The following is a 55973-nucleotide window of genomic DNA, read 5'->3' as shown; positions in this document are numbered from 1 at the left end:
GAGATTGGCGGGATGATGCTCGCGCCACAGCCGCTCCGCGACCTCGCGCGCGTCGCCGGGCGGCAGGTCCCTGTAATGGTGGAAATAGGAGGCGGGGTTGCGGAACGCGGTCGCCTGCAGCCTGAGGAAACGCTCGACATACCAGGACTGGATGTCGGCCTCATCGGCATCGAGGTAGATCGAGAAGTCGAAGAAATCCGACACCACCACCGGCGCCGTGCCGCGCGCCAGCAACACGTTGAGGCCCTCGAACACCAGGATGTCCGGCTGCCGGATGACCTGGTGCCCCAACGGCACGATATCGCCGATCAGATGCGAATAGACCGGCAGTTCGAGCTCAGCTTCGCCCGCCTTGGCAGCGGCGAGAAACCGCAGCATCCGCGGCAGATCGTAGCTCTCGGGAAAGCCCTTGCGCCGCATCAGGCCGCGTTCTTCCAGAACTGCATTGGCATGCAGGAAGCCGTCGGTCGTCACCAGCTCAACGCGCGGGTGATCCGCCCAGCCGGCCAGCAGCGCACACAGCACACGGGCAAAGGTGCTCTTACCGACGCCGACGCTGCCGGCCAACGCGACGATGTAGGGCGATCGGCGCGCCGGCCGGCCGAGAAACTCCGACTTGACCTGCGCGAGGTTGCGCGCCGCCGAGAAATGCAGGTTCAAGAGGCGCGTCAGAGGCAGGTAGATGTCGCTGACTTCGACAGCATTGATCGGCCCGTTCAGGCCGCGCAGCGCCGCGAGATCGGCGTCCGACAGGGTCAGCGAGGTGCCGGCGCGCAATGCCGCCCAATCTCCGCGGCCGAAGATCATGTGGGCGGACAGCTCGTCGGGGTGGGCCATTCTCATCCGTTCACGGTGAGCCTGATGCATCCGATCGATCTTGCCGAGGTCAAGCCGGAGACGTCAATGGCCGGAACCGTAGGGCGGGTTAGCGTCAGCGTAGCCCGCCCTGCATTCCCTACTCCGCGGCCTGCTGTGCCGGTGCATCCAGCGCCGCCGACACCTTCGGCGGCGACATCGGCAGGCTGTAGAAGCGCTTGCCGAGCGCGTCGTGCACGGCGTTGGCGACCGCGGCCATGACCGGCACCAGTGGCACCTCGCCGACGCCCTTGACGCCCTGCGGGTGCTTCGGATTCGGCACCTCGACCAGCGCGCAATCGAGCATCGGCAGGTCGGAACAGACCGGCATCCGGTAGTCGAGGAAGCCGGGGTTATCGACCTTGCCGTCCTTGTTGTAGATGTACTCTTCGTTCAGCGCCCAGCCGATGCCCTGCGCGACGCCGCCCTGCAGCTGACCCTCGACATAGCTCGGATGCACGGCGCGGCCGACATCCTGCACAGCGGTGTAGCGGATCACCCTGACGATGCCGAGTTCGACATCGACCTCGACGTCGCAGATGTGCGTGCCGAAGCCGCCCTCGGCGCCTTGCGTGTTGAGCTGCACGCTGGCGCCGATCGGGCCGCCCTGCGACGGCGCCTTCTCGGCAAGGTCGGCGAGCGTCAGTGGCTCGAACTGGCCGGCGTTTGGACTGACGGGATGCGCGGCACCGTTCTCCCATTTCACGGCCTCAGGGTCGATCTCCCAGATCTTCGCGGCGCGCTCGCGCAACGTCGCGATCACCTTGTCGGCCGCCTGCGTCACCACCATCGAGGAGGCAAACAGCACGCGGCTGCCGCCGGTGAGATTGGAGAAGCCGACCGTCTGGGTGTCGCCGATGATGACGGAGACGCGCCTGTAGTCGATGCCGAGCAGTTCGGCGCAGATGTTGGCGATGCCGGCGCGCGAGCCGCCGATATCGGGATGCCCCGTGGTGACGACGACGTTGCCGTCCTCGGTGATGTTGACCTGCGCGGAGGATTCGCCGCCGGCGTTGAACCAGAAGCCGGAGGCAACGCCCCTGCCCTGATATTTGCCGAGCGGCGCGGCGTAGTGTGGGTGGTTCTTCGCCGCTTCCAGCGTCTCGATATAGCCGATGCGCGGGAACACCGGGCCGTGCGCCGCCTTGGTGCCTTCCTTGGCCGCGTTCTTCAGCCGCAGCGCCAGCGGATCCATCTTCAGCGCCTCTGCGAGCTCGTCGAGCACGCATTCCACCGCATAGGCGCCGATCGGCGCGCCGGGCGCACGATAGGCCGCGACCTTGGAACGGTTGGAGCAGACGTCGAAACCTTCCGACAGCACATGCGGAATGTCGTAGGGCGCGAAGCTGCACCCGACCGCGCCGCGGATCGGCGAGCCTGGGAAGGCGCCGGCCTGCAGATAGAAGCTGCCATGGGCGGCGACGATGGTGCCGTCTTTCTTCGCGCCGATCTTCACCGTGCTCTTCGAGCCCGATGTCGGACCGGTTGCGCGCATCACCTCCTCGCGCGTCATTACCATCTTGACCGGCCGGCCGGACTTCTTGGCGAGCAAGGTCGCGAGCGGCTCGAGATAGACGATGGTCTTGCCGCCGAAGCCGCCGCCGATCTCGGCGGGGATGGCGCGGATGTCGCTCTGCGGGATGCCGGTCAGCATCGAGGTCATCGCGCGTACCATGAACTGGCCCTGGCTCGACGACCAGATCGTGGTCTTGCCGTCGGCGGCAACCGAGATCAGGCAGGCATGCGGCTCGATATAGCCTTGGTGCACCGGACGCGTCGTGAAGGAGCGTTCGATCACGACATCCGCATCCTTGAAGCCCTGCGCGATGTCACCCTTCTTGGATTCGATCCGGCCCATGATGTTCGAGGGCTTGCCGTCGAATTTGTTGAACTCGTGCAGGATCGGCGCGTCGGGCTTGAGTGCGTCGTCGATCTCGATCGCCCAAGGCAGCACCTCGTAGTCGACCTCGATCAGCTTGCAGGCTTCCGCCGCGATCGCCTCCGTGGTCGCGGCGACGGCGGCGACGGGATGGCCGGGAAACAGCGCCTTGTCGCGCGCCATCACGTTGCGGCACATCCAGCGCATGTCCTGGATGCCGAGCATCACGGCGCCTTTCTCGATTCTGAAGTCGACGATGTCGCGCGAGGTCACCACCGCCTTGACGCCGGGCAGCGCCTCGGCCTTCTTGGTGTTGATCGACTTGATGCGGGCATGCGGATGCGGGCTGCGCAGTACCTTGCCCCAGATCATGCCGGGCATGGTGGTGTCTGCGGCGAACGCCGCACGGCCGGTGACCTTGTCGACGCCATCGGGCCTGATGGTACGCTGGCCGATCCATTTGTTGTTGACGACGTTCATCGAGCAGTCTCCCGCATTTCGGCAGCGGTCTCCATCACCGCGCGGACGATCTTGTCGTAACCGGTACACCGGCAGAGATTGCCGGCGAGCCAGAAGCGGACTTCCTCTTCGGTCGGATTGGAATTTCTGGCGAGCAGCGCCTCGGAGGCGACCAGCATGCCCGAGGTGCAGATGCCGCACTGGAGCGCGGCGTGCTCGAGGAATTTCTGCTGCAGGGGATGCAACTCGCCGCCCTTGGCCATGCCCTCGATGGTCCGGATCTCATGGCCCTCGGCCTCGGCCGCGAGCATCAGGCAGGAGCAGACCAGCCGGCCGTCGAGCGTGATCGAGCAGGCGCCGCAATCGCCGGTGGCGCAGCCTTCCTTGGAGCCGGTGAGCCCCAATTGCCCGCGCAGCGCATCGAGCATGGTCTCATACGGCTCGCACAGGAATTCGACCGGCTCGCCGTTGACGGAGGTGGTGACGTGCAGTTTCGCCATGGTGCTAGTGTCCTCCCGCGCGCTGGGCGGCGATCGCGGCGGTGCGCTTGAGCAGCACGCCGGCAGTCTTGATCCGGTAAGCGATGGTGCCGCGCTTGTCGTCGATCGGACGACAGGCGGCGCGGCACGCGGCGGCGGCGGCCTCGAGCGCGGCGTCGTCGAGCTTCGAGCCAACCAGCGCTTGCGCGGCCGGCGCCACCAGCAGCGCGGTCGGCGCCACCGCGCCGAGGCCGACACGGGCCACGGTGCAGACGCCGTCCTTGAGGGTCAGGCTGACGCCGATGCCGACCACCGCGATATCCATCTCGGTGCGCGGAATCATCCGCAAGTAAGCATCGCCCGAGCCTTTGGGCCGCGGCGGGAGCGCAAAACTGACGAGGATCTCGCCCGGCTTGAGGTTGGTGCGGCCGGGTCCGGCCGGCACATCCTCGACCTTGAGCTCGCGGCGGCCGTTCGGGCCCTGCACGGTGACGACGGCGCCCGCCGCGATCATCGCCGGCACGCTGTCGCCGGCCGGCGAGCCGTTGCAGAGGTTGCCGCCGGCGGAGGCGCGGCCCTGCACCTGCTTGGAGCCGATCAGGTTCACCGCTTCGAGCACGCCCGGCCACACCTTGCCGAAGCGCCCATGCTCGGCGAGCTCCATCCCGGAGACGGCAGCGCCGACGCGGAAACCGCCGTCGGCGGTTTCGGTGATCTCGGTCATCTCGCCGATCTTCTTGATGTCGACGATCAGTCCCGGCCGCACCAGGCCGGAGCGCATTTGCACCAATAAATCAGTGCCGCCTGCCATGATGCGGGCAGCACTTCCGGCGGCAGCGAATGCGCCAATCGCTTCATCAAGCGTGCGCGGTGCTACGTAACGGATATCGGTCATGACGGTTCTTCTGGTCTCCCTCGACTGCTTGTTCCCTCAGGATGTGCGGGATATGGCCTTATTGCTGGCCGGCAGAGCACAAGCCTACACGGCGGATCGCCGTCCGAACAGCCCGCGAGGTGCGGCAGGAAGCGCAGGCTCCTATGCAGGATGCGCGCTTGCGCAGTGCCGGACGCGGCGCGCGCCGCGGCTGCGGTCATCGAACATTCACGTCGCCGGTCCATGCGAAGGTCGCCGCCGATATTCCGAGATTGGCGGCACGGCGCTTGCTTGCATTCAGTAACGGATTGGTGAAGCATGCGGCTCGCTGCGGCCTACGGCCGGCGCAACGACAAAATCGGGGGACGGCGAATGGTCGATGTTTCGCGCAGAATGCTCCTCAAGCTCGCGGCCAGCGTGCCGCCGGCGATCGCGGCCCCGGCTTTCCTGTCATCGCGCGCCATCGCCGCAGGCAAAGGCAAGACCATCTCGGCGGTGATGCATTCGGACCTGCGCATCATCGATCCCGGTTTCACCACCGCCTACATCACCCGCGACCATGGCTACATGGTCTACGATACGCTGCTCGGCATCGATTCAAGCTTCAAGGTCCGGCCGCAGATGGCGGACTGGACGATCTCGGACGACAAGCTGACCTACACTTTCACGCTGCGCGACGGCCTGAAATGGCATGACGGCACGCCGGTCACGGCCGAGGACTGCATCGCCTCGCTGAAGCGCTGGACCGTCGTCGACGGCATGGCGCAGAAGCTCGCCGAATTCACCGCTTCGCTCGAAGCGAGCGGACCGAAGACGATCGTGCTCAAGCTCAAGGAGCCGTACGGCCTGGTGCTGGAGTCGCTGGCAAAGCCCTCCTCCTACGTCGCCTTCATGATGCCGAAGCGGCTCGCCGAGACGCCGGCCGGCAAGCAGATTGCAGAGCAGATCGGCAGCGGGCCGTTCAAGTTCGTCGCCGCGGAATTCCAGCCCGGCGTGAAGGCGGTCTATGAGCGCAATGCCGACTACGTGCCGCGCAAGGAAAAGCCGGATTGGCTGGCCGGCGGCAAGGTCGCGAAGGTCGATCGCGTCGAATGGATCACGATGCCCGACGCGCAGACCGCGATCAACGCGCTGCAATCCGGCGACATCGATTTTCTGGAACAACCCTCGATCGACCTGGTGCCGGTGCTCGAAGCCAATTCCGATCTCACCGTCGGCGTGCTGAATAAGTTTGGTTTCCAGATCGAGGGCCGGATGAACTTCCTGCACCCGCCGTTCGACAATCCCAAGATCCGCCGCGCGGCATTCCTGGCGATGAATCAGAAGGACGTGCTCGACGCCACCGTCGGCAACGCCAAATATTACGAGATCTGCGGCTCGTATTTCGCCTGCAACACGCCGCTCGCCAGCGACACCGGCGCGGAGACCCTGATCAAGGGCAACGGCATGGCCGAGGCCAAGAAGGCGCTGGCCGCCTCGGGCTATGACGGCACGCCGGTCGTGATCATGATCCCCGGCGACGTCCAGACGCTGAAGGGACCGCCGACAGTCGCCGCACAGCTGTTGCGCGCGGCCGGTTTCAACGTCGACGCGCAGGTGACGGACTGGCAGACCGTGGTGAGCCGCCGCGCCAGCCAGAAGCCGCCCAAGGAAGGCGGCTGGAACCTGTTTTTCACTTTCACCGGCGCGACCGAAGTGATGAATCCGATCGTCAACAACCAGATCGCCGCCAACGGCAAGCGGGCCTGGTTCGGCTGGCCCGAGGACGCCAAGCTCGAACAGATGCGCGACGCCTACGCGCGCGCCACCTCGCCTGAGGACCAGAAGAAGCTCGCGGTGGAGATCCAGAAGCAAGCCTACGAGCAGGTGATCTATGTCCCGCTCGGCCAGTTCCGCCTGCCGAGCGCCTGGCGCAAATCGCTCACAGGGGTGCTGGAAGGCCCGGCACCGCCGGTGTTCTGGAACGTCGACAAGACGGAATGAGCCGCTGCGGCGACCAGGCAAGTTGATCGGCTTTCTCCACAACGCAGCTCGCGGAGGAAGCCCTACCCCGGGCCGTCCCGCTGCGCGCTGCCAAAAAACTCGAAAACAACCCCATGCAAAGTAGCCGACGGTCGCAACTTGACACGTCGGGCAACTCACCTGTAGACTTCTAATATTCCGAATTTATGCAAATGCCCTCCCCCGCAAGCGGGAGAGGGAGCGCACTTTCCGGTATTCGACTTAGCCCGAGTCGCCACCTCACTGGCCGTTGGTCCGGCGCGCGGCTTTCGGTGCCTCGTCCCTCAGCTTCTCTAATGCGCCGGGCATCATCTGCCCGAACATCGAGCTCAGCATCGCCGTCGGGATCAGGCCGGCGCTGTTGCCCTCCTGCCCCTGGCCGCCCGACATCAGGAATTGCGGCACCAGCGGCTGATTGATCCGCGTCAGCGCATCGGCGAACTTTGCGAAGTTCTGCTCGGCAAGCCGGTATTCCGGCCCGCCATAGGCATCGACCGACAGCTTGGTCGCCTGCGCATTGGCGGTACCGACCGCCAGCACCCGGTCGGCCTCGCCCTGGCCTTCCAGCCGCGACTGCTCGCCGACAGCGGCCGCCGTGACCTTGCGGGTCTCGGCATCCTTCTGCGCGCGGGCGAGCGCCGCCGCGCCCTCGTTCTCATTGACCCTGACCTGGATCAGCGATTGCGTCAGCGCGGTCTGCGCCGCGGCCGTCGCCTTGGCTTCGTTCAGTGCGCGCTCCTGCACCGCGGCCTTCTCCTGCTCCTGATAGGTCTCGACCTGCTCGCGCGCGATCTGGCGCGAGCGGAGCTGGATCAGGATGTTCTCGATGGTGTGGTCACCTACGGCCGCGCGCGGCGTGCCGATCAACACCTCCTGAAGGTCGAGCGAATAGCTCTCGAACCTCGCCTTCATGTCGTGGGCCGCTTCCTCCTGGATTGCGGCGCGGTTCTGCAGCAGCTCGATCAGCGTCATCTTCTGCGCGATATTCTTGAAGAACGCGCTGACCATCGGGTCGAGCGTCTGCTCGACCAGCTTTTTCACGTCGCCGAAGCGCTGAATGATCATCGGCGCCTTCTTGTAGTCGATATGCATCACCACCGAGAGCGGCAGCGTCGGCTCGAACGCGTCCTTGGTGATCAGCGAGATTTCCGACAGGTTCTCGTCGAGCTTCATCGCGCCGACCTCGCCGCGCATCCATTTCAGGATGAAGTTGACGGTCGGGATCACCTCGATCTTGCCGGCATAAGTGTTGAACGCGTATTTGCCGGGCAACAGCGGGTCCTTCCAGACGCCGCGGCTGCCGTTCAGCACCAGCTCGCCATGGCGATACTGCTCGCCCGAGACGTCGTCGGTGCGCGGACCGGTGTAGAAGATCACGACGCCGACATTGCCGACCGGGATCACCGTCTTCGGCACCGCCTCGACGGTCGCGAACAGGCGGTTGATGTACCAGGTGCCCTCGACGATGACCTGGAGCTGACGGCCGCGATAGCCGCCGGCGCTCAGGAATTTCTCGGGCTCCTGGAAATTGTTGTGAAAGGTCGCCGCGTCGCGCAGTTCGATGCCGACTTCGGGCGCGATGATCTCGCCGGGAGGCAGCGACGGGCCGTCATGCACGGTGACGATGCCGACCAGATCGTGATCGGCCGCCAGCACCACCGGCGCAAAGCCCCAGCGCTCGGTGATGGTGAGCTGCATGCTCTCGAGCACGCCGCGTTCCCGCTCGCTCAGCGCATGACCGTAGACGCGCTCGTCGGTGATGACGGCGAACTGCGTGGTGTTGATCGCATAGGTGCCTTCGCGCAGGATCTTGCGCTGCGGGCCCTTCTGGCCGCCGCCGAGCAGGAAGCGGCGCGCGTCCTGGAAATCCGACTTGTCTTCGGTGTCGTTGGCGCCGAGCACCTGCGACGGCTCCAGCGCCGCACCGTCGCGCGCGAACACATAGGCGATCTTGCCCTGGCCGACGGTCACGAGGTCCGAGCGGTGGATCCGGTACATGAAGGGAAACATCACGTGCAGGCCACCGCGCAGCACCTCGGGCTCGTAGCCGGCCTCGCCGTTCAGCGCGATGAAGCCGTCGTCGATCGAGCCCTTGATCGCCCACAGCTTCTCGACGATGCCGACCTGATTGTTCGGAATGTAGCGAAATACGTTCGATATACGCAGCAGGATCACACATGCGACCGCAGCAGCGATCCAAATGGCAGGCTGGGTTAAACCTGAACCATTAAGAAAACCGAGGAAGTCCATAGTCCATCTCCACAATTCGCAACTGGGCGGTTTGGGAACCAAACCTCATCCAAGAATTGCGGTGCGGAGATGTGGTGCGCGACCTGGGGCGCAAGGCGTGAACATTATTCGTACGGCCGATCTTTTTTTGATGACCGTCTGAACCGCCAGGCGAGTCGCGCGACATTGATCGGTGCGAATAATTGCTGCGGTTGCTTATCATTCGCGGCCAACATGCGAGATAGCTCTAGCGCGAGCCATGTTGGGCGCGATCGCAAGGATCAGTCGCGTTCGAAAACCTTGGCACCAGGGTAGACCCGTCGGGCATACGCGACGACCCGCGCTCGCTCCTGCGTCTCCAGGAACGGAGTTTGGATCTTGCACGATCCGACGATGAGGTGCCACAGGCCATTGAGCTTCTGAATGTTGATGATCATTTTGGCTGCTCCTCGAAGAACCCGCGTGCAGTTGCTTCGTCTAGCGTATCCTTTCTGCCCGGTTCTTGCCGTGAGCGCTATTCCGGTCGACTACGTTCGGGGAAAGTACGTAAGGTGGACGCACCCGCACCAGCTCATGCGTGGCGACAACTCGATGCAATTGACGGGAAGCAAAAACCCGGCGGCCTCTAACAGGCCGCCGGGTGCGCTCAAGTAATGTCTTGGGGATGAAATGTGTCTGTCTTCTGCCCGGTTTTGGCCGGGCGCGCTATCCGGGCGACTACGTCCGGGGAAAGTACGTGGGTTGACGAAGGCGCGGCACAGCAACTGATCGTCTGGATCACGTCGCGAGGACGAAGCCGATACGGGTTTGCGAGCACGCGCCCCCATCTCGGGTACCACCAGCGGCCGCCGATCACGACACCCGCGGATGCGATCTTGCGATCGCCCGTCAGGTGCTCGCCGACCGCGTCGACATAGCCGGACCGCCCTTCCCCGACCGACAACGGCATGAACCGCAAAACGAGTCGCGCGACATCGATCGGCGCGAAAAAACTTGCCGCGATTGCGCATCATTCGCGGCACCCCGGCCCTGCCATTAGGGCGTGGATTCACCGAGGTCCGCTCCTGACGGCGACGCAGTAATTGCTCTGCTCGATCGTCGTCGGCTGCTTTTGACCCAATCGAGGTATCGTTTCGCGCCCTCCTTGCTCGTTCTCAGGAAAAGTTGACCCAGATCAACATGGCTCGCACGAGAGCGCGTTACTTGCGAGCCGGTTCGGGAGGCGCTTACCTGAAGGAGGAGCAAATGAAGCCACTTTCTGAACAACTCGCCGAATTGTCGGTGCGCGCAAAGAATGCCGAAACTGCCTTTGCTGCCGCACAAAAGGAAGCGCGTGACAAGATCGAAGCGCGGAAGGCAGAGGCGCTTTCGGCTGCAAAGATGGCCGTCGAAAAGGTGAGCCAGCAAATCAAGTCGGTCGGCGATTCTGCCGACAGAGACAGGCAGGCGCTGCAAGCAAAAATCACCGCGGACGTGAACACCTTGAAGGCGTACGCGCTCAAAGCAAAGCATGATATCAAGGCCAACCTTGCCGAGGAGCGCGCAACGCTTCTGGAAGAAGACGCCGGTTTCGCGATCGATTACGCCATAGCGTCGGTTGAACAGGCACAACTCGCCGTCCTGGACGCGATCGACGCCCGGCGCGCCGCCGAGCAGGCCAGGCGCAGTTAGCATCGAAAACACTGCAAACCGAGGCCGCCTCGCTCGCGGCCTCTTTACGTTTTGGGCCAAGCTGCGACGTCCCTATTGGCCCGAAGCCGAAGGTCCACCCGTCCGTCAGCCCGTCAGATCATTTGGGCAGAGCAGACGCCGCCGGTTTGGCCGCCACGGACGGCTTTTGACCCACAACCGACATGTCAGCCGAGTTCACCATGGCTGAATGGAGTCTCCTGGAAGTGAGCTGCGGCTGGACGGTCATCTCGTGAGGTGCCATTCTCCCTTCTTTGCAAGAGGGAACATTGACTATGCTGCGTATTGCCGCGCTGATTTTGCTCATTTCCGCCACTACCGCTCATGCTCAAATCGTCCGCAAAGAACTGAAGCGGGCTGACGTGGCTGGGACTAACATGGAAGCCATCGAGGTCTATCTTGAAGTCCCGCCGGGTGAAAGTCTCCCGCTTCATACACACTACGGCGAGGAGATCGTGTACGTCATTCAGGGCGCGACCCTGATCCTGCCAGATGGCTCGCAGCGCGAACTACCCACAGGCGCCGGAGTTATCAACCAGCGCGGCGTGCCGCACGCGGGATTCAAGATCGGTGGTGATAAGACGCTGAAGCTGATCAACGTCTTCGTGGTCGATAAGGGCAAGCCCTTAACCGAAATCGTTCAGTAAGAAAACGCCGGTGGGTTTGGGCAAGATGCCAAAGGCCGCCTCAGTTGGCGACGTATTCCTGTGGTGGCCCGTTGCTGACCTCCGGTGCCATCGTCAAGACGTCCGGGTCCGAGAGTACAGCAGACGCCCGGTCCCGAGGCCCTGATGTCGCAGTTTGACCCAAAGCAGACTGAGCGAAAGGCACGAGCAGACCGAATGAGTCGCGTTTCATGGAAGCGTTCGAGCGACCCGAAAACCGATGTAGTTAGCGCGTCTGTCGGGCTTTGCCCTGCTACGTTGGGCAGACCGTAAGACCCAAGGCTCATTGGTCCAGTTGCCGCCTCTCATCACACGCAGATCGCAGTTAGCGATCGTAAACGGACTGCCGTCTTGCGGGGCATTGACGTAGTTTTCGCGCCAGCAATCCGCAATCCATTCCGATGTGTCGCCAAGCACGTCTGATATTCCGAATGCATTGGCTTGAAAGCTGCCCGTTGGAGCTGGCTGCCGCTTATCCCACGGGCTACCGCATCCATCACAATCAGCGTTTCCCGAGCCTATGGGATCACCCCACCATCGCGCCGTACGGGTTCCTGCTCGAGCCGCGTATTCCCATTCGGCCTCACTCGGGAGCCGATATAACTCGCCGCTGCCTGAGCCAGCCCGATCATGTACCTTGCCATTTAACCAGTCGATATAGGCATGCGCGTCTTGCCAGCTGACACACACCACCGGATCTCGATCCGTTTGCAGAAAGCCGGGGTCCCGCCATCCAGCCTCCGGCCTCACCGGATAAGTGTGGTCTATCCAGAACGTACAGCCGCCTTCGGCTGAATAACCTGTTTCACGCACGAAAGCTGCGAACTCGCCTCGTGTCACGCGATACTTTCCAAGCGCGAAGGTGTGTCTGATGCTGACCGAATGCTGGGGATGTTCGTACGCTATGCTTCTCTCGGCATATTTGCGTGCACTGCTAGGCAAGGCGGCTCCGGCGTCACGCGCCGCTTCTTCGTCGGAGGATCCCATAAGGAAACTCCCAGCCGGAATCACCATCATTTCGGGGCAGTCGGAGCAATCACGAAAGGTTTGGCCAGGCAGTGCCGTGGCCCCTGGTGGTTCGGCGACGGCCATCCCTGCAAAGGCAATTGAGGTAAGAACGGCAAACCCCGCCAGACATGCAAGCTTTCCGGCGATATCGAAGGAGCGATACGCGGTCGTCAGCCACTTCATCAATAGTCTCTCGCTACCACTAAGCTGATACAGGCCGCTTCAGTCTACGGGGCGTCTGCATATCAGACTAGGTCCCTGAAGTCGCCAGTTGGCCCATCGCGGCAGTTTACGCGGCGCAGGGACATGTCCGAAGTTGGGGACAGACCGGAAGTCACCGGCTTCGGGTCAAACCTGCGCTTTTGACCCATAGCGGATTAGGGACGCGTCGCTGTGCTAGGCTATGTTGTTTCGGTCCGACATTCTTGAGATGAGGTTATGCGAAGGCGCGATTTTATCACTCTTGCGAGCGGCGCAGCGGTAGCTCGGAGCAATGACCGATGAGAAGTTCCGTAAAGCCCGATACCGGCGCCGGGAAAGGACTCTCGCGACGCTCTGTCCTGGCCGGAGTTGCGGCAACCTGCGTTGCGGCGTCGGCGAAACGGAGTTGGGCTGCCGAAATCAATGGTGGTCCGTCGTTTTCCGCTGATGGCCCGGACGTCGCAGTCGATGGCAAAATCGATCAACGGCATGCTGATAGGGATCGCGACAGCGGAAGGCGCGATCAAGTCGATCGACGATGCTGCCGAGACCTATGTTCCCGGCTTGAAAGGCACGGAATACGGTGCAACCCCGATCCGCGCGCTGCTGCACATGTCATCTGGCGTGAAGTTCGGTGAAGAGAACGAAGAAGCGAAAGGCGAAGGAGGCGACCTCGATCGCCTGTGGGGCGACATGGTGCGCAAGCACTGGTTTTCCCAAAAAGGCACGGTCGCCAGCATCGCGCAATTCAACCAACGGGTCGCGCCGCCGGGGACGCGATTCCATTACGCCAGCATCGAGGCGGATGTGCTTGGTCTCGTGCTGCGTTACGCCACTGGTCAATCAACGTGCGGCTATCTCCAAGAAAAAGTCTGGCAGCCGATCGGCACGGAAGCCGATGCCAAATGGATGATTGATGCGGAAGGCGGAGAGGTAGCGCACGGGTTCTTCAATGCGGTACTGCGCGACTATGCCCGGCTCGCCCGTCTGCTGGCCCACGATGGAGCGTGGGAGGGCAAACAGATCATACCTGCACAGTGGATGATTGATGCGACCACGGTGCGCGCCTCCGAGACGTATCTGGCAAAGGTCGAGGGAGTGTTCGGGTACGGATATCAGGTCTACCTGTTTCCCGGCAGCAGACGGCAATTCGCGCTCCTGGGGTACCTCGGGCAGCGCATCCTCGTTGATCCGCCCTCGAAACTGGTTATGGTGCAGACCGCCGTCGATGAGAAGTCCCCCGAAATCTGGCGTCTGTGGTCGGCCGCGGTCGCGCAGTTCGGGTGACGCCACCTTCCTTCTCCCGACGAGTGAAAGAGAGGTCACTCCGCCCTCGACTGTCGGAAGATGAGCCGAATGAGCTGCGAGGTCCGCTGCTGGCCCGAGCTGTCGAGGGAGTGTTCGGGTACGGATATCAGGTCTACCTGTTTCCCGGCAGCAGACGGCAATTCGCGCTCCTGGGGTACCTCGGGCAGCGCATCCTCGTTGATCCGCCCTCGAAACTGGTTATGGTGCAGACCGCCGTCGATGAGAAGTCCCCCGAAATCTGGCGTCTGTGGTCGGCCGCGGTCGCGCAGTTCGGGTGACGCCACCTTCCTTCTCCCGACGAGTGAAAGAGAGGTCACTCCGCCCTCGACTGTCGGAAGATGAGCCGAATGAGCTGCGAGGTCCGCTGCTGGCCCTTAGCTGACGCGTCAGTCGGAACGCCGGACGTCCGGTTTTGACCCAAAGCAGACTTCGAACGGTCTTAGTGTTCGCGTTCCCAGGTGAGCATTCCGACAACTTTCTTGCCGGGATAGACGGCGCTGACCTGTTCAGCTGTTCTAAGGCTCAGCTTGTCGCCTTCCAGCTTAAAGAAGCGCACTTGGTCTTGCCCGGTGAGAAGCTCATTCCAAGAAATGTCGACCTTGGTCGTAAACTTGTCGCCATCGATTGTGAAGGGACCGGTGTAGGCTAGGAGCGATTTGAGCAGCGCTGCCGACTCTGCATCGTTCGCTGCCGGTTTGCGATTTCCCGCGACAATGATGAACGCGACGTACCCATCCGGCGTAAAAACTGCCCGGCCTTTCGGATCGTGGCCCATAGGTTCCGTGAGCTCGCCACCGATAATCTGAATGGTCCACGCCGTCAGTTTCCAGCTCCCCGTGAGTTGCTTCGCTGTGTCGTCCGCGCGAACCAGCGCAGGCTGCAGATAGCAATACACGGCAAGAACCAAGGCAAGGAGACGCACCATGTTGTCCTCTCGAAAGTAAATCGCACGAGCTTCGGCAGGTTAAACGAGACCAACAAAATTCGCGACAGCCTTCTGACGAGCGGTCGCCATCCCGGCTCGACTGGCGAGGCTTATTGTAGGCCTATAGTGGACATAAGAAATGGCGCGGCCGATGTCCCCTGATGGCCCATCGCGTCAGTCGGCGTAGTGCAGCGACATGTCCGAAGTTGAGTGTAGACCTGAAGTAGCCGGCCGACTGCAAAGACGACGCTTCTGCCCCGAACGGAAAGCAGAGCTCGATCGCTGGCGAAAATCACCGAACGCAACGGCACGCACGTGCCGGATTGCTCGCGTCCGCGCGTTGCGGTCGGGCAACACCTTCTGAAAAAGCGTAGCGTTAACGATGTCCGCCCATTGCGCGTTTCCATTTTGATCCGAATGATCGATGCCGTCGCGTGCTGGGCGGTGCAACGGGGCTCGGATCGGGCCTTTGGAGGCTACGGGATGATGAACCCGCGGCGAATTGCGACTCCGGAATTGTGCGGGACCGTCGTTCTCGCAGGTTGGCTTGTTGCCTGGCTTGCTGGCTCTGCCGGCATCGGGAACAGCGGCGCAGTGTCCATTGAAGGGCTCGTTCCCTCTCTCGCCGCCAACGCCGAACCTGCTGATGCGCGTCAGACCACTGCAGTCGACAGCGCCGCCAAAGTGACTGCGGAAGCCGCGATGCCTGTGGAACCCGTAACGGGGCCGGCGTCCGACATGGCAGCCGCCCCGCTAGCAGACCTCATGGACAACGCCGTCGCTAACGCCGATGCGGCGATGGCGGTTGAACCGGCGCCGGCGACGCCCGTTGATGCGACGGCGAGCCCGAGCGAGCCGAAGTCGATCGTGGTGGCTGCATTGCCGGAGTCGTCGCAGACGCTGCCGGCCGAAACATCGCCGGCGCAGGCGGCGACGGCGAGCACGCCTCCAGTGTCCGGTAACACCGAGGAGGCCGCGAGACCCCTGGATATTTCCGAGGAATGCCTCGTCGTCGATGTGTGCATCGACCGGTACCTTTGGGCGCTCTATCAGCGGACGCCGAAGGAAGACACCATCAGCGTACAGGAGCAGCGGAAAGTGACAGTCAAGCGGAAGCGCAAGACGGTGACTGTCACCAGGACGTTCACCCGGCGCGTCGACAACGATTTCACGTGGAAGGATCCGAAGGCGGCGGAAAGGATGGGCATGCCGATGATCGACTACGTGATTGGCGGGGTGGATCGGAGTTTCAAGCTCAAGCTGTTTCACGCGCTTTACGCGGCGGAGCAGGCCGGCCTGGCGCCCGGCATCACCAGCGCGTTCCGCGATGACTATCGTCAATCGATTGCGAGCGGCCTGAAGGCGGCATCCGACAAATCATACCATGGAGGCAGCTTCCGCGGCGGCTATGGCCACGGGCTTGCCGCCGATATCGTGAGCGTCAAAGGCGCGACGCGGGCGGAGCGTTGGGTCTCCACCGATGCGCTTTGGAAATGGATCGATGCGCGTGGGCCGGAATTCGGCATCGGGCGACCGTATCTCGATCGAGATCCACCGCATGTCGCGCCGATCGACGGCAAGGAATACGCCGCTCACCGCGGCGGGACGAAGGCTCAGCACGCGGAAGCAGATACCAAGAAGCGCAACGGGGGCGCCGTGCGGGTCGTGGCGAAACGATCAAAAACCGCAAAAGCGTCGAAGGGGAGAACGATCTGATCGGGTTCGGCTGCGCCTTCCAGCACGACGCGGGCAACAATGCCTAGCAATCCCATCATCGTGCAGAAATACGGCGGCGCCTGTCTCGAAACACCGGCAAAAATCCGCGCGGCGGCGAGCAGCGTCGCCGACCTGCATGGCCGTGGTCATCGGGTCGTGGCGATCGTTTCAGCGATGGGCAAGACCACCGATGAACTCGTCAGGATGGCCTATCAGGTCAGCCCGCATCCCAATCGCCGCGAACTCGATATGTTGTTGACCACCGGCGAGCGCATCAGCATGTCGTTGATGAGCATGGCGCTGTCTGATCTCGGCGTGCCGGCGATCAGCTTTACCGGCAGCCAGGCCGGTGTCATGACCGACGGGTCCCACTCCTCCGCACGCATTCTGGATGTGCGGCCCATTCGCGTGCGCGAAGAACTCGATCGCGGACGCATCGTGGTTCTGGCAGGCTTTCAGGGCGTGAACCCGCTGACCAAGGAAATCACGACGCTTGGCCGGGGTGGCAGCGACACCACCGCGGTCGCCATGGCTGCGGCGCTCAAGGCGGAGTGTTGCGAGATCATCAAGGAGGTCGACGGAGTTTGCTCGGCTGACCCGCGCATCGTCGTGGACGCAAAGCCGTTGCGTCAGCTCGATTTCGCATCCCTGGCCGAAATGTGCTTCTGGGGCGCCAAGGTCCTGCACTTTCGCAGCGTGGAGCTGGCCCACAGCCAGAACGTGCCTCTGGTCTTGAGAAAGTGGGGCGGCGCTCGACACAGCACGCAAGTGATGAAGGAGGTCGCGGACATGGAGAACGGAAAGGTCCTGGCGGTCAACTCGATGGCTCGCATTGAGCACGTGGAAATCGATTCGGCGGACCTCAATCAAGGTTTTGAGAAGTTCGCGCAGCACCTCAAGCAAAATGGCCTGCCTTGGCCGCAACTGCTCGCCTCGGCATTCAGCGCCGAAAAAACTCGCATCATGATGACTTGCGATTCGGAGACACTCGACGCGTTGCTGCGCACGCTGAATGGGAGCAAAGATCTGCGCAAACAGCGCGAGGCCCTGAGTTCGGTGAGCCTCACCTGCTTCGGCGGGATTTCCTCGGACTTGCCGTACGAGGCGATTCAGATTCTGCAACGCCACGGAATCATCGCCGACAAGTATGTCCTGTCATCGCATTCGGTCAGCTTCTTCGTTCCGGTGGAGAGCCGCGAGGCCGCGGTCATGGCTTTGCATTCGCTGATCTAGTTGAAATGTGGCAAGAGAGCGGACGAGGATTTTGTAGGTACGCGCGCTATCTCGGATGCCACCAGCGTCCGCCGATCACGACGCCTTCGGACGTGATCTTGCAATCGCCGGTCAGGTGCTCGCCGACCACGTCGACATAGTCGAACTGCCCTTCCCTGACCGTGAGCAGCGTGGCGTCGCCGGCGCTGCCCGGCTTGAGGCTACCGAGCTCAGGCCGCCGCAACGCCATCGCAGCATTGACGGTCGAGGCGGCGATCACGTCGGGCAGCGACATTCCCATGCAGAGGAACTTCGACATCGTCGTCACCTGGTCGAACGCCGGGCCGTCGATGCAGAGCTGATGGATGTCGGAGGAGATGGTGTCGGGATAGAAGCCGTTGGCGAGCATCGCGCGCGCGGTCTTGAAGGCGAACGAGCCCTTGCCATGGCCGATATCGAACAGCACGCCGCGCTCGCGTGCCTCCAGCACCGCCTTCTTCACCGTGCCCTGCGCGGTCGCGGGCGTGTTGGGGAACGGCCGGAACGCGTGCGTCAACACATCGCCCGGGCGCAGGCGCGCGAGCACCTCCTCATAGCTCGGCGGCGGATGGTCGATATGCGCCATCAAGGGCATGCCGACCTCTTCGGCAACCTCGAGCGCGATCTCGAGCGGCACCAGCCCCGAGGTGCCGGAGGCATGCAGGCCGACCCGCACCTTGATGCCGACGATGAGGTCGCGGTTCACGTCCGCCACGCGCGCGGCATCGACCGGATTCATCAGCCGCAATTCCTCGCTCTCGCCGACCATCACGCGATCGGAGAAGCCGAAGATGCCGGCATGCGAGACATGCAGATAGGCGAGGATGCGGACCTGGCTCGGCTCGATCACGTGCTTGCGGAAACCGGCAAAATTGCCGGGGCCGGCGCTGCCGGTGTCGACCGACGTGGTGACGCCGGAGGTGCGGCAGAACTCCTCTGCGTCGATACCGAGCGAGGTGCCACCCCAATAGACATGGGTGTGCAGGTCGATGATCCCCGGTGAGACGATCAGCCCGGAGACGTCGCGGACCTCGGTTGCGGGATCGGCCTTCAGCTCCCGGCCGACCGCGGCGACCTTGCCGCCGGCAAAGGCGACATCGGTCACGGCATCGAGCTTTTGCGACGGGTCGACCACCCGTCCGCCGCGCAGAATCAATTCGAAAGGCATTGTCGTCTCCGGATTTCAGTCCGGCACGATGGTCGACTTCGCCTCCGCCTGCAAGCGGCTCAACCGACGCGGGCCTGCTGGGTCGCGGGCGCGATCACCGTCGTCGTCCGATCCGCACTCTCGTCCGCGGCTATGGCCGACGCGACGATGGCCGCAATGGCCGGATGATGCGATGCCTGCGAAGCGGCAATGGTCTCGTGAGCCCAGCGATACGAGGATTCGAAGATTTCCTGATGGCGGTCGAAATCGGTCACGTCGATGCCATCGGGCGTCGGCGGGCGCATCACGAAGTCGAGCGGCGTGGTCGGCAGCGTATCGTAGCGCTGATGCGCGACGAGGCTGCGCCACAGCACGTTGATGGCACTGGGCGCTGCCGGGAGCGCCTTCCGCCGGAACGGCGTCAGCAGCGACGCGAGCAACTCGAACCGCCCCGGCAGCGCGGCATAGTCGACGTCGAACATCTCGGTTGCCGGCTCGCCGAAATGGACCACGAGGTTGGGCCCGCTCTTCATCTGATGCATCTGCGCCAGCGGAACGTTGTCGACCAGACATCCGTCGACCAGCATCGAGCCGTCTTTGGTGTAGAACGGCGGCAGCAGGCCGGGGATGGCGCTCGATGCGCGCACCGCCTGCCAGACGAGGCCGGTCCTGATCAATTCGAGACTGTGCGTCGAAAGGTTGGTCGCGACTGCCGCGAACGGCCGCCAGCAATCCTCGATCCGGCAGGTGTGGCCGTATTGATCGGCGAGCGCCCGGTCGAAGGCCTTGTGGTCGAGCAGCGCGTAACGCGGCCAGGTCGGGCGGCGGAAGCTGCGGCTGGAGACGAAGATCTCATGCGTGCCGCGCTCGAGATGCTCGGCATCGTAGTTCTTGGCAAAGCCCGCCGCCATCGCCGAGCCGACGCTGGTGCCGACGAAGATGTCGAACATCGCGCCGCGCTCGCGAAACGCCTTGTAGACGCCGACATGCGCGGTGCCGAGGCTACCGCCGCCGCCGGCGACAAACCCGACGGCGCGACCGCACAGGAAGCGCACCAGGCTCTCGATATCGATCTGGTCCTCGAGCGCGACATGGTGATGCATGAAGCAAGGCAGCCGTGCCAGCCAGGCCGCGGTACCGCTAACCTCGTTGCGCCTGACATCATGAATACGAACCAGGCGACGCGCCGACGCCGGATGCACGGCGCAGGCGAAGCTCTCGATCTCGGCGAGATCAGGCGGCGGAGCATCGCCGCGGCATGCGAACACGACGAGGTCGGCCTGGCGAATGGCCTTGCGCGCCCATTCGGATGCTTCAGCACCACCGAAATAAGCCACCAGCGGCGCGTCGTACTCGATCCGGTTCAGCCAGTCGGCGACCTCGGAGGCGTCAAGCGCGCGGCCGGGAAACATCGCCTGAATGCGCGCGAGATCGACGATCTCGGCACCTGCGGCAGCAAGGCCTTCGCGCAAACGCCGTTCGAAGGCAGGCGGCACCGGCTCCCGTCCGCCCGCAATCAGCGCGACGGTGCGCGCCTTCGGCGACGCCCGGACAGGCAACAGCCGCGCAGTTTGAACGGCAAACCGCTGGGCAAGCGCGGCCAGCAGCGCCTCGACGATCCCCGGCGTTTCCTGGACCAACCTCGCATAGGCCGCGCGCGTCAACACCAGCACGCTGGAATCGCGGATCGCGATCACGTTGGCCGTGCGCGGGATGTTGGCGAAGAAGCCGATCTCGCCGACCAGCTCGCCGGCGCGAAGCTCCGCAATCGGCTCGGGATGATCGGTCCGGTGCACGGCGAGCGCACCGTGCAGCACCAGAAACAGTGAATCCGAGGCGCCCCCCTGCTCGACCAGGAGCTCGCCACGGACCAGATCGCGCCGGGTCATCGCGCCGAAGGCGATCAGCCGCTGCTCGGCGCTGAGGGTTCGGAACAGCGCGAAGTCCTCGGACAGGTTTCCCCACGCAAACGTTGCGCTCGGCGGCACACGGTTCGATTGCATGCGCGGATGTTAGCGCCGGGCCGCCGTCCCGGCGAGCGATATCGGGCCGGTCTCGACATCGCTGTGGCCCGTTGGGAGCACTGCAACACGGGCGCTGCCCGGGCCGCAGCGCAGGATCGAAATCGAAGCGCAGCCATTCTCGAATAAAAAAACTCTCGCTCTTTAGTTGCTGTTATGCTAATGCTCATCTCCATATTGCAGACCCATTTTTCATTCGTTTCAGCGGGCATCGTCCCATGTCATTCTTTCGGCCTGACCCTGTCGTGAACATGACGGACGGCGGCATGGCGTCGACCGTGCCCGGCGTCTTCCTCAGCCAGCTCAAGAACGCGCCGTCGGTGAAAGGCACGTTCTTTCCCGACGAGCCTCCGCCCAACTTCGCCCCTGCCAATCCCGCGCTGGTCGACCGCACTGCGGGCGCGCTGGTGTGCTCGGCGATCGGCCGCAGCGCGCTGCATGGCTTTGCCGCGACCGTGGACGCGGCGAAGAGCGAGGCACGATGGCGGACCGAACTGAACTCGACGGACGCCCTCGCCGCCGGGCGGGCCATCTACCGCGATACGATCGCGCTGAGGCTCGAAGGGCTCACCCTCAGCGAGACCCGAAACATGCGCCCGGACTACGCGAGCGCCGTTGCCAACCAGGCGACGTCGCCGGCCTTCATCAACCTCATGATGAACCGGCTGATCGCGCGCGAGGCCAATTTCGTCGAGCAGCTCGACTTCATCATGTTCAAGCTGGAGGCGCTCGACGCGGCGCCGCTGGCCCGGACCGTGGAAGCGCAGTGGAAGAGTGCCTATCCGCCGTTGCAGCTGACGTGGCAGACCCGCGCCTTCATCGGCCCCGACAATTACAGGGTCGACACCTTCATCAACGAGGTCAACACCGCGATCAGCCGGAAGCGGACCAAAACCCAAAGCTATCCCGCCGGTTGGGGCCTCGACGGGCCGTCAATGGTCACCGACATCACCACCTATTACGGTGAGGCGGTGGCCGACTTCGTCAACCAGACTGCCGCCCCGCTCGGTCTTGCAACCGGCGTCGCACCGAAAAACGTGCAATGACGCGCGGGCGACCGGTTCGCCCGCTCACTCCGCATCGCTGCGCCGTCCTGATCACTTCCCTGCCCATAGCCCGTCAGGCCAAGGAGCCACGCCCATGACCAGTCAATCGCGTGCAGCCATCGTCCGCCAGCTCATGACGCCGCGTCCGAGCATCGCCATTGCCGCGACCACGCGTCATTTCGACGTCCATGTCTGGGACCGCGCGACACGAGGCTACGCGGCCGACGCCGCCATCACGCGCCTCTCGCTCGAAGGCGGCAAGGTCACGGTCAACCGCCAGCCGATCGTCGCGCCGTATTTCTCCGGCGACACGCTGACCTGGAGCCAGAAGACCGACCTCGGCTTCTCGTCCGGCGTGATCCACTTCACCCGCGACCGCTTTGCTTTCGGCGGCCAGATCCATCTCGGCCTGCATGAATCGGTCGCGGTGGCGCACGAAGTCTGCGGCGCGGTGCCGCCCACGGTGTTCATGACCCAGGTCGCCCGCGCGCCGGCTCTGGGCGGGCCGACCGATGCGGGCGTCGCCGTCACGCTCGGCTACGAGCTCGATCCGAACGGCGGCCTGCCGATATCGATCATCCGGTTTGCCGACGAAGACGTCACGACATATTGCGGCATGACCATCAACAAGGACAATCTGCTCCAGCTCGACATTCCCTTCATGGCCCAGTTCGCCAAGCCGGGCTTCGGCATCTCCCCGCTGTGGCCGGCCAGCGGCGCGATCGCGTTCGCCAATGACGGGTTGAGCTTCTCGGGATCGCTGCACAAATACGATCCGGCGACCGGCGAGCAAACGCCGCAGGCGTTCGCATGGAGCGGCCGGGCGCATGCGGCGTCGCAGCCCGCGACGGCGACGGCGGCGGTCGCGCCGCGGCTCGTCGCGATCAGCAACCTGTCGATCGCCGAGCTCGTCACGCTGCAACCCGATCCCAAGCTGTTGCAGGAGAATGCGCAGGATCTGCTGATCCAGAACACGAAATGGGCGATGAATCCGGACTGGCTGGGCCAGTTCTTCGGCGAAACGCGGCCTCAGCTTCCGCAGTCGCGGATCGACACCATCAATCTGGACCTGCCGTTCTACCAGACGAAGTTCGCACCGGCCTATCTCGGCTGGGGCTTCTCGCACATGACCGGGCCGGGCGCGCCCAGCCATACCCTGAGCGCCGCCGAGAGCGACAAGCTCGACCTTTTCCTGACCAAGGGACTCGGCGACGACCCCGGCTATAACAGGCAGAACAACGCGCTCGTCATCGACGCCTACATCATGACCAAGCCGCGCATCCAGGACTACATCAATGACGGCGCGGAGAAATGGGCCAAGGCGTTGTTCGACCAGGTCACCACCGACCAGCAGATCAACCTGATGATGAACAGGATCATCACGACGCACGACATGACGCTCGTCAACAACACGTCGACCCTGCTGACCTGCCTGCAGCCGAGCGGCGAGCTGGCGCAGAAGTATCATACATGCTTCGTGCTGCGGCCTGCGATCGCGCTGGCGAACGACGTGATCTTCACCGACCCGGACGATATCAAGACCTGGCTCGGCGACATGATCGCGCAGTTCATCAAGATCTACATCGTGACGCCGACCAATCCGACGCAAACCCGGCTGCGGCTTCAGGCAGCGGCAGACGAGCTCCAGACCATCATGAAGGATGCCGGCAAGGCCGCGGAGCTCGGAGCCGCGGCCACCGACTTCCTGATCTCACTGCACGACCTCGGCTTCAACAACATCGCGGCCGCGGAATCCAAGCTCGCGAAATACGGCCCCAAGGTCGCCGGCCTCTTCAAGATGATCGCCTTTGGCGGCGGTCTGCTTTACGCCTTCAAAGGCTTCCTGGACTGGAACAAGCTCGATGACACCGGCAAGGCGAACACGATCGTCACCACGATCATGCTGGCCGGACAGGCGGCCGAGTCCGTACCGTCCATGATCAAATCGGTCAGTGAGGGCTTCAAGAACTTCAGCTTCCGCGAACGCGGCCAGCTGGAGCTGACCTTTTCCGACCGCAACGTGCTGACCCATGCGGAGTTCGAGATGGGGAAGGTCGACGAGGAGTTCGTCAGGAAGGGGGCGGCCGAGGTCCGTGCCGCCTTCCGCGCCGACGGCCAGATCGCCGGCAACGCCACCAAATGGGGCAAATACTTTCAGAACATCAACAAGGCGCTGAAATGGCTCGGCGTCGCGGTGTCGGCCGCGTTCGCGGTGATCAACACCATCGAGTTCAACAAGGTCCTCTCCGACCCGAACTCCTCCGTCAGGGACAAGGCGTTCTCCGGCATCGTCGCCGTCGCCGGATTATGCGAGACGGTGTGCCTGACGCTGAACCTCGCGTTCAGCGCCGCCTGCTTCGGACCGGCCGCCGCGATCTTCGCGGTGATCGGTGTGGTCTTCATGATCGTCCAGATGTTCGAACCACAACCCAAGCCGGAGTCGCCGGTCGACAAATTCATGGACGACGTGGTCAAGCCGTTCCTCGCCGCATGGACGCCGCCGCCCGCCGACAAGTCCGCTCAGGCGGCCCAGGCCGCCTGACTACAGAACCGCAGCGGCGGATCGGCTCGGCCTGATCCGCCTCACACACGGCGAGTTCCGGCCACGGCACGATGGTCGACTTCACCGGCTTCATCGCCGTCGCGCCCACGACCGCCTGCGCGACGCCGTCCTCGATGAACGGATAGATCGTCCGTGTGTCGAGCCGCGCATATGCGTTGCGCGGCTTCGGCCAATGTCCTTTCAGGATGTGCAGGTCCGTTCCGCAGACGCCGCAGGCGCCGACCTCGATCAAGGCCGCCTTTTTGCCGACTTCCGGCCATGGCACGGTCCGGATTCCGGGCTTGGCTCCAGGTCCATCATGCGTGCAGACGCGGATGATCGGGATGTCATGAATGCCTGTCATGAAGGTCCTCATGACAGACCTTGGCGTGGGATAAGGCGCTTCAACTCTTGACGGGAGTATTTTTCCGTAACGAAGCATCGCAGGAAACCATCGATTGTGAACGCAGCTGAGCGGGAAGCGAGTAGCATTTGCGGGGACGAACCATGAATTCAGGAATCGAAGGTATCGTTGGCATGTACGTCAAGCTGGGCGAGCTGGACACGCTGCAACGAATGAAGGAGCACCGGCAGAACCTGCTCGACCAATGCGTCGATACGGCGAATTTCAACTTCGACGTGACGCGATCGATCTACAGAAGCGACATCGAGGTGATCGAAGCCGGCATCGAGAGCCTCTCAGGCGACGTCACCGGCCATGTCGACGTCTTCAACGAGGAGAGGATCGCCGGCTGGGCCCTGTACGATCACCACCCCGACAAGCGGGTCGCGATCGATATCTATTTCAACGGCGATCACGTTGCCGAAGTCGTCGCCGATCAATTCCGCAAAGATCTTCTCAAGCTCAACAAGGGCGATGGCCACCACGCCTTCATGTTCGAGCCGCCGGCCGGGTCCTATCAGCCGCCATTGCAGCTCGAGATCCGCGCGGCGAAGCACAAGGTGCTGAAGGCCGTGACCGTCGAACCAGCGGCGGCGCCCGCCGAGCCGGCCATGGACGCCGAAGCCAAGTAACGCGCGCTGCCCTCGCGAGATCACGAACGACACCAGATCGGGCCCGATCGGCTGCGACTTGACGGACCTGCGCGGCGATTGACAGCAAGGGCCGCGCCGGCGATCGGCTGGGCTTGAACGCGGTGCTGGTGCGTCCCGACGGGTTTGTGGCTTGGGCCACAGACATCGAACCGGATCTGGCGCAGACTATCCAGGCCGCGGCGCGATGGTTCGGGAAACCTGACGCGGCGGGTTCCCCGCCTCGACTGTAACGCCCTGTTAACCCTATCAGCCTTACCGTCGTCGGGGCTCCGAATGGACGGTGGCCAGGTTTGTTGTGATGTCTTTTGCACAAAAGAAAACTACCGTCGTCCCCGTCGCCGAGGAGCGGCGCCGCTTCCAGCGCGTCAAGGTGCACCTGCTCGGCCGCTACATGCTGCCCGACCGGCGCGAGTTTCCCTGCCAGATTATCAATATGTCCCCGGGAGGCCTTGCGCTGCTGGCGCCCGGCATCGGCAATGTCGGCGACCGCGTGATCGCCTATCTCGACCATATCGGCCGCGTCGAGGGCCGCATCACCCGCATCATCGACAACGGCTTTGCGATGACGATTGGCGCCACCGCGCGCAAGCGCGACAAGCTCGCCGCCCAGCTCACCTGGCTCGCCAACCGGGACATCCTCAATCTGCCCGAGGATCGCCGTCACGATCGTATCGTGCCGCGCAACCCGATCGCCCTGCTCACCCAGGAAGACGGCACGCGGATGACCTGCCGCATCATCGACCTCTCTCTGTCCGGCGCCGCGATCGCCGCCGAGAACCGGCCGCCGCTGAAGTCGCTCGTGATGCTCGGCCGGGTGCAGGCCCGCGTGGTGCGAAATCTCGAGGAAGGCTTCGCGCTCGAGTTCGTCCACGAGCAGTCCGCGGAAACCCTCGAAGAGAGCGTTACCGCGAGGTAAAGCGAAAAACCGCTCAAGACTCCCGTTTTCAGCCCGCGAAGGCGGCCATCGGTGCACCGGTGGCCGCCTTCGGCGCGTTTGGCCCAGTGAAATCGGCGGTTAACGGCCGCAGCTTTTGGCGCAACAAACGGCGCTGGCGCAATGCCTGCCGCGTTAATGCATAAAATTTGAATCAATTGCAGTTGTTTCAAATTTTACGCGAATTCGATTCAAGTAAAGATCTAATTCGCCGCAGCTTTTACCAGTATTCGCGTCAAATCTACTTTGCGTACTTAGCGGCGGCGCAAAGGCTTTATGCGAAACGTGGTCCCAACAAGAAGAACGGGGGCCACGATGTTTGGGTTCAGGGGACAGGGGAAAGGTTTGGCGGTTGCCGCCATTCTGTTTGCGACGTGCGTGTCGGCCAAGGCCGGCGACGTGGTCTACGCCAGCCTCGGTGATGTTGCGCGTTCGCCGATCGGCTGGGTCGAATTCTGCGCCGACAATCCCGCCGAGTGCCGCGGCGGCAAGACGCAACCACGCGACATCGTGATGTCGCAGACCGCTTGGCGCGACCTCGTGCGGGTCAACAAGTGGGTCAACGAGACCATCAAGCCGATGACCGACATGGATCATTGGGGCGTGATCGAGAAGTGGTCTTTGCCGACCGATGGCTACGGCGACTGCGAGGACTACGTGCTCCTGAAGCGCAAGATGCTGATGGATGCCGGCTGGCCGCGCGAGGCCCTGTTGATCACGGTGGTGCGCGACAAGAAGGGCGAAGGCCACGCGGTGCTGACGGTGAAGACCGACAAGGGCGAATTCGTGCTCGACAACCAGAACGAGAGCATCGTCGCCTGGACGGAGACCGGCTACCGCTTCGTCAAGCGGCAATCGCAGAGCGATCCCAATGTGTGGGTCTCGCTCGGCGACAACCGCCCCGCAGTTTCAACCGCAAGCTCGCGCTGAGCGGCAACCAGGAATCGAGTTCGCGACCCGGTCACATCCCCACCCCTCCCCGTCCCAGACCGGTTCGCGCGCGGCCAGCCTTCCCCCAAAGGCTGGCCGCAACCTTTTCAAGGGACGTGACCTTCCTGGAAGCCAGGACTCGGGGACGAGTTGGCGCAACGGCCGTCAGTATCCCGCGCGGCGGCCGGCACTACCTGCACGATGGCGGTGAGCGCCGCGATGCCGACCGCAAAGCTGCCTCTTCCACTGGCCGTCATTGAAGCGATTGGGCGGCGAGCGCCTGCTCGGCCGTCCGGCGCCCCACGCTTGACATTCTCCCAGCCGGCAGATTGAATTGAATTCAATTCAGCTATGGACAAACGATGCGCGCGACCAACCTGGGCACACGCGAGCGGCTGCTCTCGGCGGCCCAACAGGAACTGATCGAGGGGCTTGGGCACCTCGAGATGCAGGCGGTCGCGCGGCGGGCGCAGGTCTCGGTCGGGCTCGCCTATCACCACTTCGGATCGAAGGCCGGGCTGATCGCCGCCGTCGTCGAAGACTTCTATGAGCGACTGGATCAGGCGGCATTCGGCGGTGCCAGGCTGTCCGCCAGGAATTGGGCGGACCGGGAGAAGGCGCGGATCGGCGCCTATGTCGCCTTTCACTACGAGCATCCGTTTGCGCCGCTCGTGATCGGACCGCTGAGCCGGGCGCCCGAGGTGCTTGATGTCGAGACCGCCTTCACCACCAGGCAGCTGGCAGCCGGGGCGCGCATGATCGAGGCTGCGCAGCGCGACGGGATCGTACCCGGCAACCTCGATCCCCACCTCACCATCGCGCTGATGATCGGCGGCATCCGCCAGGCGCTGATCGGCGCGCTCACGGCCGACCGGCGGCCGGATCCGGCCAGGCTGACCGACGACATCTGGGCCTTCATGGCCGCGGCGCTGCGCCTGACCGGCATGTCCCCGCCGGTGCAGCCAAAAGCCACCCGGCGCAGCCGCGCCTAACGTTCAACCATAACCCCAATGTCGGTGGCCATCTTGTTCAACCCGCATGATTTTCACACGCCGCAACCGTCCTACAGCAAGGCGGATCTGCTGCGCTCGGGCGCGGGCGGCTATTTCGGCCCCGGCAATGCGCAGCTGCCGGCGCCACCGATGCTGATGATGGATCGCATCACCGAGATCGGCATCGACGGCGGCGCCTTCGGCAAGGGCCGGGTCGCCGCCGAACTGGACGTTGTGCCGGATCACTGGTTCTTCGCCTGCCACTTTGCCGGCGACCCCGTAATGCCCGGCTGCCTCGGCCTCGATGCCATGTGGCAGATCATCGGCTTCTGGCTCGGCTGGTCGGGCTCCCCGGGCAAAGGCCGCGCGCTTGGGGTCGGCGAGGTCAAGTTCAGGGGCCACATCACGCCGGAGGTCAGGCTCGTGCGCTACGAGGTCGACGTACGCCAGGTCCGGCGCGGCCGGCTGGTGCTGGGCATCGCCGACGGCCGCGTGCTCGCCGACGGCGCTTGCGTCTATCTGGCGAAGGACATGCGGGTCGGCCTGATCGCGCCGACGGGCTGAGGTCCGGATGCGCCGGACAGTCCCGTTTTGAGGCACCGGCGCGGCAAGTTTTGCACTCCCCGCGCCACCTGCTTGAATTTCCGGGGGTTTTGCCCGCGTCGCGGTTGTGCTATTCGAAATCTTTCAATTGATGTCCGGTTCTGGTCGCATGGTCGAACTTGCCCCCCGGAATTCGCAAACTGGCAGCCTGACTGGCGTGCAGCCGATCGCGATCGGCGCGGTGGCGCTGGTGCTCGTGCTGTTCGGGATCGGCTCGATCGCGCTGTGGCGGGCCTTCAGCGGCGGCGTGCCGGAGACCGATCGGATGGTCGCCGTCCGTCAATTGCAGGCGCGGACAGCACAGGTCTCCGAGGCCCTGGTGGAAAAGACCAAGGGCATGGAGGTGACCCAGCAGGAATCCATCGACCAGTTGCAGGAAGTGCAAGACCAGGTGCTGAGCATTCGCAAGCAGTTCGCTGCGCAGCAGGCCGACACCAAGAAGCTCTCCGACCAGGTCGCAGCCCTGACCGAGCAGGTCGAGGGCCTCCGCCAGTCGCTCGCGAGCGCGCAGGCCAACGAGCCGGCCGCCGAGCCCGAGCCGCGCAAGCGCTCGAAGGCCACCCGGAGCGCCAACCGGAAGCGTCACGGGTCGCGCGGTTGACGACCGAAAGATGCTTCGGCCCCGCTACCAAAATTCGTCAAATCTATAACGAAATCAGTATGTTAATGGAATTTCCGAGCTCCAGGCCTGCCGGCGACAGCCCGCATAAGTGCCCGTTAGGGTGAATTAATCCGGACTTTGTGAACTGGTTCACATATCCGAGTTGGAATCCGAGTCATCCTTAATCACCGGATGGCGTGAGCCGATTTCAATATCCGGGGCTGGCAAGGTCGTTGACGGTATACTACGTCGACGGCCTTGTTTTTTTGAGGCTGTGAACCCCGCTCTCCGGACCGAAGCATCTGACTTCGGAATCGAGAGCGGCCTCAAGCGCGAGAGGTCTGCAAGCCGGCTTCCGCTCGCCACCTCACGACGCACATCACGCAAAACATCGCCGCGGCCTAAGCCGCAGCAATCCGCGTTGCCGCCTACCTGGTGCGCTCGCGCATGTCGCGATTGCCTCGCTGTCGCAGCCGCGCAAGCTTCGGCTCGAGCTCGTGGAGCAAATAAACGAATGCGGTGGCGAGGCCCGAAACAACGACCATGAACAGCAATGTCAGATCAGGAATGGTCAACATCTCTGAGGTCCTCTGGGGCCCAGCTCCAATTGCAGCCGGATCATTTGCTTTCGCAAGGCGTTCACGCACTCACCGCCGCGATGCACTGCAAGCTGCATGCGCGACGGCCCCGGCATCATGACACCGAGGCCGCACCGATCACTCCAACATCATCAGCATGGCGATCCAATGGACCGGCCATGCGTCGGCAGATGTCTCAGTTGCAGACTTGCACCGGTCGCACCTGCCAGCCATACGGCGTCAGCATGCGACGGCGCACGACGTAGCAGCCGCCATCACCATATCCATAGCCGTAGCCATACCCGTCGTCATAGCCGTAACCGGCGTAGTACGGATTGCCATAGTAGCCGTCATAGTAATCGTAGGCGCCATAGCCCAGGCCGAAGCCGATCGCGGCCGCCGCGAACGGATAGCCCCAGCCCCAGCCGCGCCGATGCCAGCCTCCGCCGTGCCACCCTCCTCCGTGCCAACCTCCACCATGCCAGCCGCCGCCGATCGCAGCCGACCGGAAGCCACCGCCCGCGCCCATGGCGCGGAAAGCGCCGCCGCCACCGTGGAAGCCGCCAAAGCCGCCACCGCCGTGAAAGCCGCCCCCACCAAAACCACCTCGCGCCGACGCAGCGGCGGTCGTGAACAGGCCGACCGATGCCGTCGCCAGCAAGGCAATCATCGTTTTACGCAACATCACCCGTACTCCTCTCTTCAAGGCTTTTCTTTGCAAGCCTCCTCCGCCGCGTCCCGCGCATGCTAACTCAATGTAGGACCGCGGCTTCGGCCGCGCGCTCATGTCACGCTCACTTCTGCGCGACCCGCGTTCATCAAGATGCAGCCGCGAAAAGTTAACAGCCGCGGCAGATGCCCTTGACGCGGCTGTCGACTGTCCTGTTCTCGTCGGCGATCGCCTTGTCGACGCTTTCGTTCGACGCCGCGCCGGTGGTGACGCCCTCGCCGGCGTTCAGCCGGCCGGAGGATTGCGCGGTGCCGGCGCTGTTGGTACCGGGCGGCGGCGACGTTGCTTGCGGCGATGCCGGGCTGGCTGACGAGGGGCTGCCGCTCCCGGTACCGCTCCCAGTGCCCTGGGCAATGGTAACAGCGGGTGCCAGCAGAATGGCGATTGTCGCGACTGCAGCAGTGACGGATAATTTGCCCATGGCAGTTCTCCCTTGCGGACATCAACGGGTCCGCAATACGCCGGTTCCCACAGGCGTTGGGGCAATACAGTTTGGGAGCAATGCAATTTGCGCAAGCTGATCGAGTTTGACGACGATACCGCCGACAAGCTGAAGCAGCTTGGCCGCGACCGGATGGCAACGTTGCAGGAACTCGCGGACGAGGCCTTCGCCGACCTCCTCAAGAAGCACGGTATTCCGATCGACCTGAAGGATGCGCTGCGCAAGAGCGCAAGACTTCAGGAAGCAGCGAGACCGCGGGAGGCGGCAAAGCAAGCCCCCGCAACGCCGAAGGGCACACGCAAGCAGGGCCGGAAGCGCTGAGGCTTCAGCCGATCTTCTTCAGCCCGGCTTTGTACTGCGGGCCCCGGATCGCATAGGACTTCGCCGGCCGCGACAACGCCTCCGCCTGCGCGGCGTCCAGCGTGCGCACCACGCGCGCGGGCGCACCGATGATCAGGGAGTTTTCCGGAAACTCCTTGCCCTCGGTGATCACGGAGCCGGCGCCGACGACGCTGCCGCGCCGGATGCGCGCGCCATTCATCACGATCGATCCCATCCCGATCAGCACGCCGTCTTCCAGCGTGCAGCCGTGCACGATCGCATTGTGGCCGATGGTGACGTTGTTGCCGATGGTCAGCGGAAAGCCGGGATCGACATGCAGGGTCGAATTGTCCTGGACGTTGGAGCCTTCGCCGATCTCGATCCACTCATTGTCGCCGCGCAGCACGGCGCCGAACCAGACGCTCGCCGCGGATTTGAGGCGCACCTTGCCGATCACAACCGCACTGTCGGCGATGAAGAAGCTGCCATCGGCGGGAAGATCGGGGCCCTGCCCGTCGAGTTCGTAGATCGCCATGAAGGTCTCCTTGGACTAGGGCGACCTTGGCACAGCGGACGACTTGGTTTCAAGCAAGTGCAGTCATGATCCGGACACGGATCAGGATCCGGCGCGGATCACGATCCAATCAGCCGATCACGCCGGCAGCGCGTAGCGTCATCACGAAGAAGGTGCCCGACATCAGGCTCCAGAAGCCGGAGATGACGGTCGCCATCATCACGAACTCGAACCGGCGGCGCTCGATGCGCGCACCGCGCAGCGTGTTGCGCATGATGATGAACGGTGCGGCGAAGACCAGAAACGGGACCGCGGCAAAAGTCTTCGGCGCCACGCCCTCCTGCAGCAGGCCGAAGCCGGCCGGACGCTCCGCCATCGCCTGATAACCGCTGGCCAATGCGCCGGCGAGCGCGAAGCCAATGAAGAGCGAGAACAGCGAATTCAGGGTATCGGGCGACATTGGGACTTCCGCTACGCAACAGGCCACTCACCCTGCTTCGCAGAATTGGCGGCCGGCCGCCACATCATCCTTAAGGAAAGGTTAACCGCCGGCGCCCGGCGCGGCGTTTGCGCATGGCCATCCGCTTCGGGATTCCATTGGAATCGTACGGAAATTCCGCGTCACGTGGCATATTCGACAGGTGATTCGGCCACTCCTGACCTGCTCTTTGCCTTAGCTCATGACGCTCCTCTCGACTGCCCAGCATCTCGCCCGCGACACCCGCCGCAATCCGCGCGCGCATCTGGTTCCGATCATCGCCTCCGCGGTCATCGCGGCCGGTGCGATTGCGCTCGTCGCCTATCTGCTGTGGCCGACCTATACGACCGTCCCACCGAGCGATCCGTCGCGGCTGCCGGTGAGCGTCGGCGGCACGCTGTTCAACGTCCCGACCATGGCGGTGCGCATGAAGATCCAGCGCCACTCCGGACCGCAGGAGCGTGTCGACCTCAGCTTCCTCTATCCGTCGCTGGAGGCGCCTGCCGCGCCCAAGCACTACAGCGCCGAAACGGTCGAGGACAAGGTGCAGCCGATCGACAGGATATTCGTGTCGATCGCCGCACACCATGATTCACTCGCGCCGGACATGCGCCTGCGCACCATCTATCCGCGCTATCTCGACGAACGCGCGAACACCGATGACGGCCTGACGGCGCGCGCGTTCCGCGACGGCACGCCCTACGGCGGCGAGGATTTGTTCACCGCGACCGAGCCGCAGCTGATCGCGCGCTGCACGCGCGATACCTCGACGCCCGGCATGTGTCTGAGTGAGCAGCGCATCGAGGGCGCCGACCTGACCTTCCGCTTTCCGCGCAGCTGGCTGGCGCAATGGCGCGACATCGGCACCGCGATGAACCGTCTCTCCACGCAGATGCACAGCGCGAAGGGGTAACGCCGTCATTGCGCCGGAGCGACGCGCTCCACGGGTTCCTCGCAACGACGGCCTTGAGGCCGTTCAGCCCTGCTCGCCCAGATCTTCTTCCAGGATGGCCATCTGGAACTGGAACGAGCGATCATCGTCCTCGTCGTCGACGAACAGCACGCCGATGAACTCCTCGCCGATATAGACCTCGGCCGAGTCGTCCTTCTTTGGCCGCGGCACCACGCGGATCTTGGGATTGCTGAACACGCGTTTGAGATACGCGTCGAGCTTCCTGACTTCCTGTACGTCCACAGCCGTCTCCAATCGGGTCGATGATTTTCGGGGGAGTTTTAGGACGAGACGGCAAAGATCGCCAGCGCCTTTTCAGGCTTTGGCGACGCGATGTTGCGCACACGCAAAAGCGCCGCGCCGATCAGAAAGCGAATGAAATCAAAGCCCGATCGCGTTGAGCATCTGATCCATGGTGCGCGACGGCTCGGCACAGCCGGCTTCGCCGACGATTTTCGCCGGCACGCCTGCGACCGTGACGTTGTGCGGCACGGGCTTGACCACGACGGAGCCCGCCGCGATGCGCGCGCAATGACCAATCTCGATATTGCCGAGGATCTTGGCGCCGGCGCCGATCAGCACGCCGTGGCGGATCTTCGGATGGCGATCCTCGTTCTCCTTGCCGGTGCCGCCGAGCGTGACGCCATGCAGGATCGAGACATCGTCGTCGATGACGGCGGTCTCGCCGCAGACGAAACCGGTGGCGTGGTCGAGGAAGATGCCGCGGCCGATCCTGGCTGCCGGATTGATGTCGGTCTGGAACACCGCCGACGAGCGGCTCTGCAGGTAGAAGGCAAAATCCTTGCGGCCCTTTTGATGGAGCCAGTGCGCGAGACGATGGGTCTGCAGCGCGTGGAAGCCCTTGAAGTAGAGCAACGGATCGATGAAGCGCGAGGTGGCGGGATCGCGGTCGTAGACGGCGACGAGATCGGCGCGGAAGGCGTTGCCGATATCGGGCTCATCGCGCAACGCCTCGCCATAGGTCTGGCGGATCAGATCGCCCGACAGCGCGGCGTGATCGAGCCGCTCGGCAATGCGATGGACCACCGAATCCTCGAGGCGCTCATGATGCAGCACGGTGGCATAGATGAAGGATGCGAGCTCCGGCTCGCGCCGCAGGATGTCTTCCGCCTCGCCGCGGATTCGATCCCAGATCGGATCGAGCGCCGCCAGCTTGCTCCCCTGCGGATTGACCTGATGAACTGCCATGGCTGCTCTCGCAATTCGGTTGTTCTGATGTGCGTTATAGCACGGTGAACCCAGCGCGTCCCGGGAAGGCTCGGTACGGTAAACCCCAGCCGAACGCCCTTCCGGGCCGACGTCTAGGGGAGTTGGTCGGGATTTCGCCGAAATCAAGCCGTGCTTCTGCAACTATTGGCGGATTTCGTCCGCAGTGTGGTTTTGGGCATGGTCGGCTCCAATAAAAGGGGGAAATACCATCAACACCCGGACGTTACGTGGGCGCCTGACCGATGCACGGTCGGTCTGGATCGCCACCATTGCCATTCCCCTCCTCCTGCTCGCGCCTGCCTTCTGGAACGGCTACCCGCTGCTCCAGTGGGATACCGGCGGCTATCTGGCGCGCTGGTACGAGGGCTATCTGGTGCCGAGCCGGTCCACGGTGTTCGGCATCTACCTGCATGCCGGTGAGACGTCGGGCTTCTGGCTCAACCTCGGCATCCAGACCCTGGCGACGCTGTGGATCCTGCAGCTGACTTTGCGCGTTTTCCAGCTCGCCCGGCCGGTTCGGCTGATCGCGATCAGCCTTGCGCTGATCGCAACCACCGCGCTGCCCTGGCTCGCCAGCATGCTGCTGACCGACATCTTTGCCGGCCTTGCGGTGATCGCGCTCTACGTCCTCGTCCTGCACGGCGACAGGATCTCGACGCTGGAGAAGGCGCTGCTGTTCGGATTCATCGCGTTTTCCGCGGCCACACACAGCGCGACGCTCGCGGTGCTGCTCGGCCTGTGCTGCGTCGGCTGGATGCTGCGTCCCTGGTTCGGCCGCCGCCTCTCTGTCGCGGGGCTGGCGCAGGGCAGCCTGACCATCGTCACCGGCGCCGTGATGCTGCTGGCGGCGAACCTCGCGCTGTCGGGACAGCTGGCCTGGACCCCGGGCGGCTATGGCGTCGCCTTCGGCCGCATGCTGCAGGATGGCATCGTCGCGCAATATCTGCGCGATCATTGCGCCAAGGAGGACCTGAAGCTCTGCCCCTATCGCGACGAGTTGCCGCCGACCGCCGACGACTTCCTGTGGGGCCACAGCATGTTCGACACGCTCGGCCGCTTTCAGGGACTGAATGACGAGATGGGCCACATCGTGGTGCGCTCGCTCGCCGAATATCCGACATGGCAGGCCAAGGCGGCGCTGAAAGCAACCGCCGACCAGCTGATGCATGTCGCGACCGGAGAAGGCTCCTCGGGCTGGATCCCGCACACCTACGGCATCATCGAACGCTATATTCCGAAGCAAGTCGCGCCGATGCGCGCCGCGCGGCAACAGCGGTGGCGCCTCGACTTCACCGCAATCAATCGCATCCACGTGCCGGTCGCGTTCGCCTCGATGCTGCTGGTCGTAATCCTGTTCGGCCGCGGACTGTGGCAGCGGCGGCTCGACGATCTGACGCTGCTGGCGGGCACGGTGACGCTCGCTCTGCTCGGCAATGCCGTCGTCTGCGGCGTGATCTCGGGGCCGCACGACCGCTACGGCGCGCGCATGGTGTGGGTTGCGACCTTCGTGGTGCTGATCGCAGCCGCCCGCGCCTTCGCCACGGACGATGCCGACGAGCTATTTTCGTCGCGACAGGAAGTCGATGACGCCGGTCTTGTAGACCTTGTCACCGACCGCCCGCATGTGGTCGCGGTTCGGAATGTCGAGCACCTGCGATCCCGGAATGATCCGGCCGAGCGCTGATGCCGAGCCCGCGATCTCGTCCTTGCTGCCGACCGCGATCAGGACCGGCACGCCGATCGCGGCAGCCTCCTCGCGCGTCATCAGCCGGCGCGAGCCGCGCAGGCAGGCGGCGAGCGCGCGGCGGTCGGATCGGGTCTGATCGGCGAAAGCACGGAAGGTTCGGCCGACCGGATCGGTGACGTCGTCGAGCGACGGCGCCTCCAGCGCCTGCGCGACGGCCTCGCCGGGACCGCCGCCCTCGATCAAACCGATGCCGATGCCGCCGAGGATCGCCGAACGCACCCGATCCGGATTTTCGCGCGCCAGGATCGCCGTCATCCGCGAGCCCAGCGAATAGCCCATGATGTCGGCGCGCGCGATGCCGAGATGGTCCATCAGCGCGATCACGTCGCTTGCCATGGTCGCGATCTCGTACTGCGCAACGTCGTAGAGCTTGGCGGATTCGCCGTGGCCGCGATCGTCGAGCGCGATGACGCGCCGGCCGGCCTTGACGAGCTCCGACACCCAGGTCGGATAGATCCAGTTGACGTTCTTGCTCGAGGCAAAGCCATGCACCAGCACGATCGGCTCGCCCGCGCCTTCGTCGATATAGGCAATCTCAACATCGCCGTGGTGGAAACTCGGCATCTTCGATTCCGTTTTTTCTTGGGACTTGTTTTCTTGCGACTTGGGACGTGCGATTGGCGATCGACCGGCGACCGCAAGCTTAGCCCTGGGCGGGCATGCTCGCCAAGGTAGCCTGGGCAGCCATCTGCCGCTTCAGGCGCAGCGCCTTGCTGCGTCTGAGCCACCATGCCGTGGCTCGCTCGGTGGTGGCCTTGATCGACGACAGGAAGCCGAACAGCGCGAGCAGCGCGCCGAACAGCCACATGGTGAGATTGAACGTACCGGCCGCGAGCAGCAGCGCACCGCGGCCGAGCAGCTTGATGATCGCGCGGGTCTGGCCGCCCTTCGTCTCCGCGATGCGGGCCGCACGCGCGATCTCCTGCGGATTCTCCGCGATCTTCAGCGTGTCGCGCGCGGCACGAACTCCGGCTGCCTCGCCGATGCGCCCGACGTCCTTGGCGACGCGCACCAGCCCGCCGGCCTTCTCGGCGCGGAATGCCGCGCGGATCGCGGTTGCGGTTTCCGCCGGACGCAGCACCGAGCCGGACGCGACCGCCTCACGGAGCGCCGGCTGATCGACCACCTCGCGGGTCGAGCGCCCGGCCCATTCGATCATCCCCTCGCTCAGCCGTCCGGCCTTGCGCGTATCCTTGACCAGCGTCAGTCCGGCGCGCAGCGGCGCAACGCCGCCGACCGATACATAGGTGGCCGCGGTCACGGCGAGCCCGGCGGCTGCGAGAGCAAGCACCAGCTGGTCGGTGTCCTCGCCCATCACGAGATGCTTGCCCTCGCGCACGACGTCCCTGACGTCACCGAACACGAACAGATCGCCGGCGACCGTGCCGGACAGGCTTGCAACGTCGTCGGCATTGCCGGTCACGAGGCCGGTGGCAAATCCCTTGGCGAAATGCGTGGTGGACGACTGCTCTTCGCGCGCGTCGTCGACACGCTTCGTAAGTTCAGTGCTGAGCGCGATGTTCTGCTCGCTTGCGAGCGCGACGAAGCTGGTCGCAAGATCGGCATCGCCCGCGGCGAGCGCTGCCTCGATATTGTCCGATATCAACGCCGGGTTGTTGCGCAGGACGGAATTGAGCCTGAGGTCGGCGAGCGCAGCCGGATCGTTCCGCGCTGACAGCACCATGCCGGCGTCCCGGGCATGCGGCCAAATGGCCGCGCCCACGGCAGCGCTCGCGGCCAGGCCGACCATCGCAAGAGTGAGGCGCACCCCGTTCATTCCGCTGGAAACCTCAACTTTAATTCGCCTTGTTCAGTTCGCCTGGAAATAGTGTGCCGTTTTTGCGACACAACGGCTCCGACCAAAGAAGGGCTTCTCTGGGACGACAAGATTGTGTCGAATTTGCATGAGCAAATGAGCCATCGGGGCTCTAGGAATCAACTGTTCCCGCCAGTATGGTGCGCGGCATTTCGCGATGCCGCATGCAGTTGATTGCGTCTGCCCATCGTTGCTACCAAGGTGAGAATATGTCCGACCACGTCGTCCCGCACTTCCATAACGATGCCGGCGTCTCGGTGATCGAGATCGGGTCGCAGGAGTTCATGTGCGTGGGCGCCAACCCGCCGTTCGACCATCCGCACGTGTTCCTCGACCTCGGCAACGACAACGAGATCATCTGCCCGTACTGCTCGACGCTCTATCGCTTCGCATCAGACCTTGCTGCCGGCGAAGCACGGCCGCCGGAATGCGTGCTGAAAGACAAGGTCGCCTGACCGTTCCGTGGCGCTGACGCGAACCGTCATCGTTGCCGGCGCCGGGATCGGAGGACTGACGGCGTCGCTGACCTTGGCGGCACAGGGCTTTCGCGTCGTCGTGCTGGAAAAAGCCGAGCGGCTCGAGGAAGCCGGCGCCGGCATCCAGCTTTCTCCCAATGCGAGCCGCATCCTGGTCGAGCTCGGGCTCAAGGAACCGCTGGCGCGGCGCGCGGTCACGCCGGACTCCGTCAACATCCTGAGCGCGCGGGCCGGCGGCGAGATTGCGCGGATGCCGCTCGGCCATGCCGCCGAGTTCCGCGCCGGCGCCCCCTATTGGGTGATCCACCGCGCCGATCTGCAGGCCGCATTACAGGCCGCCGTCAACGACCATCCCGATATCGATCTGCGGCTCGGCTGCCAATTCGAGGACGTGACCAAGCACGCCAAGGGCCTGACGGTGGTGCAGCGCCACGGCAACGCACGGCAGGAGGAATTGGCGGTTGCGCTGATCGGCGCCGATGGCATCTGGTCGTCGGTCCGTGGACATTTGTTTCCGGATGTCCAACCGCAATTCTCCGGCCTGATCGCCTGGCGCGGCACGCTCGACGCGACCGCCCTGCCGCGCGAATACACTGCGCCGCGCGTGCAGCTGTGGATGGGGCCGGATGCGCATCTCGTGGCCTATCCGATCTCGGCCGGGCGCCAGGTCAACGTGGTCGCGATCGTGTCGGGCACCTGGAACCGGCCGGGCTGGAGCGCCCCCGGCGACGCCAACGAGATCAAGGGCGCGTTCGCCCATCCGCGCTGGCCCGCCACCGCGCGGATGCTGATCGGCGCGGTCGACGGCTGGCGCAAATGGGCGCTGTTCACCCTGCCCGACATCGGCCGCTGGAGCGAAGGCGCGGTGACGCTGCTCGGCGACGCCGCGCATGCGATGCTGCCGTTTGCCGCGCAGGGCGCCGGCATGGCGATCGAGGATGCGGCCGTGCTGGCCAAGGCCCTGGCCGACTGCACCGGCGAGAACACCGCGGGCATTCCCGCCGCGTTGAAGCGCTACGCGAAGATGCGGCGAGGCCGCGTGCTGAAAGTGCAGCGCATGGCGCGGCAGCAGGGCCGCATCTATCATTTGAGCGGACCGCTTGCGATCGCGCGCGATCTCGCGATCCGCGCCATCGGTCCGCAGCGCATGCTGGCGCGGCAGGACTGGATCTACGACTGGCGCGCCTGAGAGACCAGTTCGAAGCGCGCGTTCAGTGAACGAGGCCTCGCGGCGCGCGCGGACCCTTCGCCCCCGGCGCAGGCGCTGCGGGTACGGCCGCCGCAGGCGCATCCGGCGGGCTCTCGTGGCATTTGTTGGTGCGCCAGGCCTGCTCCGCCAGCCTCTGCTGGGCGTGGATCGAGATCAGCTCGTTGCGATAGACCATCTCCGAGACCACGGTACCGCCGACGCCTGTCTCCGCCTTGGCCATCAGCTTTTCCTGAGCCTCTGCGCGGCTCGCGAGGCCCTTGCGCTCGGTCTCAAGCTGCTTGCAGTCATACAGATCGTACTTGGCGGGATCGGCGAAGGCCGAGGGCACGCTCTCGCCGATCTGTGCGCAGCCGGAAACTCCGGCAGCCGAGGCGAGCAGCGCAACCATGGCTGCCGCGCGCGACAGATTTGGGCGGCGTGGAAGACGAACAGACATTCAGCTTTCTTAGTCCCGACAGTGTTGAGATTGCCTAAAGCAGCCGCCGGTGTCCGGATTGAGGCTCAATCGCGGCGGCGCGCTGCTTATCCCAATGCCCGGCCGCGGAAGCAAATGGAATTGCAAACCACGCCTTAAGCCTTTGAAACCGCGCCCGTTAGCAGCGGATAATGACAATTCCACTCCGCCGGCAAACGCGCTAGTAATCGGCCCGCCTGGCGCAATGCGGACGTGGCGGAATTGGTAGACGCAAGGGACTTAAAATCCCTCGACGGCAACGTCATGTGGGTTCGAGTCCCACCGCCCGCACCAGGCGCGCTCGCGCGACCGCGACTATTTCTTGGCCTTGGCCTTCTTGGTTTTCTTGGCCTTTGCCTTTGCGGCCTTGGCCGGCTTCTTGGCCTTTACCTTCTTCGCCGATTTCTTGGCTGCCGTCTTTGCGGATTTCTTCGCTGCTTTTTTCGCAGCTTTCTTAGGCGCCCTCTTGACGGCTGTCTTCTTCGAAGCCCCACCAGCCGCGGCGGGCTGTCGCGCCGCGCCGCCGCCGCCTCCGCTGCGCGTCGGGCGTGGCGGCACCGGCTCCTCCATCCAGAAATCCAGCTCCTGCTCCTTGCCGCCGCCCGGCTTCCAGCCGTCGAGCGAGTAGATCTGATCCGGATTGCCGCCGCTGCCGAGATAGCCGCGCCAGGAATAATGGTCGTAGACGCCGTTGATATGCAGCGCATAGGCCTGGGCGAGTTGCTTGTTGCCGCGGATGATCACGAGGTTCTCGTCGTTCTTCTCGGAGGCCGCGACCGAGAAATTGTGCGATCCGGTGATGACGGCGCAATTGTCGGAGAACGGATCGACCACGATGGTCTTGGAGTGAACGATCGCGATCATCCCCGCGTTGCGGATCTGCTGAACGCTGAATTCGACGTCAGCCCAGGAGGGCTCGTTGGTCGCGTTCACGCCATGCGGCAGCTGCACGTCGTCGTGGAAGGATTGCTGCGGCGCGCCCGATTTCACCACCTGCCCGCCGACCGAAACGATGTTGCCGTTCTTGCTGGGCATCATGGTCGATACCACGCCGCGAACATAGATGTCGTTCTGCTGGGCGCGGTCCAGCAGGGCACTAAGCAGCGGCGATTGACCCGGCATGAACATCAGGAAGAGCGCGCCGTCTTTGGCGTTCTTGATCAGGTCCAGCACGGGTTTGAACTCCGCCTCGCCGTTGGTCGCGGCGAAGTAGACCGAAATGTTGGCGTCGCTGGTCGGAGTGGAATTCGACGCCTTGAGCGCGGGCGGCATGGCGTTGCCCGCAGCGACCAGCCTGCCCCACTGATCGAGATAGCGCTTGGCGATCACCGCATTCTCGATGATCAGCACGTTGTTGAGCTGCGTGCACAGCCCGGTGGTAGTCCAGTTGGTGCTGCCGGTCAGCACGCGGATCGCGTTGCCGTGCGCGTCGCTCTCGACCACGAACTTGTTGTGGACGCTGGGCGACGACCTGCCCGCATTCGACAGATCGCGATGCTTGACGGTCAGACCGGCGCCGCTGAGCTCGCCCGCGATGTTCGGCTTGGTCGCACTGCCGTTGCCGAGCAGGACATTGCCGCGGCTGCCGAACGGTTTCAGCGCGCCGACCAGCTCCTCGTCATTCATCTCGTAGATCGCAGCATGGACCTGGCTGCCGCGCAAATCGGCATCGTGCAGGAAGGCCAGGATCTCGTGCAGTGCATCGCCTGAAAGGTAGCGCCGCGCCTGGTTGGCCGGATCGGACAGGCCCTTGACGAAATTGCGCAGCGAGTCGTCGGACGTATCACCCTTCACGAAGCGGCTGACGATCTGGGACATCAGAGTGCCCCGGTTGAAATAGGCCGACAAGCCGCCGCCCGCATCGCCCGACGCGACCGCCGGCGTCGTCCAGGCCGACACCGAGGCGGCATCGGGCGTGAACGTCCCGTTCGCGCCGCTCTTCATCGCGGTGACGCGATAGGAGACGTTGTCGGTGTCGACGACGCTGTGATCGGTCCAAATGCAGCGCCGGAACGGCGATTGCGTCGAGGAGATGCCGGCGTCCGCGACCGGCTTCTCGCCGGGCTTCGGCGGAATGCGGTTGGACAGCACGATCGTCTGCTGCGTGATGTTGTTGCGCCGCTCGAGCTGGAATCCAACCCAGTCGTTGGACCAGGTGTCCGGCTGCCAGGCGATCAGGATATCATCGGCGTTCGCGTAGGCCTTGACATTGATGGTCATCACAATTTCCCCGAGGCTGGGTGGATCCACAGCAGCGAAACAATGGGCGCCACCCTTGCACGGTGAGAGCGTGCATGCTGGAGGGGCGCCCATATCGGCCCGTTGGACCATACCCCGGTAACCTTGGGTAGTTTGTGAAATAGACGACAACTGTTCGTGCAAATCGGCGCGACGCGGCCCGCCGGGGATGGAGCCCTAACCGAACGCCAGTCCCAGCCGCTTCTGCTTCTTCCACACGATGCGGCACGGCCACCGCTGGCCGTCGACGCCGAGGGTGAAGCAGTCGGGAAACCACAGCGGTGAGTTGACTTCGATGCAGGCGCCCTGAGGCGAGAGATTGCGGACCGTGCAGGCGATCGCTTCATTGCCGAACTCGATCGCTCCCGACTTGAGGACGCGGCGGCGCGCGCCGGCACGGCGCTGCTCGGTCGGCATTGGCTGTTGCGCATTGGCCGGCGTGGGCCTGCTATGGTCGTCGGCCATGGGCCTGTCGCGGTAGGTACACAAACTGGCGGCCAGATTACGACGCAATACTAACGGGAACCTTAAAACCGGCGTCAATCAATTTGGTATGCCAGTGCGCGCCGACCGGCTGGTCAGGTACGCACGGTATCTCGATGTTCGCATCACCACATCGTGTCTTCCGGCTGTGGTGCGGTTCACATGCCGCGATCGCCGAACGTGGTAGTCTTGAGGCGTTGGAAAGTTCTGGCCGCACATTTCGCGGCCCTCACATTTCGAAATCAATGAGTTGGAGATAGGCGATGACGATTGCGAACAGCAATCGGATTGCCGGTCGCAATCAGATTGTCGACGCGCCTGATCATGGCGCTTCTGTCCTCGAGCACGGTGACGACGCGGCTCACTGCAGCAACGGGCTCAACGCACAGAGATTCCGCGATGCGCCACCCCATGAGCGCGCGATCTACCGGCTATGGCTTCGCGGCGCGATCGTGCTGTGCGGATTGCTGGCGTTCGCCGCAGGCGCAATGGTCTGGGTCAACGGCGCCGGTGTCGGACAGACCCAGCTCTCGAGCCTGTCGAGCGCGGGCCGCGCCAAATCAGGCCATGCGAATTAGCGACCGCCGCCGCGGAGCGGCTGCGCGAAACGTAAACGGCCGGGACAAGTCCCGGCCGTTTGTATTGCGTGAAGCCTGAAGCCTACTCGGACTTGTCGATATTCCAGAAGATCGGCGTCGCCGGTCCGTCGAGCACACCGGTCAGCGACTTCCGCCATGCGCTCGGTCCCTGATACTGGCCGAGCGGGATGTAGATGACCTGCTCGTAGGCTTCCTTCTGGATATCGGCCGCGATCTTCTTCTGCTCGTCGAGCGAAGTCGCGCGGACGAACGCATCCTTCAGCTGTTCGATCTTGGCATCCTCGGCCCAGCCGAACCAGCCGCCATTCTTGCCCTGGCCGCCAATCGAGAGATTGGCGATCGGGTTGGAGACGTCGGCGCTGACCCAGTTGGTGAAGAACATGTTCCAGCCGCCCTCCTTCGGCGGCTTCTGGCTGGCGCGACGGGTCACCACAGTCTGCCAGTCGGTCGCCTGCAGGTCGACCTTGAAGCCGGCGTCGCGCAGTTGCTGGGCGACGACAACCGGCTGCGCCTTGAGCGTGGTGACGTCGCCGGGCGCCATGATGACGATAGGCGTTCCATCATAGCCCGACTCGGCAAGCGCCTTCTTGGCCGCCGCCATGTCGCCGCCCTTCAACAACGTCTCTCCGCCGACATCGGTCGCGAACGGCGTATCGCAGATGAAGAAGGCGACGCAGGTCTTGTAATACTTGGGATTGCCGACCAGCGCGTCGAGCACCTGCTTCTGGTTGACCGCCAGCAGCGCCGCCTGGCGAACCTTGATGTTGTCGAACGGCGGGTAGAGGAAGTTCATGCGGCCCAGCGTCTGGAAGCCGGCTTTGTTTAGCGTCTCGATCTTGATGTCCTTGTCGGCTTCCAGGACCGATAGCGTGTCTAGCGACGGGTTCTCCAGGAAATCGATATCGCCTGACTGCAGCGCATTCAGCGCGGTCTGCGCGTCGGCCATCGTGACCCACTCGACGCGGTCGACCTTCACGACCTTGCCGCCTGCGGTCCAGCTCGCCGGCTCCTTGCGCGGCACGTAATCCTTGTTCTTGACGTAGACCGCCTTCACGCCGGGCTGGAATTCAGCCTGCACGAACTTGAACGGACCCGAACCGATCTGTTCCGGAATCGGCTTGTCCGGCGGCGTCTCGGCCAGCCGTTTCGGCATCATGAAGGCGACGCGCGACGAAGGCTTGCCGATCGACTCCAGCACCAGGCCGTAGGGCTCCTTCAGCTTCAGCGTGATCGTCTTCGCATCGGTGGCTTCGATGCTCGCCGTGAAATCCATCAGCTTCTGGCCCATACCGTCGACCTTGGCCCAGCGCTTCAGCGAGGCCACGCAATCCTCGGCGGTCACCGGCCCGCCGTCATGCCACTTCAGGCCGTCGCGCAGCGTGAACGTGTAAGTGAGCTTGTCGTCGGAGACCTTCCAGTCCGCCATCTGCGGCTGAATCTTGAAGTTGGAATCGGTCGCGATCAGCGTGTCGTAGACCATGTAGCCGTGGTCACGCGTGATGTAGGCGGTGGTCAGGATCGGATCGATGACCCGTAGATCCGAATGCATCACCGCGGTGATGGTCTTGTCCGCGGCCACGGCCTGCGGCGCAAACGACAATTCCTGCGGCGCGAACGACAGCGCGAGCGCCGTCAACGCAGCCGCTAGCGTGCGGTGCTTCCAACGCGAGATAGGGAACATGCAATCTCTCCTGACGTGTAACTGGTCAAAGCCGGCTTATTCGTTATGCATGCGGTTCGTTATTTAGGCGAACTAACATGCTGTATGGCTTGTGAAATCGAGACTTGCATCAAGCGCAATGCGCGTCAATCGGTTTCCGGCAGGATCGAACGTATACGAACGAATGAACGGCGGGTGCAGCGCATTTGACTTTACAAAGTCGTCTTCGGAGCTTTTCGTAACGCACGCGAACGCGTATCGGCGCGAACAAACAACAAGAGAGAAAAGACATGAACCCCGCCAATCTTCCTTTTGATTCCGAAGCGATGCTGCAGGGGCTGCGCAGCTGGGTGGAATGCGAGAGCCCGACATGGGATGCGGCCGCGGTCGAGCGCATGCTCGATCTCGCCGCGCGCGAGATGGCGATCATGGGTGCGACGATCGAACGCATCGCCGGGCGTCAGGGGTTTGCCGGCTGCGTCCGCGCCCGTTTTCCCCATCCGAAACAAGGTCAGCCGGGCATCCTCATCGCCGGCCATCTGGACACCGTGCATCCGGTCGGCACCATCGAAAAGCTGGCATGGCGGCGCGAAGGCAACAAGTGCTTCGGGCCCGGCATCTTCGACATGAAGGGCGGCAACTATCTGTCGATCGAGGCGATCAGGCAGCTGGCACGCGCCTCCTTCACGACGCCGCTGCCGATCACGGTGCTGTTCACGCCCGATGAAGAGGTCGGCACGCCGTCGACGCGCGACATCATCGAGGCGGAAGCCGCACGCAACAAATACGTGCTGGTGCCGGAGCCCGGCCGGCCGAACAACGGTGTCGTCACCGGCCGCTACGCGATCGCGCGCTTCAATCTGGAAGCCACTGGCAAGCCGAGCCATGCCGGCGCGACGCTTTCGTCCGGCCGTTCCGCGATCCGCGAAATGGCCCGGCAGATCATCGCCATCGACGGCATGACCACCGAGGACTGCACCTTCTCGGTCGGCATCGTGCATGGCGGCCAATGGGTCAATTGCGTCGCAACGACCTGCACCGGCGAAGCGCTCAGCATGGCCAAGCGCCAGGCCGATCTCGACCGCGGCGTCGAGCGCATGCTGGCGCTGTCCGGCACGGCAAATGACGTGACATTCAAGGTGACGCGCGGCGTCACGCGCCCGGTGTGGGAGCCGGATGCCGGCACCATGGCGCTCTATGAAAAGGCGAAGCGTCTCGCCGCCGACATGGGTCTTGATTTGCCGCACGGCAGCGCCGGCGGCGGCTCCGACGGCAACTTCACCGGTGCGATGGGCATCCCTACCCTCGACGGCCTCGGCGTACGCGGTGCCGACGCCCACACTTTGAACGAACATATCGAAGTCGACAGCCTCGCCGAGCGCGGCCGTCTGATGGCAGCGCTGCTCGCAACGCTCGACTAAGGCTGATTTGCACTGCACAACAGTTTGGCACAGCCGGATCGAAATTTGGCCTTGTTCAATTTTGAGGCTTCGCCTACGGTCCGGCCGTCCAACGCGATGATGCGGGAGAGACTGAAGCAATGGCATTCGTGCTTTTGCTTCAGCGCCGACGGAGCAACCGCCCCGGAAACTCTCAGGCAAAAGGACCGTTTCATCAGGACGATCTGGAGAGAGACGACTTGGCCGTACATCAAGGGCCATTCGTCCACCGAAGGGGATAGTTCGCCATCGGGCCCGCGCCCGATGCGGATCAAGCTCTCAGGTACCGTGACAGATGGGGCGTCGAAACAACCGGTTTCACCGGCGGTTCGGCGACTCTAACCCACGGGAGCCTGAAGACCACCATGCCTCACATCGCTATCATTGGCGCCGGCATCACCGGCGTGACGACGGCCTATGCCCTGCTGGAGCGCGGCTACCGGGTGACTGTCCTCGACAGACATCGCTACGCCGCGATGGAAACCTCGTTCGCCAACGGCGGACAGCTCTCCGCCAGCAACGCAGAAGTGTGGAACAGCGCAGCGACCATCCTCAAGGGGCTGCGCTGGATGCTCAGAAGCGACGCGCCGCTGCTGATGAATCCGAAGCCGAGCTGGCACAAATATTCCTGGATCGGCGAATTCGTCGGCAGCATCGGCCGCTATCGCAGCAACACCATCGAGACGACGCGGCTCGCAATCGAAGCGCGCAAGCACCTGTTCTCGATCGCCCAACGCGAGAACATCGCCTTCGATCTCGAACGCCGCGGCATCCTGCACGTCTATCACGACAAGGCCGGCTTCGAGGCTGGCCTGCGCGTCAACACGCTGCTGCAGCAAGGCGGGCTCGACCGCCGGCCGGTGACGGCGGACGAGATCCACAGCATCGAGCCCGCGCTGCAGACGACCTGCTATGGCGGCTTCTTCACGCCGTCGGACGCGACCGGCGATATCCACAAGTTCACGCGCGGCCTCGCCGACGCCTGCATCCGCCGCGGCGCGAGCTTCGTCCATGAAGCCGACGTCGACAGCATCGCACGCGACGACGGCGGCTTCCGTATCGGCTGGAGCCAAGCCACTTCACACGATGCCGACAGCGCGACGCGACATGAGTTGCAGGCGGACGGCATCGTGATTTGCGCCGGCGTCGCGAGCCGCCACTTCGCCGGCCTGCTCAACGACCGCGTCAACGTCTATCCGGTGAAGGGTTATTCGATCACCGTGCAGCTCGATGCGCCGCAAAGCCGGGACGCTGCGCCGACCGTCAGCCTGCTCGATGAAGCCGCGAAGATCGTCACCAGCCGGCTCGGCGCCGACCGTTTCCGCGTCGCCGGCACCGCCGAGTTCAACGGCTTCAACCGCGACATCCGCGCCGATCGCATCCAGCCGCTGGTCGATTGGGTGCGGCAGCATTTCCCCGGCATCGACACCTCGAAAGTCGTGCCGTGGGCCGGCCTGCGCCCGATGATGCCGAACATGATGCCGGTGGTTCGTGCCGGACGGATTCCGGGTGTGTTCTACAACACCGGCCACGGCCATCTCGGCTGGACGCTGTCGGCTGCGACGGCGCAGATGGTCGCAGGAGCGATCGATGACTGGCGCGACCTCGACACGCCCTCCATGGTGCCGTCGCAGGTCGATGCGACCAAGACCACCCGCGCAGCTTTCCCCTAATTATCCAACCGAAGAGGAAGAATATGTGCGTATTTGCGTGTGGCCAGGTTGGAATTCGCTGAGAAACACCGCATGACAAAGTCTAGCGTCACGATGGGGAAAAGTGTTTCAGCGCGGGAGGGGGCAATGCGCATCGGGGTAGCGGGCACGCATGGCATTGCGGTCCAACGCAGGAATCCCGACGGCAGCTGCGCCGGCGGCGATCTCTTCGGCGGACCGGTACGTAACCTCGCCTCCCGCACGCACACCAACTCGGTGCGCCGCCTTTCCGAAACGGTCAACGCTCAGGCCGCTGCGCTGGGCTCCACGAAAGGCGCGACATGACAACCGGGACGTTGACCAAGCCGGATCAGATTGCCGCAGAGCTGTGCGCGGCCGTCGATCGAAACTTCGACGATCAGGTCGCGTTCCTGTCGCGCATGGTGCAGTTCCGCAGCTTGCGCGGCCAGGAAGCGCCGCAACAGCATTGGCTGGCGGAGCAATTCGCAAAGCGCCGCTACGACGTCGATACGTTCAGCCTTGCCGACGTCAACCTGATGAGCCATCCGAAGGCTGCGCCGATGGACGGCATCGACCTTGCCGGATCGCAGCAGGTCGTTGCGACGCTCAACAGCAAAGGCAGCGGACGCAGTCTGATCCTGCAAGGTCATATCGACGTGGTGCCGGAGGGACCCGCCGACCTTTGGGAGCAGCCGCCGTTCTCGGGCGCCGTGCGAGACGGCTGGATGTTCGGGCGTGGCGCGCAGGACATGAAAGCCGGCGTCTCGGCGATGATCTTCGCGCTCGACGCTTTCAGAGACGCCGGGTACGCCCCGGGCGGGCGCGTCCATCTGCAGACCGTGACCGAGGAAGAGAGCACCGGCAACGGCGCGCTGTCGACCTTGATGCGCGGCTATCGCGCCGACGCCTGCCTCATTCCCGAGCCGACTGGACACACGCTCACGCGCGCCCAGGTCGGCGCCGTCTGGTTTCGCCTGCGCGTTCGCGGCACGCCGGTGCACGTCGCCTATTCCGAGGCCGGCACCAGCGCCATCCTGTCGGCGATGCATCTGGTGCGCGCGTTCCAGGATTACACCAAGGCGCTCAATGCCCGGGCACTCGACAACAGCTGGTTCCGCAGCGTCAAGAATCCGATCAAGTTCAACGTCGGGATCATCAAGGGCGGCGACTGGGCGAGTTCGACCGCGGCGTGGTGTGAACTGGATTGCCGGCTCGGCCTGTTGCCCGGCGAGACGCCGCAGCAGGCGATGCGCGGCATCGAGGAATGCCTAACTGAGGCGCACAAGGCCGACGACTTCCTGTCCGACAATCCGGCTGAGCTGGTGTGGAGTGGCTTTCAAGCCGACGCGGCGGTGTGCGAGCCTGGCAGCGAAGCGGAAGCAGCGCTGTCGGCAGCCCATCAATCCATCTTCCAGGCTCCGATGCAGGAGCGCCTGTCGACGGCCGTCAACGACACTCGCTACTATTGCGTCGATTACGGCATCCCTGCCCTTTGCTATGGTCCTTACGGTGTCGGCCCACATGCGTTCAACGAACGTGTCGAGCTCGACAGCCTTCGCAAGACAACCAAGAGCATCGCGCTGTTCGTCGCCAATTGGTGCGGCGTGATGCGAGCGTGAATGAACTTGTCGTTTCAGGTCGGTGGCACACGACGACAAGTGCAATTCGAAATAGCAGCTTCAAACCAAGGGAGGCCTCCAACGGCCCGAACCGCGCCTTGATATAACGTCGCCATTGGCACAGTATTTGCCTGCAAATTCATCACGTTCGCGCTGGCTTTGAGACAAGACGCAGAAGCGCATGAGACACATCACGGGGACACCATGAGTATGATGCGGCCCAGCCTTCGCTTCGCACCATCTGACGGCAGGAGATAGCAGCGATGCTCGGCTATCTGATCCGCCGCATCCTCGCCGCCGTTCCCGTGATGGGCGTGGTGGCCCTGTTCGTGTTCCTGTTGCTGCGGCTGACGCCGGGCGACCCGGCCGCCATTCTTGCCGGCGACAATGCAACGCCTGAACAGCTCGATCGCATCCGCACCTCGCTTGGTCTGAACGAGCCGATCTACATCCAGTTCTACACCTGGATCGCCAAGCTGCTGCACGGCGACCTCGGCGTCTCCCTGATCTCGAACAAGCCGATCCTCGAGATGATCGGCCCGCGCCTCGAGCCGTCGATCTCGGTCGCGCTCGCCACCATCGTCCTTTCGATCCTGGTCGCGGTGCCGCTCGGCGTGATCGCGGCGTGGAAGCACGGCACCTGGATCGACCGCTGCGTGATGGGGCTTTCGGTGCTCGGCTTCTCGGTGCCGGTGTTCGTGATCGGCTATGTGCTGATCCAAGTCTTTGCGATCGATCTGCGCTGGGTACCGGTGCAGGGCTTCAAGAGCATCTCCGCCGGCTTCGGTCCGTTCTTCGAGCGCATCATCCTGCCGACCTGCACCCTCTCCTTCATCTATGTCGCGCTGATCGCGCGCATGACGCGGGCCTCGATGCTCGACGTGCTGGGTGAGGATTTCGTGCGCACGGCGCGTGCCAAGGGCATCGGCGAGACCGGCGTGCTGCTGCGCCATGCGCTGCGCAACGCCGCGGTCCCGGTCATCACCGTGATCGGTTCCGGTTTCGCGCTGCTGATCTCGGGCGTCGTCGTCACCGAAAGCGTGTTCAACCTGCCCGGCATCGGCCGCCTCACCGTCGATGCGGTGCTGGCGCGCGACTATCCGGTGATCCAGGCCATGATCCTCCTGACGTCGGGTATCTATGTCGCGGTCAATCTGTTGATCGACCTCGCCTACACCCTGCTCGATCCTCGTATCCGGTACTGAGCAATGGCGATCGAAACCCTTCCCGAATCCACCATCCCCGTCACCCGGCCGTTCCGCGTCAAGCTCGGCTTCCTCACTTCGACGCCGATCATCGCGGTTGCGACGATCTGCCTTGCGCTGATCATCCTGATGGCGATCTTCGCGCCGCTCCTTGCGCCGCATGATCCACTCTTGCTGACGCCGGCGCAACGACTGAAGCCGGCGAGCGCGCAATACCTACTCGGCACCGACGCCTATGGACGCGACCTGTTGTCGCGCATCATCTACGGCGCACGGATCTCGCTCGTAATCGGGCTCGGCTCCGCTGTCTTCTCGATCGTCGTCGGCCTCCTGATCGGCCTCGTTGCCGGCTTCTTCCGCTGGGTCGATGCGGTGATGATGCGCGTGATGGATGGCTTGATGGCGATCCCCGCCATCCTGCTCGCGATCGCCGTGGTGTCGCTGTCCGGCGCCAGCATCTGGACCGTGATGGTCGCGATCACCATCCCCGAGATCCCGCGCGTGGCGCGGTTGGTGCGCTCGGTGGTGCTGACCGCGCGCGAGGAGCCCTATGTCGAGGCCGCGATCTCGCTCGGCTCCAGCCTGCCAAAGATCATGTGGCGGCATCTAATGCCGAACACCATCGCGCCGCTGATCGTGCAAGGCACCTATGTTTGCGCATCGGCGATCCTGACCGAGGCGATCCTGTCGTTCCTCGGCGCCGGCATCTCGCCGGAGACACCGACCTGGGGCAACATCATGGCCGAGGGCCGCGCCTTCTTCCAGGTCAAGCCGTCGCTGATCTTCTGGCCGGGGCTGCTGCTCTCGATCGCCATTCTCAGCATCAATCTGATCGGCGACGCCGCGCGCGACGCGCTCGATCCCCGCATGAAACAGCGTGAGGGCAAGTGACCAATACCAACTCTTCCAACGTCGTCCTCGACATCAACAACCTCATCGTCGGCCTCGGCCGCAAGGCGGACGCGCATCGGATCATCGACGACCTGTCGCTGCAGGTGTGCGAGGGCGAGACGCTGTGCCTGGTCGGCGAAAGCGGCTCGGGCAAGTCGGTGACCTCGCTCACCACGATGGGCCTGTTGCAGAAGGGCACGCTGGTGCCGTCGGGTGGGAGCGTCAAGCTGGTCGGCGAGGAACTGCTGACCGCGACCGACCGGCGCTTGAGGCAACTGCGCGCGACGCGGATGGCGATGATCTTCCAGGAGCCGATGACCGCGCTCAATCCGGTGGTGCCGGTCGGCCGCCAGATCGACGAGGTGCTGCGTGCCCATACCGATCTCGACTCCCGTGCGCGGCGTCAGAAGATCCTGGCAATGATGGAGCATGTGCGGCTGCCCGATGTGGAGCGCATCTTCTCCTCCTACCCGCACCGTCTGTCCGGCGGCCAGCGCCAGCGCATCATGATCGCGATGGCGCTGGTGCTGGAACCGAAGCTCCTGATCGCGGACGAACCGACCACCGCGCTCGACGTCACCACCCAGAAGCAGATCCTGACGCTGATCCGCGACCTGCAGCGCGACCACGGCACGGCCGTTTTGTTCATCACTCATGACATGGGTGTCGTGGCCGAGATCGCCGACCGAGTCGCCGTGATGCGGCACGGCCGGCTGGTCGAAGCCGGACCGCTGCAGGACGTGCTGCGCAATCCGAAGATGGAATACACCCGCAACCTGTTGTCCTCGGTGCCGAGCCTCGTGCCGCGCCCGCCGCGCCCGGAGACCAAGGAGCCGGTTGTGCTGGAAGCCAACGAGCTCAGCAAGGTCTACCGGGAGCGCTCGCTGTACGGCAAGGCCCGCGAGGTCGCCGCCGCCAGCAACGTCACGCTCACCTTGCGCAAGGGCCGCACGCTCGGCATCGTCGGCGAAAGCGGTTCCGGCAAGTCGACGGTGGCGCGCTGCATCGTCCGTCTGATCGATCCGACCTCGGGCGGGGTGCGGCTCGCCGGCCGCGAGATCTCCGACCTGTCGCGCCGGTTGTTGCAGCCGCATCGCCAGAAGATCCAGATCATCTTCCAGGACCCGTATCGCTCGCTCAATCCGCGCGTCACCGTCGGCGAGAGCATCGCGGAAGGCCCGATCAATTACGGCATGCCGCGCAAGGATGCGTTGGCGCGCGCCCGCGAGCTGCTCGAGCTCGTCCATCTGCCGCCCGACGCGATCTCGCGCTATCCGCACCAGTTCTCCGGCGGTCAGCGCCAGCGCATCGCGATCGCGCGCGCGCTGGCGCTCGATCCCGACGTGCTGGTGGCGGATGAGGCAGTGTCCGCGCTCGACGTTTCGGTGCAGGCGCAGGTTCTCAATCTGCTCGACGAGATCCAGCGCCGGCTCGGCATCGCGCTGTTGTTCATCACGCATGATTTGCGCGTCGCCGCACAGATCTGCGACGACGTCGCCGTGATGCAGCGTGGCCGCGTCGTGGAACAGGGACCGGCGGCCGAGGTGCTGACCAATCCGCAACAGGCCTACACCCGGGCGCTGCTCGAGGCTGCCCCTGGGCGCGGCTGGGATTTTGCGAATTTCCGTCCCGTTTCGGAAAGCGCTCTGGCCACGGCCTAATTCTTTAGCCGTAGCCTCGGCCGCTGCCGCGGTCTCTGCCTTGATCGCAGGCTTTGGCCTGCCTTGGGCCTTTACGCCCATAGGGCATGCAAATCCGGAAGTGCTCGACGGCTTGCGCTTGGCGCGACGACACGCTTAACGTCGCGCGCTAGAGCGTGAGCCGGAGGGCGGACACTGGCCTCCCCGAAAGTTCGCGCTCAAACCAACGAAACGAGATCGTGGCGCGCACCGTTCCGATCGCACCACGATCGAAGAAACGTACCGAGACCAACTTGATGACCCGCATTGCCGTTGGCGGCTTCCTGCACGAGACCAACACCTTCGCACCGACGAAGGCAACTTATGACGACTTCGTGCATGGCGGCGGCTGGCCGTCGATGACGCACGGCGCCGACGTGCTCAAGGTCATGCGCAAGATCAATGCCGGCCTCGCCGGATTCGTCGAGGCCGCGGAAGCCAATGGCTGGGAGCTCGCCCCGACGGTCGCGGCCGGCGCAACTCCGTCGGCCCATGTGACGAAAGATGCCTTCGAGCGCATCGTGACGGAGATTGTCGACGGCATTGCCGCTGCGGGGCCGATCGATGGCGTCTATCTCGACCTGCACGGCGCCATGGTGACCGAGCACCTCGACGACGGCGAAGGTGAAATCCTTGCCCGCGTCCGCAAGGTGATCGGTCCGGATGTGCCGCTGGTCGCGAGCCTCGACCTGCACGCGAATGTCTCGCCCGAAATGATCGCGCATGCCGATGCGCTGATCGCCTACCGCACCTATCCGCATGTCGACATGGCCGACACCGGCCGCGCCTGCGCCAGGCACCTGGCTCTGCTGCTCAAGTCCGGCCAGCGCCTCGCCAAGGCGTTCCGCCAAGTGCCGTTCCTGATCCCGATCAGCTGGCAATGCACCAACGACCAGCCGGCCAGGGGCATCTATCAAAAGGTCGTCGCGCTGCAGAGCGAGGCGGTGCCGACGCTTTCGTTTGCGTTCGGCTTCCCGGCCGCCGATTTCAGGGATTGTGGTCCGAGCGTGTTCGCCTACGGCCGGACCCAGGCCGATGCGGACGCCGCTGCCGACAACATCCTCGCGCTGGTCGAAGGCCATGAAGACGACTTCGATGGCCGCATCTATTCGCCCGACGATGGCGTCCGCCATGCGATGGAATTGGCGCGCTTGGCGACGAAACCGATCGTCATCGCCGACACCCAGGACAATCCCGGCGCCGGCGGCAATTCCGACACCACCGGCATGCTGCGCGCGCTGGTGCGCAACGGCGCGAGTGCCGCGACCGGCGTGATTTGCGATTCGGCATCGGCGCAGGCCGCCCATGCGGCCGGCGTCGGGGCATCAGTCACGCTCGAGCTCGGCGGCAAATCAGGCATTCCCGGCGACACGCCGTACCGTGAGACCTTCGTCGTCGAACAACTCTCGGACGGCAGGTTCGTCGCACCGGGGCCGTTTTACGGCGGCCGCGACATGGATATGGGACCCTCGGCCTGCCTGCGCATCGGCGACGTCCGGGTCGTGGTCGGCTCCTACAAGGCCCAGCTTGCCGACCAGGCAATGTACCGCTATGTCGGCATCGAGCCGACCGCGCAGAAGATCCTGGTCAACAAGAGCTCGGTGCATTTCCGCGCCGATTTCGAGCCGATCGCCGAGAAGCTGCTGATCTGCGCCGCGCCGGGCCCGATGCCGGCCGATCCCGCGACGCTGCCGTGGAAACATTTGCGACCGGGCATTCGTATCAAGCCTAACGGCCCAGCTTTCACCCCCTCCTCCCCATCACGCACAAACGGATAGAGAGACCATGCCGACCATTGAGCGCATCGACAGTTTTGCCGACGAACTCACCGCCATCAGACGGGATCTGCATGCGCATCCCGAGATCGGCTTCGAGGAGGTCCGCACGTCAGGCATCGTCGCCGAGAAGCTCGCGAGCTGGGGCATCGAGGTGCATCGCGGCCTCGGCGGCACCGGCGTGGTCGGCGTGCTCAAGGGCAAGGGCAACGGCAGCAAGAAGATCGGCCTGCGCGCCGACATGGACGCGCTGCCGATGGAGGAGAACACCAATCTGAAGTGGCGCTCCACCATTCCCGGCCGCTTCCATGGCTGCGGCCATGACGGCCACACCACGATGCTGCTCGGCTCGG

The 55973-nt window shown here is 64.0% G+C and carries 53 protein-coding genes, 1 tRNA gene, 2 pseudogenes and 2 riboswitches (2 of these 58 only partly in view); of the genes and pseudogenes, 32 read left to right on the top strand and 24 right to left on the bottom strand.

Annotated features, from left to right (window positions below):
• From coaA to AKN83_RS30935, 4 genes are all read right to left on the bottom strand, one after another.
• Nucleotides 1-837 carry the 5' portion of a type I pantothenate kinase gene (gene coaA / locus AKN83_RS30950; protein ID WP_050402853.1) on the bottom strand. Its footprint begins 96 nt before the window's first position, so 837 of the gene's 933 nt are visible here — the first part of the coding sequence; its start codon is at nt 835-837; its stop codon lies off the left edge, out of view.
• A 118-nt stretch (nt 838-955) separates the two neighbouring features.
• Nucleotides 956-3214: a xanthine dehydrogenase family protein molybdopterin-binding subunit gene (locus tag AKN83_RS30945; RefSeq protein WP_050402854.1), complete on the bottom strand. Its 2259-nt coding sequence runs from the start codon at nt 3212-3214 to the stop codon at nt 956-958.
• Nucleotides 3211-3693 (bottom strand): (2Fe-2S)-binding protein, encoded by a 483-nt coding sequence (locus AKN83_RS30940; RefSeq protein ID WP_050402855.1) that lies wholly within the window; start codon nt 3691-3693, stop codon nt 3211-3213. The genes AKN83_RS30945 and AKN83_RS30940 overlap by 4 nt, the downstream gene beginning before the upstream one ends.
• Before the next feature lie 4 nt (nt 3694-3697).
• A complete protein-coding gene (locus tag AKN83_RS30935) occupies nt 3698-4558 on the bottom strand; it encodes an FAD binding domain-containing protein (RefSeq protein ID WP_050402874.1) in 861 nt (286 codons plus the stop codon).
• Between the two features lie 360 nt (nt 4559-4918).
• On the opposite strand from AKN83_RS30935, the gene AKN83_RS30930 reads away from it, so the two are divergent.
• Nucleotides 4919-6529: an ABC transporter substrate-binding protein gene (locus tag AKN83_RS30930; protein WP_050402856.1), complete on the top strand. Its 1611-nt coding sequence runs from the start codon at nt 4919-4921 to the stop codon at nt 6527-6529.
• A 258-nt stretch (nt 6530-6787) separates the two neighbouring features.
• Here AKN83_RS30930 and AKN83_RS30925 read toward each other — a convergent pair whose 3' ends face one another.
• Both AKN83_RS30925 and AKN83_RS40750 read right to left on the bottom strand, forming a co-directional pair.
• Nucleotides 6788-8797: an SPFH domain-containing protein gene (locus AKN83_RS30925; protein ID WP_050402857.1), complete on the bottom strand. Its 2010-nt coding sequence runs from the start codon at nt 8795-8797 to the stop codon at nt 6788-6790.
• Nucleotides 8798-9057: 260 nt separating this feature from the next.
• Nucleotides 9058-9213 (bottom strand): hypothetical protein, encoded by a 156-nt coding sequence (locus tag AKN83_RS40750; RefSeq protein ID WP_170991602.1) that lies wholly within the window; start codon nt 9211-9213, stop codon nt 9058-9060.
• An 808-nt stretch (nt 9214-10021) separates the two neighbouring features.
• Here AKN83_RS40750 and AKN83_RS30920 point away from each other — a divergent pair.
• Complete coding sequence (locus AKN83_RS30920) at nt 10022-10447, top strand: hypothetical protein (protein WP_063695609.1); 426 nt, start codon at nt 10022-10024, stop codon at nt 10445-10447.
• Nucleotides 10448-10740: 293 nt separating this feature from the next.
• Nucleotides 10741-11112 carry a cupin domain-containing protein gene (locus AKN83_RS30915; protein ID WP_050402859.1) on the top strand — a complete coding sequence of 124 codons (372 nt, stop codon included), beginning with the start codon at nt 10741-10743 and terminating at the stop codon, nt 11110-11112.
• A gap of 207 nt (nt 11113-11319) precedes the next feature.
• On the opposite strand, the gene AKN83_RS38895 is transcribed toward AKN83_RS30915, so the two are convergent.
• Nucleotides 11320-12321 (bottom strand): formylglycine-generating enzyme family protein, encoded by a 1002-nt coding sequence (locus AKN83_RS38895; protein ID WP_157113650.1) that lies wholly within the window; start codon nt 12319-12321, stop codon nt 11320-11322.
• 486 nt (nt 12322-12807) lie between these two features.
• Here AKN83_RS38895 and AKN83_RS30910 point away from each other — a divergent pair, with 486 nt between their 5' ends.
• Both AKN83_RS30910 and AKN83_RS30905 read left to right on the top strand, forming a co-directional pair.
• A complete protein-coding gene (locus tag AKN83_RS30910; protein ID WP_244522167.1) occupies nt 12808-13626 on the top strand; it encodes a serine hydrolase domain-containing protein in 819 nt (272 codons plus the stop codon).
• Between the two features lie 110 nt (nt 13627-13736).
• The gene (locus tag AKN83_RS30905) at nt 13737-13925 is read left to right on the top strand and encodes a hypothetical protein (RefSeq protein WP_175596495.1); all 189 of its coding nucleotides are present in this window, start codon (nt 13737-13739) and stop codon (nt 13923-13925) included.
• 161 nt (nt 13926-14086) lie between these two features.
• On the opposite strand, the gene AKN83_RS30900 is transcribed toward AKN83_RS30905, so the two are convergent.
• The gene (locus AKN83_RS30900; RefSeq protein ID WP_050406417.1) at nt 14087-14572 is read right to left on the bottom strand and encodes a lipocalin-like domain-containing protein; all 486 of its coding nucleotides are present in this window, start codon (nt 14570-14572) and stop codon (nt 14087-14089) included.
• A gap of 417 nt (nt 14573-14989) precedes the next feature.
• Here AKN83_RS30900 and AKN83_RS30895 point away from each other — a divergent pair, with 417 nt between their 5' ends.
• On the top strand, nt 14990-16288 hold the full coding sequence (locus AKN83_RS30895; protein WP_244522166.1) for a peptidase M15: 1299 nt from the start codon (nt 14990-14992) through the stop codon (nt 16286-16288).
• Nucleotides 16289-16327: 39 nt separating this feature from the next.
• Nucleotides 16328-17521 carry an aspartate kinase gene (locus tag AKN83_RS30890; RefSeq protein WP_050406416.1) on the top strand — a complete coding sequence of 398 codons (1194 nt, stop codon included), beginning with the start codon at nt 16328-16330 and terminating at the stop codon, nt 17519-17521.
• Nucleotides 17522-17567: 46 nt separating this feature from the next.
• Here the strand turns inward: AKN83_RS30890 and AKN83_RS30885 are convergent, their stop codons facing one another.
• Together AKN83_RS30885 and AKN83_RS30880 are read right to left on the bottom strand one after the other, a co-directional pair.
• Nucleotides 17568-18707: an amidohydrolase/deacetylase family metallohydrolase gene (locus AKN83_RS30885; RefSeq protein WP_063695606.1), complete on the bottom strand. Its 1140-nt coding sequence runs from the start codon at nt 18705-18707 to the stop codon at nt 17568-17570.
• A 59-nt stretch (nt 18708-18766) separates the two neighbouring features.
• Entirely contained in the window at nt 18767-20689 is a 1923-nt protein-coding gene (locus tag AKN83_RS30880) for a cyclic nucleotide-binding and patatin-like phospholipase domain-containing protein (protein WP_063695605.1), read from the bottom strand.
• Nucleotides 20690-20952: 263 nt separating this feature from the next.
• On the opposite strand from AKN83_RS30880, the gene AKN83_RS30875 reads away from it, so the two are divergent.
• A complete protein-coding gene (locus tag AKN83_RS30875; RefSeq protein WP_157113649.1) occupies nt 20953-21753 on the top strand; it encodes a hypothetical protein in 801 nt (266 codons plus the stop codon).
• 94 nt (nt 21754-21847) lie between these two features.
• Nucleotides 21848-24295, top strand: coding sequence for a hypothetical protein (locus AKN83_RS30870; RefSeq protein ID WP_050406414.1), 2448 nt, complete (start codon nt 21848-21850; stop codon nt 24293-24295).
• A 181-nt stretch (nt 24296-24476) separates the two neighbouring features.
• Here AKN83_RS30870 and AKN83_RS40095 read toward each other — a convergent pair.
• Nucleotides 24477-24641 (bottom strand): annotated as a pseudogene (locus AKN83_RS40095) (sorbitol dehydrogenase); the annotation flags it as partial.
• Nucleotides 24642-24802: 161 nt separating this feature from the next.
• Here AKN83_RS40095 and AKN83_RS30865 point away from each other — a divergent pair.
• The 7 genes from AKN83_RS30865 (at nt 24803) to AKN83_RS30840 (ending at nt 29411) form a co-directional block, all read left to right on the top strand.
• Complete coding sequence (locus tag AKN83_RS30865) at nt 24803-25330, top strand: hypothetical protein (protein WP_063695603.1); 528 nt, start codon at nt 24803-24805, stop codon at nt 25328-25330.
• 113 nt (nt 25331-25443) lie between these two features.
• Nucleotides 25444-25581 carry an aromatic-ring hydroxylase C-terminal domain-containing protein gene (locus AKN83_RS41930; protein WP_430641587.1) on the top strand — a complete coding sequence of 46 codons (138 nt, stop codon included), beginning with the start codon at nt 25444-25446 and terminating at the stop codon, nt 25579-25581.
• Between the two features lie 68 nt (nt 25582-25649).
• A complete protein-coding gene (locus AKN83_RS30860) occupies nt 25650-26267 on the top strand; it encodes a PilZ domain-containing protein (protein WP_028336124.1) in 618 nt (205 codons plus the stop codon).
• Nucleotides 26268-26600: 333 nt separating this feature from the next.
• Complete coding sequence (locus AKN83_RS30855) at nt 26601-27215, top strand: transglutaminase-like cysteine peptidase (protein WP_050406412.1); 615 nt, start codon at nt 26601-26603, stop codon at nt 27213-27215.
• Between the two features lie 362 nt (nt 27216-27577).
• Nucleotides 27578-28207 (top strand): TetR/AcrR family transcriptional regulator, encoded by a 630-nt coding sequence (locus tag AKN83_RS30850; RefSeq protein ID WP_050406411.1) that lies wholly within the window; start codon nt 27578-27580, stop codon nt 28205-28207.
• An 18-nt stretch (nt 28208-28225) separates the two neighbouring features.
• Entirely contained in the window at nt 28226-28771 is a 546-nt protein-coding gene (gene fabA, locus AKN83_RS30845; RefSeq protein WP_430641586.1) for a bifunctional 3-hydroxydecanoyl-ACP dehydratase/trans-2-decenoyl-ACP isomerase, read from the top strand.
• 148 nt (nt 28772-28919) lie between these two features.
• A complete protein-coding gene (locus AKN83_RS30840; RefSeq protein WP_050406410.1) occupies nt 28920-29411 on the top strand; it encodes a hypothetical protein in 492 nt (163 codons plus the stop codon).
• Between the two features lie 428 nt (nt 29412-29839).
• Here the strand turns inward: AKN83_RS30840 and AKN83_RS40090 are convergent, their stop codons facing one another.
• From AKN83_RS40090 to AKN83_RS30830, 3 genes are all read right to left on the bottom strand, one after another.
• Nucleotides 29840-29989 carry a hypothetical protein gene (locus AKN83_RS40090; RefSeq protein ID WP_157113648.1) on the bottom strand — a complete coding sequence of 50 codons (150 nt, stop codon included), beginning with the start codon at nt 29987-29989 and terminating at the stop codon, nt 29840-29842.
• A 196-nt stretch (nt 29990-30185) separates the two neighbouring features.
• A complete protein-coding gene (locus AKN83_RS30835) occupies nt 30186-30674 on the bottom strand; it encodes a hypothetical protein (RefSeq protein ID WP_050406409.1) in 489 nt (162 codons plus the stop codon).
• 154 nt (nt 30675-30828) lie between these two features.
• Nucleotides 30829-31140 (bottom strand): hypothetical protein, encoded by a 312-nt coding sequence (locus AKN83_RS30830; RefSeq protein WP_050406408.1) that lies wholly within the window; start codon nt 31138-31140, stop codon nt 30829-30831.
• Nucleotides 31141-31227: 87 nt separating this feature from the next.
• On the opposite strand from AKN83_RS30830, the gene AKN83_RS30825 reads away from it, so the two are divergent.
• Nucleotides 31228-31482 (top strand): hypothetical protein, encoded by a 255-nt coding sequence (locus tag AKN83_RS30825; protein WP_050406407.1) that lies wholly within the window; start codon nt 31228-31230, stop codon nt 31480-31482.
• A 4-nt stretch (nt 31483-31486) separates the two neighbouring features.
• Here the strand turns inward: AKN83_RS30825 and AKN83_RS30820 are convergent, their stop codons facing one another.
• Nucleotides 31487-32017: a gamma carbonic anhydrase family protein gene (locus AKN83_RS30820; RefSeq protein WP_050406406.1), complete on the bottom strand. Its 531-nt coding sequence runs from the start codon at nt 32015-32017 to the stop codon at nt 31487-31489.
• 109 nt (nt 32018-32126) lie between these two features.
• Nucleotides 32127-32456, bottom strand: a complete 330-nt coding sequence (locus AKN83_RS30815; protein ID WP_050406405.1) for a DUF6949 family protein — start codon at nt 32454-32456, stop codon at nt 32127-32129.
• A 220-nt stretch (nt 32457-32676) separates the two neighbouring features.
• On the opposite strand from AKN83_RS30815, the gene AKN83_RS30810 reads away from it, so the two are divergent.
• Nucleotides 32677-33387: a hypothetical protein gene (locus AKN83_RS30810; RefSeq protein ID WP_050406404.1), complete on the top strand. Its 711-nt coding sequence runs from the start codon at nt 32677-32679 to the stop codon at nt 33385-33387.
• 63 nt (nt 33388-33450) lie between these two features.
• On the opposite strand, the gene AKN83_RS30805 is transcribed toward AKN83_RS30810, so the two are convergent.
• Nucleotides 33451-33669: a DUF3126 family protein gene (locus AKN83_RS30805; RefSeq protein ID WP_050406403.1), complete on the bottom strand. Its 219-nt coding sequence runs from the start codon at nt 33667-33669 to the stop codon at nt 33451-33453.
• A gap of 138 nt (nt 33670-33807) precedes the next feature.
• Nucleotides 33808-34635: a serine O-acetyltransferase gene (gene cysE / locus AKN83_RS30800; protein ID WP_050406402.1), complete on the bottom strand. Its 828-nt coding sequence runs from the start codon at nt 34633-34635 to the stop codon at nt 33808-33810.
• A 184-nt stretch (nt 34636-34819) separates the two neighbouring features.
• Between cysE and AKN83_RS30795 the strand changes: the two are divergent.
• Nucleotides 34820-36214, top strand: a pseudogene (locus tag AKN83_RS30795) (hypothetical protein); the annotation flags it as partial.
• On the opposite strand, the gene AKN83_RS30790 reads toward AKN83_RS30795, so the two are convergent.
• A complete protein-coding gene (locus AKN83_RS30790) occupies nt 36215-36967 on the bottom strand; it encodes an alpha/beta fold hydrolase (RefSeq protein WP_050406401.1) in 753 nt (250 codons plus the stop codon).
• A 79-nt stretch (nt 36968-37046) separates the two neighbouring features.
• Entirely contained in the window at nt 37047-38180 is a 1134-nt protein-coding gene (locus AKN83_RS30785) for a hypothetical protein (protein WP_050406400.1), read from the bottom strand.
• A 248-nt stretch (nt 38181-38428) separates the two neighbouring features.
• Between AKN83_RS30785 and AKN83_RS30780 the strand changes: the two genes are divergently transcribed.
• Together AKN83_RS30780 and AKN83_RS30775 are read left to right on the top strand one after the other, a co-directional pair.
• A complete protein-coding gene (locus AKN83_RS30780; RefSeq protein WP_018272338.1) occupies nt 38429-38674 on the top strand; it encodes a zinc-finger domain-containing protein in 246 nt (81 codons plus the stop codon).
• Between the two features lie 7 nt (nt 38675-38681).
• Nucleotides 38682-39884: an FAD-dependent monooxygenase gene (locus AKN83_RS30775; protein ID WP_050406399.1), complete on the top strand. Its 1203-nt coding sequence runs from the start codon at nt 38682-38684 to the stop codon at nt 39882-39884.
• A gap of 22 nt (nt 39885-39906) precedes the next feature.
• Here AKN83_RS30775 and AKN83_RS30770 read toward each other — a convergent pair whose 3' ends face one another.
• A complete protein-coding gene (locus AKN83_RS30770; RefSeq protein ID WP_050406398.1) occupies nt 39907-40341 on the bottom strand; it encodes a hypothetical protein in 435 nt (144 codons plus the stop codon).
• 225 nt (nt 40342-40566) lie between these two features.
• Between AKN83_RS30770 and AKN83_RS30765 the strand changes: the two genes are divergently transcribed.
• Nucleotides 40567-40653: transfer RNA gene (locus AKN83_RS30765), tRNA-Leu, on the top strand.
• Nucleotides 40654-40674: 21 nt separating this feature from the next.
• Here AKN83_RS30765 and AKN83_RS30760 read toward each other — a convergent pair.
• Together AKN83_RS30760 and AKN83_RS30755 are read right to left on the bottom strand one after the other, a co-directional pair.
• A complete protein-coding gene (locus AKN83_RS30760; protein ID WP_063695602.1) occupies nt 40675-42579 on the bottom strand; it encodes a phospholipase D-like domain-containing protein in 1905 nt (634 codons plus the stop codon).
• Nucleotides 42580-42774: 195 nt separating this feature from the next.
• Nucleotides 42775-43062 (bottom strand): PilZ domain-containing protein, encoded by a 288-nt coding sequence (locus tag AKN83_RS30755; protein ID WP_244522164.1) that lies wholly within the window; start codon nt 43060-43062, stop codon nt 42775-42777.
• 281 nt (nt 43063-43343) lie between these two features.
• On the opposite strand from AKN83_RS30755, the gene AKN83_RS30750 reads away from it, so the two are divergent.
• On the top strand, nt 43344-43658 hold the full coding sequence (locus AKN83_RS30750) for a hypothetical protein (RefSeq protein ID WP_050406396.1): 315 nt from the start codon (nt 43344-43346) through the stop codon (nt 43656-43658).
• An 82-nt stretch (nt 43659-43740) separates the two neighbouring features.
• On the opposite strand, the gene AKN83_RS30745 is transcribed toward AKN83_RS30750, so the two are convergent.
• Nucleotides 43741-45360 carry an ABC transporter substrate-binding protein gene (locus tag AKN83_RS30745; RefSeq protein WP_050406395.1) on the bottom strand — a complete coding sequence of 540 codons (1620 nt, stop codon included), beginning with the start codon at nt 45358-45360 and terminating at the stop codon, nt 43741-43743.
• A 269-nt stretch (nt 45361-45629) separates the two neighbouring features.
• On the opposite strand from AKN83_RS30745, the gene AKN83_RS30740 reads away from it, so the two are divergent.
• The 9 genes from AKN83_RS30740 to AKN83_RS30700 form a co-directional block, all read left to right on the top strand.
• Nucleotides 45630-46760: a M20/M25/M40 family metallo-hydrolase gene (locus AKN83_RS30740; RefSeq protein WP_050406394.1), complete on the top strand. Its 1131-nt coding sequence runs from the start codon at nt 45630-45632 to the stop codon at nt 46758-46760.
• 92 nt (nt 46761-46852) lie between these two features.
• A riboswitch (glycine riboswitch) is annotated at nt 46853-46958 on the top strand.
• A 3-nt stretch (nt 46959-46961) separates the two neighbouring features.
• Nucleotides 46962-47075, top strand: a riboswitch (glycine riboswitch).
• Nucleotides 47076-47143: 68 nt separating this feature from the next.
• Nucleotides 47144-48451, top strand: a complete 1308-nt coding sequence (locus AKN83_RS30735) for a D-amino acid dehydrogenase (RefSeq protein ID WP_050406393.1) — start codon at nt 47144-47146, stop codon at nt 48449-48451.
• A 126-nt stretch (nt 48452-48577) separates the two neighbouring features.
• Entirely contained in the window at nt 48578-48775 is a 198-nt protein-coding gene (locus tag AKN83_RS30730; RefSeq protein ID WP_050406392.1) for a hypothetical protein, read from the top strand.
• Nucleotides 48772-50070, top strand: a complete 1299-nt coding sequence (locus AKN83_RS30725) for an ArgE/DapE family deacylase (protein WP_050406391.1) — start codon at nt 48772-48774, stop codon at nt 50068-50070. Before AKN83_RS30730 ends, AKN83_RS30725 begins: the two co-directional genes overlap by 4 nt.
• Nucleotides 50071-50333: 263 nt before the next feature.
• On the top strand, nt 50334-51275 hold the full coding sequence (locus AKN83_RS30720) for an ABC transporter permease (protein ID WP_050406390.1): 942 nt from the start codon (nt 50334-50336) through the stop codon (nt 51273-51275).
• 3 nt (nt 51276-51278) lie between these two features.
• The gene (locus AKN83_RS30715) at nt 51279-52166 is read left to right on the top strand and encodes an ABC transporter permease (protein ID WP_050406389.1); all 888 of its coding nucleotides are present in this window, start codon (nt 51279-51281) and stop codon (nt 52164-52166) included.
• Entirely contained in the window at nt 52163-53827 is a 1665-nt protein-coding gene (locus tag AKN83_RS30710) for an ABC transporter ATP-binding protein (RefSeq protein WP_063695601.1), read from the top strand. Before AKN83_RS30715 ends, AKN83_RS30710 begins: the two co-directional genes overlap by 4 nt.
• Nucleotides 53828-54102: 275 nt before the next feature.
• Nucleotides 54103-55623: a M81 family metallopeptidase gene (locus AKN83_RS30705; protein WP_050406420.1), complete on the top strand. Its 1521-nt coding sequence runs from the start codon at nt 54103-54105 to the stop codon at nt 55621-55623.
• Nucleotides 55624-55630: 7 nt separating this feature from the next.
• On the top strand, nt 55631-55973 hold the 5' portion of the coding sequence (locus AKN83_RS30700) for a M20 aminoacylase family protein (protein ID WP_050406388.1). Its footprint extends 830 nt past the window's final position; the window shows 343 of its 1173 coding nt (coding positions 1-343); its start codon is at nt 55631-55633; its stop codon lies beyond the right edge, outside the window.

Origin of the sequence: Bradyrhizobium embrapense, assembly GCF_001189235.2 — a bacterium.
Taxonomy (GTDB): Bacteria; Pseudomonadota; Alphaproteobacteria; order Rhizobiales; family Xanthobacteraceae; genus Bradyrhizobium; species Bradyrhizobium embrapense.
This window is presented reverse-complemented; position numbering and strand designations above follow the sequence as displayed.

Bases quoted from the DNA above. Each gene is read 5' to 3' on its own strand.
- AKN83_RS30880 (WP_063695605.1), bottom strand. From the start codon at position 20,689: ATGCAATCGAACCGTGTGCCGCCGAGCGCAACGTTTGCGTGGGGAAAC.
- AKN83_RS30865 (WP_063695603.1), top strand. From the start codon at position 24,803: ATGAATTCAGGAATCGAAGGTATCGTTGGCATGTACGTCAAGCTGGGC.
- AKN83_RS30915 (WP_050402859.1), top strand. From the start codon at position 10,741: ATGCTGCGTATTGCCGCGCTGATTTTGCTCATTTCCGCCACTACCGCT.
- fabA (WP_430641586.1), top strand. From the start codon at position 28,226: ATGTCGGTGGCCATCTTGTTCAACCCGCATGATTTTCACACGCCGCAA.
- AKN83_RS30755 (WP_244522164.1), bottom strand. From the start codon at position 43,062: ATGGCCGACGACCATAGCAGGCCCACGCCGGCCAATGCGCAACAGCCA.
- AKN83_RS30840 (WP_050406410.1), top strand. From the start codon at position 28,920: ATGGTCGAACTTGCCCCCCGGAATTCGCAAACTGGCAGCCTGACTGGC.
- AKN83_RS30720 (WP_050406390.1), top strand. From the start codon at position 50,334: ATGCTCGGCTATCTGATCCGCCGCATCCTCGCCGCCGTTCCCGTGATG.
- AKN83_RS30820 (WP_050406406.1), bottom strand. From the start codon at position 32,017: ATGGCGATCTACGAACTCGACGGGCAGGGCCCCGATCTTCCCGCCGAT.
- AKN83_RS30730 (WP_050406392.1), top strand. From the start codon at position 48,578: ATGCGCATCGGGGTAGCGGGCACGCATGGCATTGCGGTCCAACGCAGG.
- AKN83_RS30740 (WP_050406394.1), top strand. From the start codon at position 45,630: ATGAACCCCGCCAATCTTCCTTTTGATTCCGAAGCGATGCTGCAGGGG.
- AKN83_RS30815 (WP_050406405.1), bottom strand. From the start codon at position 32,456: ATGTCGCCCGATACCCTGAATTCGCTGTTCTCGCTCTTCATTGGCTTC.
- AKN83_RS30760 (WP_063695602.1), bottom strand. From the start codon at position 42,579: ATGACCATCAATGTCAAGGCCTACGCGAACGCCGATGATATCCTGATC.
- AKN83_RS30705 (WP_050406420.1), top strand. From the start codon at position 54,103: ATGACCCGCATTGCCGTTGGCGGCTTCCTGCACGAGACCAACACCTTC.
- AKN83_RS30830 (WP_050406408.1), bottom strand. From the start codon at position 31,140: ATGGGCAAATTATCCGTCACTGCTGCAGTCGCGACAATCGCCATTCTG.
- AKN83_RS30750 (WP_050406396.1), top strand. From the start codon at position 43,344: ATGACGATTGCGAACAGCAATCGGATTGCCGGTCGCAATCAGATTGTC.
- AKN83_RS30790 (WP_050406401.1), bottom strand. From the start codon at position 36,967: ATGCCGAGTTTCCACCACGGCGATGTTGAGATTGCCTATATCGACGAA.
- AKN83_RS30920 (WP_063695609.1), top strand. From the start codon at position 10,022: ATGAAGCCACTTTCTGAACAACTCGCCGAATTGTCGGTGCGCGCAAAG.
- AKN83_RS30835 (WP_050406409.1), bottom strand. From the start codon at position 30,674: ATGTTGCGTAAAACGATGATTGCCTTGCTGGCGACGGCATCGGTCGGC.
- AKN83_RS30860 (WP_028336124.1), top strand. From the start codon at position 25,650: ATGTCTTTTGCACAAAAGAAAACTACCGTCGTCCCCGTCGCCGAGGAG.
- AKN83_RS30900 (WP_050406417.1), bottom strand. From the start codon at position 14,572: ATGGTGCGTCTCCTTGCCTTGGTTCTTGCCGTGTATTGCTATCTGCAG.
- AKN83_RS40750 (WP_170991602.1), bottom strand. From the start codon at position 9,213: ATGATCATCAACATTCAGAAGCTCAATGGCCTGTGGCACCTCATCGTC.
- AKN83_RS30810 (WP_050406404.1), top strand. From the start codon at position 32,677: ATGACGCTCCTCTCGACTGCCCAGCATCTCGCCCGCGACACCCGCCGC.
- AKN83_RS30745 (WP_050406395.1), bottom strand. From the start codon at position 45,360: ATGTTCCCTATCTCGCGTTGGAAGCACCGCACGCTAGCGGCTGCGTTG.
- AKN83_RS40090 (WP_157113648.1), bottom strand. From the start codon at position 29,989: ATGTTGACCATTCCTGATCTGACATTGCTGTTCATGGTCGTTGTTTCG.
- AKN83_RS30785 (WP_050406400.1), bottom strand. From the start codon at position 38,180: ATGAACGGGGTGCGCCTCACTCTTGCGATGGTCGGCCTGGCCGCGAGC.
- AKN83_RS30780 (WP_018272338.1), top strand. From the start codon at position 38,429: ATGTCCGACCACGTCGTCCCGCACTTCCATAACGATGCCGGCGTCTCG.
- AKN83_RS30735 (WP_050406393.1), top strand. From the start codon at position 47,144: ATGCCTCACATCGCTATCATTGGCGCCGGCATCACCGGCGTGACGACG.
- AKN83_RS30940 (WP_050402855.1), bottom strand. From the start codon at position 3,693: ATGGCGAAACTGCACGTCACCACCTCCGTCAACGGCGAGCCGGTCGAA.
- AKN83_RS30870 (WP_050406414.1), top strand. From the start codon at position 21,848: ATGACCAGTCAATCGCGTGCAGCCATCGTCCGCCAGCTCATGACGCCG.
- AKN83_RS30945 (WP_050402854.1), bottom strand. From the start codon at position 3,214: ATGAACGTCGTCAACAACAAATGGATCGGCCAGCGTACCATCAGGCCC.
- AKN83_RS30910 (WP_244522167.1), top strand. From the start codon at position 12,808: ATGGCAAAATCGATCAACGGCATGCTGATAGGGATCGCGACAGCGGAA.
- AKN83_RS30895 (WP_244522166.1), top strand. From the start codon at position 14,990: ATGATCGATGCCGTCGCGTGCTGGGCGGTGCAACGGGGCTCGGATCGG.
- AKN83_RS38895 (WP_157113650.1), bottom strand. From the start codon at position 12,321: ATGAAGTGGCTGACGACCGCGTATCGCTCCTTCGATATCGCCGGAAAG.
- AKN83_RS30930 (WP_050402856.1), top strand. From the start codon at position 4,919: ATGGTCGATGTTTCGCGCAGAATGCTCCTCAAGCTCGCGGCCAGCGTG.
- AKN83_RS30770 (WP_050406398.1), bottom strand. From the start codon at position 40,341: ATGTCTGTTCGTCTTCCACGCCGCCCAAATCTGTCGCGCGCGGCAGCC.
- cysE (WP_050406402.1), bottom strand. From the start codon at position 34,635: ATGGCAGTTCATCAGGTCAATCCGCAGGGGAGCAAGCTGGCGGCGCTC.
- AKN83_RS30925 (WP_050402857.1), bottom strand. From the start codon at position 8,797: ATGGACTTCCTCGGTTTTCTTAATGGTTCAGGTTTAACCCAGCCTGCC.
- AKN83_RS30855 (WP_050406412.1), top strand. From the start codon at position 26,601: ATGTTTGGGTTCAGGGGACAGGGGAAAGGTTTGGCGGTTGCCGCCATT.
- AKN83_RS30850 (WP_050406411.1), top strand. From the start codon at position 27,578: ATGCGCGCGACCAACCTGGGCACACGCGAGCGGCTGCTCTCGGCGGCC.
- AKN83_RS30725 (WP_050406391.1), top strand. From the start codon at position 48,772: ATGACAACCGGGACGTTGACCAAGCCGGATCAGATTGCCGCAGAGCTG.
- AKN83_RS30890 (WP_050406416.1), top strand. From the start codon at position 16,328: ATGCCTAGCAATCCCATCATCGTGCAGAAATACGGCGGCGCCTGTCTC.
- AKN83_RS30715 (WP_050406389.1), top strand. From the start codon at position 51,279: ATGGCGATCGAAACCCTTCCCGAATCCACCATCCCCGTCACCCGGCCG.
- AKN83_RS30885 (WP_063695606.1), bottom strand. From the start codon at position 18,707: ATGCCTTTCGAATTGATTCTGCGCGGCGGACGGGTGGTCGACCCGTCG.